The organism is Curtobacterium sp. HSID17257, assembly GCF_003989515.1.
In the GTDB taxonomy this organism is placed as follows: domain Bacteria; phylum Actinomycetota; class Actinomycetes; order Actinomycetales; family Microbacteriaceae; genus Curtobacterium.
This window is the reverse complement of sequence record NZ_RBLU01000001.1, coordinates 1-56569: the sequence shown is the minus strand read 5'-3', so window position 1 is coordinate 56569 and position 56569 is coordinate 1. Positions and strand designations below refer to the sequence as shown.

Annotated in this window: 55 protein-coding genes and 3 tRNA genes (1 of these 58 cut by a window edge); 37 read left to right on the top strand and 21 right to left on the bottom strand. The window is 69.6% G+C overall.

The annotated features are described in order from the left end of the window. The 3 genes from D8M35_RS00290 to D8M35_RS00280 all read left to right on the top strand — a co-directional run. Window positions 1–246: the 3' portion of a MarR family winged helix-turn-helix transcriptional regulator gene (locus D8M35_RS00290; RefSeq protein ID WP_238638026.1), read on the top strand. Its footprint begins 225 nt before the window's first position; the window shows 246 of its 471 coding nt (coding positions 226–471); its start codon lies off the left edge, out of view; it ends in the stop codon at window positions 244–246. A gap of 126 nt (window positions 247–372) precedes the next feature. Next, window positions 373–816 carry an Hsp20/alpha crystallin family protein gene (locus D8M35_RS00285; RefSeq protein ID WP_126889995.1) on the top strand — a complete coding sequence of 148 codons (444 nt, stop codon included), beginning with the start codon at window positions 373–375 and terminating at the stop codon, window positions 814–816. A gap of 14 nt (window positions 817–830) precedes the next feature. After that, window positions 831–1145 carry a hypothetical protein gene (locus tag D8M35_RS00280; protein ID WP_126889994.1) on the top strand — a complete coding sequence of 105 codons (315 nt, stop codon included), beginning with the start codon at window positions 831–833 and terminating at the stop codon, window positions 1143–1145. Window positions 1146–1238: 93 nt separating this feature from the next. Here the strand turns inward: D8M35_RS00280 and D8M35_RS00275 are convergent, their stop codons facing one another. Continuing rightward, entirely contained in the window at window positions 1239–2120 is an 882-nt protein-coding gene (locus D8M35_RS00275; protein ID WP_126889993.1) for a manganese catalase family protein, read from the bottom strand. A 467-nt stretch (window positions 2121–2587) separates the two neighbouring features. On the opposite strand from D8M35_RS00275, the gene D8M35_RS00270 reads away from it, so the two are divergent. Genes D8M35_RS00270 through D8M35_RS00260 form a run of 3 tightly spaced genes read left to right on the top strand, consistent with a single transcriptional unit; the run spans window position 2588 to window position 5661 of the window. After that, window positions 2588–3904 carry a sensor histidine kinase gene (locus D8M35_RS00270; RefSeq protein ID WP_126889992.1) on the top strand — a complete coding sequence of 439 codons (1317 nt, stop codon included), beginning with the start codon at window positions 2588–2590 and terminating at the stop codon, window positions 3902–3904. Then, window positions 3901–4587 carry a response regulator transcription factor gene (locus D8M35_RS00265; protein WP_126889991.1) on the top strand — a complete coding sequence of 229 codons (687 nt, stop codon included), beginning with the start codon at window positions 3901–3903 and terminating at the stop codon, window positions 4585–4587. Before D8M35_RS00270 ends, D8M35_RS00265 begins: the two co-directional genes overlap by 4 nt. A gap of 54 nt (window positions 4588–4641) precedes the next feature. Continuing rightward, window positions 4642–5661, top strand: a complete 1020-nt coding sequence (locus D8M35_RS00260; protein ID WP_126889990.1) for a YdcF family protein — start codon at window positions 4642–4644, stop codon at window positions 5659–5661. A gap of 152 nt (window positions 5662–5813) precedes the next feature. Here D8M35_RS00260 and D8M35_RS00255 read toward each other — a convergent pair. Continuing rightward, window positions 5814–5900: transfer RNA gene (locus D8M35_RS00255), tRNA-Leu, on the bottom strand. Window positions 5901–6010: 110 nt separating this feature from the next. Between D8M35_RS00255 and D8M35_RS00250 the strand changes: the two genes are divergently transcribed. From D8M35_RS00250 to pknB, 7 genes are all read left to right on the top strand, one after another. Beyond that, entirely contained in the window at window positions 6011–6691 is a 681-nt protein-coding gene (locus tag D8M35_RS00250) for a DUF3662 and FHA domain-containing protein (RefSeq protein ID WP_126889989.1), read from the top strand. Then, window positions 6688–7260, top strand: coding sequence for an FHA domain-containing protein (locus D8M35_RS00245; protein WP_126889988.1), 573 nt, complete (start codon window positions 6688–6690; stop codon window positions 7258–7260). Before D8M35_RS00250 ends, D8M35_RS00245 begins: the two co-directional genes overlap by 4 nt. A gap of 7 nt (window positions 7261–7267) precedes the next feature. Next, the gene (locus D8M35_RS00240) at window positions 7268–8635 is read left to right on the top strand and encodes a Stp1/IreP family PP2C-type Ser/Thr phosphatase (protein WP_126889987.1); all 1368 of its coding nucleotides are present in this window, start codon (window positions 7268–7270) and stop codon (window positions 8633–8635) included. Continuing rightward, window positions 8632–10080, top strand: coding sequence for an FtsW/RodA/SpoVE family cell cycle protein (locus D8M35_RS00235; protein WP_126889986.1), 1449 nt, complete (start codon window positions 8632–8634; stop codon window positions 10078–10080). Before D8M35_RS00240 ends, D8M35_RS00235 begins: the two co-directional genes overlap by 4 nt. After that, entirely contained in the window at window positions 10077–11531 is a 1455-nt protein-coding gene (locus tag D8M35_RS00230; RefSeq protein WP_126889985.1) for a penicillin-binding protein 2, read from the top strand. The genes D8M35_RS00235 and D8M35_RS00230 overlap by 4 nt, the downstream gene beginning before the upstream one ends. Continuing rightward, window positions 11528–13252, top strand: coding sequence for a protein kinase (locus tag D8M35_RS00225; protein ID WP_126889984.1), 1725 nt, complete (start codon window positions 11528–11530; stop codon window positions 13250–13252). The genes D8M35_RS00230 and D8M35_RS00225 overlap by 4 nt, the downstream gene beginning before the upstream one ends. Before the next feature lie 125 nt (window positions 13253–13377). Continuing rightward, entirely contained in the window at window positions 13378–15189 is a 1812-nt protein-coding gene (gene pknB, locus D8M35_RS00220) for a Stk1 family PASTA domain-containing Ser/Thr kinase (protein ID WP_274542753.1), read from the top strand. Window positions 15190–15416: 227 nt separating this feature from the next. Here the strand turns inward: pknB and D8M35_RS00215 are convergent, their stop codons facing one another. Beyond that, window positions 15417–16061: an aminodeoxychorismate/anthranilate synthase component II gene (locus tag D8M35_RS00215; protein WP_126889983.1), complete on the bottom strand. Its 645-nt coding sequence runs from the start codon at window positions 16059–16061 to the stop codon at window positions 15417–15419. Between the two features lie 82 nt (window positions 16062–16143). On the opposite strand from D8M35_RS00215, the gene D8M35_RS00210 reads away from it, so the two are divergent. Beyond that, complete coding sequence (locus tag D8M35_RS00210) at window positions 16144–16398, top strand: cell division protein CrgA (protein ID WP_111228127.1); 255 nt, start codon at window positions 16144–16146, stop codon at window positions 16396–16398. Between the two features lie 361 nt (window positions 16399–16759). On the opposite strand, the gene D8M35_RS00205 is transcribed toward D8M35_RS00210, so the two are convergent. Both D8M35_RS00205 and D8M35_RS00200 read right to left on the bottom strand, forming a co-directional pair. Then, window positions 16760–17422 carry a rhomboid family intramembrane serine protease gene (locus tag D8M35_RS00205; protein ID WP_342342904.1) on the bottom strand — a complete coding sequence of 221 codons (663 nt, stop codon included), beginning with the start codon at window positions 17420–17422 and terminating at the stop codon, window positions 16760–16762. A gap of 209 nt (window positions 17423–17631) precedes the next feature. Continuing rightward, window positions 17632–18171: a peptidylprolyl isomerase gene (locus tag D8M35_RS00200; protein ID WP_126889981.1), complete on the bottom strand. Its 540-nt coding sequence runs from the start codon at window positions 18169–18171 to the stop codon at window positions 17632–17634. A 116-nt stretch (window positions 18172–18287) separates the two neighbouring features. Between D8M35_RS00200 and D8M35_RS00195 the strand changes: the two genes are divergently transcribed. Continuing rightward, window positions 18288–18863, top strand: a complete 576-nt coding sequence (locus D8M35_RS00195) for a hypothetical protein (RefSeq protein WP_126889980.1) — start codon at window positions 18288–18290, stop codon at window positions 18861–18863. A 541-nt stretch (window positions 18864–19404) separates the two neighbouring features. Here the strand turns inward: D8M35_RS00195 and D8M35_RS00190 are convergent. From D8M35_RS00190 to dnaA, 10 genes are all read right to left on the bottom strand, one after another. After that, window positions 19405–19477, bottom strand: a tRNA-Ala gene (locus D8M35_RS00190). 33 nt (window positions 19478–19510) lie between these two features. Continuing rightward, window positions 19511–19587: transfer RNA gene (locus D8M35_RS00185), tRNA-Ile, on the bottom strand. Between the two features lie 76 nt (window positions 19588–19663). Continuing rightward, a complete protein-coding gene (locus D8M35_RS00180) occupies window positions 19664–20071 on the bottom strand; it encodes a DUF3566 domain-containing protein (RefSeq protein WP_126889979.1) in 408 nt (135 codons plus the stop codon). Next, window positions 20064–22727 (bottom strand): DNA gyrase subunit A, encoded by a 2664-nt coding sequence (gene gyrA / locus D8M35_RS00175; RefSeq protein WP_126889978.1) that lies wholly within the window; start codon window positions 22725–22727, stop codon window positions 20064–20066. The genes D8M35_RS00180 and gyrA overlap by 8 nt, the downstream gene beginning before the upstream one ends. 131 nt (window positions 22728–22858) lie before the next feature. Next, entirely contained in the window at window positions 22859–24868 is a 2010-nt protein-coding gene (gene gyrB, locus D8M35_RS00170; RefSeq protein ID WP_126889977.1) for a DNA topoisomerase (ATP-hydrolyzing) subunit B, read from the bottom strand. Window positions 24869–25001: 133 nt separating this feature from the next. After that, on the bottom strand, window positions 25002–25502 hold the full coding sequence (locus D8M35_RS00165; protein ID WP_058748787.1) for a DUF721 domain-containing protein: 501 nt from the start codon (window positions 25500–25502) through the stop codon (window positions 25002–25004). Further along, window positions 25502–26680 (bottom strand): DNA replication/repair protein RecF, encoded by a 1179-nt coding sequence (gene recF / locus D8M35_RS00160; protein WP_126889976.1) that lies wholly within the window; start codon window positions 26678–26680, stop codon window positions 25502–25504. The genes D8M35_RS00165 and recF overlap by 1 nt, the downstream gene beginning before the upstream one ends. Window positions 26681–26713: 33 nt before the next feature. Beyond that, window positions 26714–27601 (bottom strand): phosphogluconate dehydrogenase (NAD(+)-dependent, decarboxylating), encoded by an 888-nt coding sequence (gene gnd, locus D8M35_RS00155; protein WP_126889975.1) that lies wholly within the window; start codon window positions 27599–27601, stop codon window positions 26714–26716. Between the two features lie 69 nt (window positions 27602–27670). Beyond that, on the bottom strand, window positions 27671–28816 hold the full coding sequence (gene dnaN, locus D8M35_RS00150; RefSeq protein WP_126889974.1) for a DNA polymerase III subunit beta: 1146 nt from the start codon (window positions 28814–28816) through the stop codon (window positions 27671–27673). Window positions 28817–29345: 529 nt separating this feature from the next. Continuing rightward, entirely contained in the window at window positions 29346–30806 is a 1461-nt protein-coding gene (dnaA, locus tag D8M35_RS00145) for a chromosomal replication initiator protein DnaA (protein ID WP_224443176.1), read from the bottom strand. Between the two features lie 563 nt (window positions 30807–31369). On the opposite strand from dnaA, the gene rpmH reads away from it, so the two are divergent. The 8 genes from rpmH to D8M35_RS00105 all read left to right on the top strand — a co-directional run bounded on the left by rpmH (window position 31370) and on the right by D8M35_RS00105 (window position 36385). Then, a complete protein-coding gene (gene rpmH / locus D8M35_RS00140; RefSeq protein ID WP_019181680.1) occupies window positions 31370–31507 on the top strand; it encodes a 50S ribosomal protein L34 in 138 nt (45 codons plus the stop codon). A 61-nt stretch (window positions 31508–31568) separates the two neighbouring features. After that, a complete protein-coding gene (gene rnpA / locus D8M35_RS00135; RefSeq protein ID WP_126889973.1) occupies window positions 31569–31931 on the top strand; it encodes a ribonuclease P protein component in 363 nt (120 codons plus the stop codon). Then, window positions 31928–32323 (top strand): membrane protein insertion efficiency factor YidD, encoded by a 396-nt coding sequence (yidD, locus tag D8M35_RS00130; RefSeq protein WP_126889972.1) that lies wholly within the window; start codon window positions 31928–31930, stop codon window positions 32321–32323. The genes rnpA and yidD overlap by 4 nt, the downstream gene beginning before the upstream one ends. Window positions 32324–32331: 8 nt before the next feature. Then, window positions 32332–33294 (top strand): membrane protein insertase YidC, encoded by a 963-nt coding sequence (yidC, locus tag D8M35_RS00125; RefSeq protein WP_126889971.1) that lies wholly within the window; start codon window positions 32332–32334, stop codon window positions 33292–33294. Then, complete coding sequence (locus tag D8M35_RS00120; RefSeq protein WP_126889970.1) at window positions 33295–33792, top strand: R3H domain-containing nucleic acid-binding protein; 498 nt, start codon at window positions 33295–33297, stop codon at window positions 33790–33792. Further along, window positions 33789–34433 carry a 16S rRNA (guanine(527)-N(7))-methyltransferase RsmG gene (rsmG, locus tag D8M35_RS00115; protein WP_126889969.1) on the top strand — a complete coding sequence of 215 codons (645 nt, stop codon included), beginning with the start codon at window positions 33789–33791 and terminating at the stop codon, window positions 34431–34433. The genes D8M35_RS00120 and rsmG overlap by 4 nt, the downstream gene beginning before the upstream one ends. Before the next feature lie 81 nt (window positions 34434–34514). Then, on the top strand, window positions 34515–35408 hold the full coding sequence (locus D8M35_RS00110; protein ID WP_126889968.1) for a ParA family protein: 894 nt from the start codon (window positions 34515–34517) through the stop codon (window positions 35406–35408). Continuing rightward, complete coding sequence (locus D8M35_RS00105; RefSeq protein WP_126889967.1) at window positions 35408–36385, top strand: ParB/RepB/Spo0J family partition protein; 978 nt, start codon at window positions 35408–35410, stop codon at window positions 36383–36385. Before D8M35_RS00110 ends, D8M35_RS00105 begins: the two co-directional genes overlap by 1 nt. A 769-nt stretch (window positions 36386–37154) precedes the next feature. On the opposite strand, the gene D8M35_RS00100 is transcribed toward D8M35_RS00105, so the two are convergent. The 6 genes from D8M35_RS00100 to D8M35_RS00075 form a co-directional block, all read right to left on the bottom strand. Beyond that, on the bottom strand, window positions 37155–37874 hold the full coding sequence (locus D8M35_RS00100) for an ElyC/SanA/YdcF family protein (RefSeq protein ID WP_238638029.1): 720 nt from the start codon (window positions 37872–37874) through the stop codon (window positions 37155–37157). 5 nt (window positions 37875–37879) lie between these two features. Beyond that, complete coding sequence (locus tag D8M35_RS00095) at window positions 37880–38842, bottom strand: D-alanine--D-alanine ligase (RefSeq protein WP_126889965.1); 963 nt, start codon at window positions 38840–38842, stop codon at window positions 37880–37882. 40 nt (window positions 38843–38882) lie between these two features. Next, window positions 38883–40187 carry a PLP-dependent aminotransferase family protein gene (locus D8M35_RS00090; RefSeq protein ID WP_126889964.1) on the bottom strand — a complete coding sequence of 435 codons (1305 nt, stop codon included), beginning with the start codon at window positions 40185–40187 and terminating at the stop codon, window positions 38883–38885. A gap of 189 nt (window positions 40188–40376) precedes the next feature. Further along, a complete protein-coding gene (trxA, locus tag D8M35_RS00085) occupies window positions 40377–40703 on the bottom strand; it encodes a thioredoxin (RefSeq protein ID WP_022832611.1) in 327 nt (108 codons plus the stop codon). Between the two features lie 63 nt (window positions 40704–40766). Next, window positions 40767–41765, bottom strand: coding sequence for a thioredoxin-disulfide reductase (gene trxB / locus D8M35_RS00080; RefSeq protein WP_126889963.1), 999 nt, complete (start codon window positions 41763–41765; stop codon window positions 40767–40769). A gap of 194 nt (window positions 41766–41959) precedes the next feature. Further along, window positions 41960–46168 (bottom strand): DUF6049 family protein, encoded by a 4209-nt coding sequence (locus tag D8M35_RS00075; protein WP_126889962.1) that lies wholly within the window; start codon window positions 46166–46168, stop codon window positions 41960–41962. 121 nt (window positions 46169–46289) lie between these two features. Here D8M35_RS00075 and D8M35_RS00070 point away from each other — a divergent pair, with 121 nt between their 5' ends. The 14 genes from D8M35_RS00070 to D8M35_RS00005 form a co-directional block, all read left to right on the top strand. Then, window positions 46290–47726: a CCA tRNA nucleotidyltransferase gene (locus D8M35_RS00070; RefSeq protein ID WP_126890057.1), complete on the top strand. Its 1437-nt coding sequence runs from the start codon at window positions 46290–46292 to the stop codon at window positions 47724–47726. Window positions 47727–47921: 195 nt separating this feature from the next. Then, the gene (gene rpsF / locus D8M35_RS00065; RefSeq protein ID WP_058728349.1) at window positions 47922–48293 is read left to right on the top strand and encodes a 30S ribosomal protein S6; all 372 of its coding nucleotides are present in this window, start codon (window positions 47922–47924) and stop codon (window positions 48291–48293) included. Between the two features lie 3 nt (window positions 48294–48296). Then, entirely contained in the window at window positions 48297–48875 is a 579-nt protein-coding gene (locus D8M35_RS00060; protein WP_126889961.1) for a single-stranded DNA-binding protein, read from the top strand. Between the two features lie 50 nt (window positions 48876–48925). After that, window positions 48926–49183: a 30S ribosomal protein S18 gene (rpsR, locus tag D8M35_RS00055; protein WP_017887834.1), complete on the top strand. Its 258-nt coding sequence runs from the start codon at window positions 48926–48928 to the stop codon at window positions 49181–49183. Between the two features lie 14 nt (window positions 49184–49197). Then, window positions 49198–49650, top strand: a complete 453-nt coding sequence (gene rplI, locus D8M35_RS00050) for a 50S ribosomal protein L9 (RefSeq protein ID WP_069712629.1) — start codon at window positions 49198–49200, stop codon at window positions 49648–49650. A 234-nt stretch (window positions 49651–49884) separates the two neighbouring features. Then, the gene (locus D8M35_RS00045; RefSeq protein ID WP_126889958.1) at window positions 49885–50178 is read left to right on the top strand and encodes a WXG100 family type VII secretion target; all 294 of its coding nucleotides are present in this window, start codon (window positions 49885–49887) and stop codon (window positions 50176–50178) included. 115 nt (window positions 50179–50293) lie between these two features. Beyond that, entirely contained in the window at window positions 50294–50614 is a 321-nt protein-coding gene (locus D8M35_RS00040) for a hypothetical protein (RefSeq protein ID WP_126889960.1), read from the top strand. Then, the gene (locus tag D8M35_RS00035; protein WP_126889959.1) at window positions 50614–52053 is read left to right on the top strand and encodes a hypothetical protein; all 1440 of its coding nucleotides are present in this window, start codon (window positions 50614–50616) and stop codon (window positions 52051–52053) included. Before D8M35_RS00040 ends, D8M35_RS00035 begins: the two co-directional genes overlap by 1 nt. Before the next feature lie 271 nt (window positions 52054–52324). After that, window positions 52325–52618, top strand: a complete 294-nt coding sequence (locus D8M35_RS00030; RefSeq protein WP_126889958.1) for a WXG100 family type VII secretion target — start codon at window positions 52325–52327, stop codon at window positions 52616–52618. A gap of 87 nt (window positions 52619–52705) precedes the next feature. Further along, window positions 52706–52999, top strand: coding sequence for a hypothetical protein (locus tag D8M35_RS00025; protein WP_058748770.1), 294 nt, complete (start codon window positions 52706–52708; stop codon window positions 52997–52999). Beyond that, complete coding sequence (locus D8M35_RS00020) at window positions 52999–54573, top strand: hypothetical protein (protein WP_126889957.1); 1575 nt, start codon at window positions 52999–53001, stop codon at window positions 54571–54573. The genes D8M35_RS00025 and D8M35_RS00020 overlap by 1 nt, the downstream gene beginning before the upstream one ends. Window positions 54574–54601: 28 nt before the next feature. Then, complete coding sequence (locus D8M35_RS00015) at window positions 54602–55192, top strand: hypothetical protein (protein WP_126889956.1); 591 nt, start codon at window positions 54602–54604, stop codon at window positions 55190–55192. Beyond that, the gene (locus D8M35_RS00010) at window positions 55189–55917 is read left to right on the top strand and encodes a hypothetical protein (protein ID WP_126889955.1); all 729 of its coding nucleotides are present in this window, start codon (window positions 55189–55191) and stop codon (window positions 55915–55917) included. The genes D8M35_RS00015 and D8M35_RS00010 overlap by 4 nt, the downstream gene beginning before the upstream one ends. After that, the coding region (locus D8M35_RS00005; RefSeq protein ID WP_148113322.1) for a hypothetical protein at window positions 55914–56569 on the top strand (656 nt) is incomplete at its 3' end. The genes D8M35_RS00010 and D8M35_RS00005, both read left to right, overlap by 4 nt.

Sequence of the window (56569 nt, the reverse complement as noted above, 5' to 3'; positions counted from 1 at the left end):
CTCGTCTCGGCGATGGAGTCCGTCGGACTCGTCGAGCGACGCCTGGCCGCCGGCGACGGACGCCGGACCGAGCTCCGCCTGACCCCCCTGGCCGAGGAACGGCTCGCCGCCTACGACGAGGCATCGGCCGCGGTGCTCGTCGAGGCACTCGGCCGACTCGCACCCGAGGACCGCACCGCGCTGGCCGCCGCGCTCCCCGCACTCGAGCACCTGCACCACGAGATCACGCACCGCGGCGACCACTGATCGCCATCGGGGCACCGTTCCCAGCAGGCTCCGAGCGGTTTTTTGGCACTCCCGAGGGGAGAGTGCTAGAACGGGTCGCAGTTGAGTCGAGGGGACTCAACGAAGACCACGAAGGAGTTGATCTCGATGACGATGCAGTTCGACCCGTTCCGCGAGCTCGACCGACTCGCCGGCTCCCTGCTCGGAGCCGGAGCCGGTGCTCCCCGCTCGATGCCGATGGACCTGTACCGCACCGGCGACCACTACGTCCTCGACGTCGACCTGCCGGGCATCGACCCGGGCTCGGTCGACGTGGACGTCGACGGCTCGGTGCTGACCATCCGCGCGGAGCGCACGCTCGGCGCCCCGGAGGGCTCCCAGTGGCTCACCCGGGAGCGCCAGCCGGGCACGTTCGTCCGGCAGCTCACGCTCGGTGACCACCTGGACACCGCGCGCATCAGCGCCGCCTACGACAACGGCGTCCTGAGCGTGACGATCCCGGTCAAGGAGTCCGCGAAGCCGCGCAAGATCGACGTGACCACCGGCAGCGGTGCGCAGCAGCTCGCGGTCGGCAGCGGTTCCGCCGAGTAGTCCGGGGGCGTGCGGTGACGACGATCATCAACGCCCTCCTCGCCGTCGCGGTCGTGACGGGAGCGCTGGTCGCGACGAGCCTGGACCGTCGGGTGGCCGTGCTCCTGGGCGCGGCCGGCAGCACGGCGGGGAACTTCCTCACCTGGCTGGTCGCGCCCGGCGCGTGGGCACAGGTCCCGCTCGTCCCCTGGCTCGCCGCGGCCGCCGGCACGGTGGCGCTCATCGCACTCTGGAGTGCGACGCGCCTCTGGTCCGGCATCTTCGAGCCACCGCGCGCACCGCGCGACGACGACACCGCCGCGCTGGTGACGGTGGGTGCGGAGTCGTGACGGGGTGACCACGTGACGGACGGGAGGCGCGGTGCCGGCTGGCACCGCGCCTCCCGTCCGTCTCCCGGTCGCGTCGCGCGACCGGCGGGACGGTCACTCCTTGTGAAGCGTGTCCTGCACGAGGCCGGCGGTCTTCTCGACCACGTTCGGCAGCTCGGTGGTGCCGTACAGCCGGACGTCCGGGTGCGTGGGCGGGGGCATCGGCACCGAGGTGGTGGGGCCGTCGTGGTACGAGTACTCGCCCTTGCCGTCGAACGACGGGCCGCTCGCCCACGGGCCGTCCGCCGCCGCCTTGCCGTCGGAGAAGTTGAGGTACTGGTAGTTGACCTCCTGGTTCTCCTTCGACTGCGGGAAGTTGCTCGGCACCGGGAAGCCCTCGACGCCCTTCTCGCGGAGCTCCGCGGCGGCGGTCGCCCACATGTTCTGGTGCATGGTGTCGCGCGCGATGAGGAACGAGAGCAGGTCCCGCACGCCGTGGTCGTCGGTCATGTGGTAGAGCCGGGCGGCCTGGACGCGCCCCTGCATCTCGGCGTTCTCGTTCGCCGTGAAGTCGGCGAGCAGGTTGCCGGACGCGGTGATGTACGAGCCCTGCCAGGGGTTGCCGTTGCTGTCCACCGGTCGGGCTCCGGCGCCCGCGACGATCGCGTGCTGCACGTCGGTGCCCCCGACGATCGCCGCGACGGTCGGGTCGTCCTGCAGCGCGTCCTCGGTGATGCCGAGCGGGCTCTTCTCGAGCAGCTGCGCGATCATCGTCGCGAGCATCTCGACGTGGCCCATCTCCTCGGCACCGATGCCGAACACCATGTCGCGGTACTTGCCCGGGATGTGCATGTTCCACGCCTGGAACTGGTACTGCAGCGCGACGGAGATCTCGCCGTACTGGCCGCCGAGCACCTCCTGCAACTTGCGCGCGTACACCGCGTCGGGCTTGTCGGGGGTGGCCTTGAACTGGAGCTCTTGCTTGTGGAAGTACAACTCGTTCTCCTGTCTCGGTGATCGTCGTCCCGTCGTCGTGCACGGCGGCACGGCCGGGTCCGGTCGTCGTCTCCGACGGTCCGCGCCGGTGACTGGGCGGGCGTCCGGGGTGGACGGATCACGCGGCCCCGGTGGCCGGATCGCGCGGACGAGGTCCCGGTGCCTCCGGTCTGTACGCAGGTGAGTCGTCCCCGCGGCGGGGTCGTGAGCGGGGAGCCCGTGTCGATCGCCCACCGCGTGCTGGGACAGCTGACGATCTGACGGGTTCGTCCTGCAGGACGACCCCGTTCGTCCCTCCGCACGATGCACGGCGACCGGGTCGACCCCCAGGCTCGGTGGCATGGAGAGTTCGACCAAGCACGTGATCGCCACCCTCGCCACCTGCGCCGCGATCGTCGTCGTCACCGCGGTGGCACTCGTCGCGATGTCCCCGATGCCGTGATCCACCGTCGTGCGATGATCGAGCCGTGACGGACCGGCGCACGTTCCTCCGGCCGATGCGGCGCCGGTCGATCCTCGTCGACCTCCTCTGGGCCGGGCTCGCGGCACTGCTCTTCGCCGCACCGATCGACGTCGAGCTCGAGCACGCGAGTCCCCTGGCCGTCGCGGTCGCCTGCGTCGCGATCGTGCTCCGCCGCCTGTCCCCGAGCTCGGCGATGGTCGCGACCGTCGCCCTCGGCGCGGTGCAGGTGGCCGGCGGCGAACGGCCGTCGTTGGTCGACCTCGCCATCGCGGTCGTCATCGGTACCGTCGCCGTCGTCGGCACACGGTTCGAAGCCGTGCTCGCCGGCCTCCTCGCCGTGATCGCCGGAGCCTCGGCGTCCATGTACCTCTCCTCGACCGGTTACCGGTACGCCCTGCTGCTGAACGGGCCACGCGACCAGGTCGTCCTCGTCCTCGCCGCGCCGGCGCTCGTCCTGCTCTCCTTCTGGGCCGCTGGTCTCGCCGGTCGGGCCATCCGGTCGCAGAACGCCGAGGCCGTCCGACGCGCCGACGCCGAGGCAGCTGCCAGCCGTGCGGAGGCCGTGGCCAACCGGGCCGAGGCCGTCGCCACCCGCGCGGTCGACGAGGCCGAGGCCGAGCGCATCCGCGCCGACATCGCCCGCGACGTGCACGACGTCGTCGGGCACTCACTCGCGGTCATCATCGCGCAGGCGGACTCGGTGCCCTTCCTCGACGACGAGGCCCGAATCCGCGAGGTCAGCGCCACCATCGCCAGCACCGCCCGCAGCTCCCTGGTCGAGGTGCGGCAGGTGCTCGGACACATCGACGGCTCCGACACCGCGAGCGACCCGACGTCCTTCGAGGAGATCGTCCGCGGCATCCGCGACGCCGGGGTCGACGTGGAGCACGCCGTCCGCGGTGTCGCCCGGCCGCTCGGTGCCGTGCACGGCACCGCTGCCCGCCGGGTCCTGCAGGAGATGCTCACGAACGCGCTCCGGCACGGGGCACCCGGCGGCGCCGTCGAGGTCCGGGAGACCTGGCGCTCCGCCGACCTCGTGCTCGAGGTCGAGAACCCCGTGCCCTCGAGCGCGCTGCCCGTCGGCGCCGAGCTCGGGCTCGAGGAGCTCGCCGCTGCGGCCACCGGCGCCGTGGCCGTCCGCACCGTCGCGACCGGTGAGCAGCCGACGACCGCGTCGACACGGGGTTCCGGCCGGGGCCTCACCGGCATGCAGACCCGACTCACCACGATCGGCGGGTCGTTCGACGCCGCCGTGCTGGACGCCGTGTTCGTCGCGCGCGCCCGCATCCCGTTCGACGTCCGAGGGGGGACAACTCGATGACCGACCCGATCCGCATCCTGCTCACCGACGACCAGGCGCTCTTCCGCGCCGGCCTCCGTGTGGTGCTCGACGCGCAGCCCGACATGCAGGTGGTGGGCGAGGCGTCCGACGGCGCCGAGGCACTCGACCGCATCCGCGAACTCCGACCCGACGTCGTCCTGCTCGACATGCGGATGGCCGGCGTGGACGGCGTCGAGACGGTGCGCCAGCTGTTCTCCGGCGCGTTCCCGGGGCCGCTCCCCCGTGTGGTGGTGCTCACGACGTTCGGCCTCGACCCCGCGGCCGCCACGGCGATCCGGCTCGGCGCGAGCGGGTTCCTGCTCAAGGACACCACGCCGCCGTTCCTGTTCGCGGCGGTGCGCGCCGTGCACGAGGGCAGCTCGGTGATCGCGCCGAACGACCTCTCGCAGCTGTTCGGCGCCGACGTCGACCGTGCCCCCGCCCCGCAGCCCGAGGCGTTCCAGACCCTGACCGACCGGGAGCGCATCGTGTTCGGTTGGGCATCGCGTGGGCTGTCGAACGCCGAGATCGCGGCGAAGGAGTTCGTCACCGAGTCGACCGTGAAGACGCAGATCTCGAGCATCCTCGGCAAGCTCGCGCTCCGTGACCGGGTGCAGCTCGTGGTGTACGCGCACGACCACGGGCTGGCCGGTGCCCGCGACGCCCGGTCCACCGGCCCGTAGACCGACGCCCATGGGCCACCGACCCCGGCCACTCGTCCCCGGTACGCTCCGACCGTGTTCCTCCTCGTCGTCGCCGTCGTCTTCGCCGTCTGCTTCGCGGTGTCACGCCGCCGCGACCCGCGCCTGCTCCGCAACGGCGTCTTCCTGACCGCGGCGGTCGTGTTCGGCGTGCTCGGAACGCTCTCCGTCGCAGCCGACCGCTCCCCCGTGGCACTCGTCCTGCTCGCGCTGCTGATGCTCGCCCTGCCCGTCAGCGTCGTGGTGTTCGGCGTCGCCCTCGTCGCGAACGGCGTCACGATGCTCCGCAAGGAGGGCAGGAGCCTCGGCAACCAGCTCTCGCTCATCGCCGGGGTCCTGGTCTTCGCACTGCCGGTCCTCGCCGTCCTGGTCGTCGTCTGGTTCGGCGCCGTCGGGGTGACCGTGGCGGCGCTCGTCGCCCTGGTGTCCGCCTACGCGAGCGCAGCGTTCGTGTCGTTCGCGGTCTACTCCGTCGTCTACGGGCGGATGCGGCACGGACTCGTGCCGACCGCCGTCGTCGTGCACGGCGCCGGACTCCGGCCGGACGGCACCGTGACCCCGCTCCTGCGCGGACGGCTCGACCGGGCGCTCACGGTCTGGCGTGCCGAGACGGCGCGCGGCAACCGGCCGCTGCTCGTGCCGTCGGGCGGCCAGGGCAGCGACGAGGTCCGGTCCGAGGCGGCCGCCATGGGCGAGTACCTCGGCGCCCAGGGCGTCCCGGCGGAGGCCGTGCTGCTCGAGGACCGGTCGACCACCACCCGCGAGAACATCGAGCGGTCCGCCGTGCTCCTGCGGGAAGCGGACCGACACGGCCCCCTGCTCCTGGTCACGAGCGACTACCACGTGCTCCGCACCGCCTCGCTCGCCCGACGCCTCGGGGTCGACGCGCAGGTGGTCGGCGCACGGACCGCGCGCTACTACGTGCCCAGTGCGTTCCTCCGCGAGTTCGTCGCACTGCTGGTCGAGCACCGCTGGGTCACCGTGATCGCGCTCGGCCCGTTCGTGGTGCTGGCGGCGGCCGTCGTCGTCGGCCAGCTCACCCAGCTGGTCCCCTGAGGCACCCAGCCGACCACGCGACGGACGGGAGGCCCGTGGCAGCGGTGATCCGCGCCTCCCGGCCGGCACGCACCCACCTCGCCGCGCGCGGCCGTGAGCGGGCCCGGGAACGCGAGAAGGCCCCCGGATCCCTCCGGGGGCCTTCCCTCACCTGGTGCGCGAGGGGGGACTTGAACCCCCACGCCGTTTCCAGCACACGGACCTGAACCGTGCGCGTCTACCAATTCCGCCACTCGCGCCAGCCCGGCAACACTAGCACGCGTGGGAGGGTGCCCGTGACCACGCACAGACGGGCAGGAGCGCCACCCACTACCATGCAGTGGTCCCTGACCGACGAACACGGAGACACATGGGCCTCTTGGACAGCTTCGAGCGAGGGTTGGAGCGCGCCGTGAACGGCGCCTTCGCGAAGACCTTCCGCTCCGGCGTGCAGCCCGTCGAGATCTCCAGCGCGCTGCGGCGGGAGCTCGACACGAAGGCCGCCGTGGTCTCGCGCGAGCGGATCCTCGTGCCCAACGAGTTCACGGTGCGCCTCGCACCACCGGACCACACCCGCATGAACGACATCGGTCGGCCGCTCATCGACGAGCTGTCGCAGATGGTGCAGCAGCACGCGGTCGCGCAGAACTACTCGTTCTCCGGCCCGGTGTCGATCTCGCTGCAGCAGGACGGCACGCTGTCCACCGGGATCCTGGAGATCGACTCGTCGACCGTCCAGCGCGACGTCGCCTGGGTCGCCGTGCTCGACATCGGCTCGCAGCGCCACCGGTTGCGCCGCGGCCGCACCGTCATCGGGCGGGGCACCGACGCGGACATCACCGTGGCCGACACCGGGACGAGCCGGAAGCACGTCGAGGTCATCTGGGACGGCAAGCACGCACAGGCCAACGACCTCGGGTCCACGAACGGCTCGAAGCTGAACGGCGAGCGCTTCCAGCAGGCCATCGTCGAGCCGGACTCCACCATCGAGATCGGTCGTACCCGTATGGTGTTCCGGGTGATCCCGGAGAACGACGGAGGTGCACGATGACCACGGGCCTGACCCTGCTCGTCCTGCGCTTCGCCTTCCTGGCGGTGCTGTGGCTGTTCGTGTTCGTCATCGTCTTCGCCCTGCGGAGCGACCTGTTCGGCCAACGTGTCCGCACCATCCCGACCGACCCGAAGGCCGGTGCGTCCTCGCCGACGACGCCGGCCGTCCCCGCCGCAGCAGCACCAGCGGCCGCGGCGCCCGGTGCGTTCACGGAGCTGATCGGCCAGCCCTCGGGCCCGACGCCGCAGCAGTCGGGTGCCGCACAGCAGGCCGCCGGCGTCCCGACGCGCCTCGTCATCACCGAGGGCTCGCGCGAGGGCCTGGAGATGCCGCTCGGCGGCGGCCCGATCACGATCGGTCGCTCCAGCGAGTCGAACGTCGTCATCCGCGACGACTACACCTCGACGCACCACGCCCGCCTCGACCTCCGTGGCGAGGGCTGGGTCCTGTCCGACCTCGAGTCCACGAACGGCACGTTCGTCAACGATCAGAAGGTGACCGGGCCCGTGACCATCGCGGAACGGACGCCGATCACGATCGGGACGACGACGTTCGAGCTGCGGCGGTAACCGGCACATGACGGCTCGCACGCTGAGCGCCGCTGTGTCCCACGTGGGGCGCATCCGTGCCAACAACCAGGACTCCGGGTACGCCGGCACGCACCTGTTCGCGGTCGCGGACGGCATGGGCGGGCACGCCGGCGGCGACGTCGCCTCGGCGATCGCCATCCGCCGCATCCGCGAGGTCGACCGCGAGTTCCCGTCCGCGCACGACGCGGAGTTCGCCCTGCAGTCCGCGCTCATCGCCGCGAACCAGCTCATCACCGAGACGGTGTTCGAACACCAGGAGCTCACCGGCATGGGCACCACGGTGTCCGCGCTCATCCGCGTGGGCGAGCAGATCGCGATCGCCCACATCGGCGACTCCCGCATCTACCGGATGCGCGACGGCGAGCTGCAGCAGATCACCTCCGACCACACCTTCGTGCAGCGGCTCGTCGACAGCGGCCGCATCACGCCGGAGGAGGCGGCCGTGCACCCCCGTCGCTCGGTGCTCATGCGCGTGCTCGGGGACGTCGACGCCGCACCCGAGGTCGACACCGCCGTCATGGACATCCAGACCGGCGACCGTTGGCTGCTCTGCTCGGACGGCCTGTCGTCGTACCTGGCCGAGGAACGGATCCGACACGCACTCGCGTCGAACATGGACGCGAACCAGGTGACGCAGCGCCTGGTCAAGGAGACCCTCGACCACGGTGCCCCGGACAACGTGACCGTCGTCGTGATGGACGTCACCGACACGGAGCCCGAGGACGACGACGCCGCAGCCACCACCGTCGGCTCCGCAGCCGCGCCGCTGACCTTCGAGGCGTCGACCGGCCGGAAGCCGATCCGCCTCCCCACGATCCTGCTCCACCCGCTCAAGGTGAGCTCCGTCCCCGAGGACTCCCACTTCGAGCCCGAGTCCGACCAGTACTTCGCCGAGCTCATCGCCGAGGACCGCCGTCGTCGCATCCGGCGCCGTGTGGCCTGGTCGATCGCACTCGTCGTCGCCGTCGCGGCGCTGGTCGGCGCGGTGTTCCTGGGCTGGCGGATCACGCAGGCGCACTACTACGTCGGGACCGACCGCGGCACGGTCGCCATCTACCAGGGCGTGCAGCAGTCCATCGGCCCGATCGCCCTGTCGGACGTCTACGAGGACACCGACATCTCGGTGTCGTCGCTCCCCGACTACACCCGCGAGAACGTGCGCTCGACGATCAACGCGACGTCGCTCTCCGACGCCCGTGACATCGTGGACCGGCTGCGGAAGGCCGCCGAGACCGGTCAGGACCAGGCCGGCACCGGCGGGGACACGTCCTCGTCGCCGACACCGTCGCTGACCCCGTCGGCCTCGCCCTCGGACAGCGCTGCGCCGTCCGAGGCCCCGGGAGCCACCGGATGAGCGCCGCGACCGCCCAGTCCTTCACGCAGGCGATCACGATCAAGCTGCGTGAGCCCGCCCGTGCCCGCAACCTCGAGCTCGTGCTGCTCGTCATCGCGTGCGGCATCTGCGCCGGCGCGATGGTGCTCGTGCAGCTCGGCACCAAGGGCCGGATCTTCGACACCGGCGTGCTCTGGGTCGGCGCCGGCATCCTCGGACTCGCACTCGTCATGCACGTGGTGCTCCGGGTCGTCGCCAAGCACGCGGACCCGTTCGTGCTGCCGATCGCCCTGGTGCTCAACGGCATCGGCATCGCCGAGATCTACCGCATCGACGTCCACAACGGCCTGACCGGCTGGGACGCGATCGGCGTCAAGCAGATCGTCTGGACGATGCTCGCGATGGTCCTGGCGACGATCACCGTCGTGGCGGTCCGCAACCACCGCTTCCTGCAGCGCTACCGCTACATCTTCATGTTCGCGACGATCGCGCTGCTGCTCCTGCCGATGCTGCCCGGCATCGGGGAGAACATCGGCGGTGCCCGGGTGTGGATCCGCATCGGCCCGTTCTCGTTCCAGCCCGGCGAACTCGCGAAGATCACGATGGCGCTGTTCTTCGCCGGCTACCTCGTCACCGCACGCGACTCGCTCTCGATCGTCGGCAAGAAGTTCGCCGGCATGACGTTCCCGCGCGCCCGCGACCTCGGTCCGATCCTCGTGATGTGGGCGTCGGCGATGGCCGTCCTGGTGTTCCAGCGCGACCTCGGGACGGCGCTGCTGTACTTCGGCCTGTTCCTCGTGATGATCTACGTCGCCACCGCGCGGCTCGGGTGGGTCGTCATCGGTCTCGGCCTGTTCATCGGTGGAGCCCTCGTCGCGCAGTCGGTCCTGGTCTACGTCCGAGGCCGCTTCGAGCAGTGGCTCGACCCGTTCGACCAGACGATCTTCGACCGCCAGACCCAGGGCAGCTACCAGCTCGTGCAGGGCCTGTTCGGCTTCGCGAACGGCGGGATCACGGGCACCGGCCTGGGCCAGGGGCGCCCGTACATCACCCCCGTCGCGAACGCCGACTACATCGTCGCGTCGCTCGGCGAGGAGCTCGGGCTGATCGGCGTCTTCGCGATCCTCGCCCTGTTCATCGTCCTGGCGTCCCGAGGCCTGCGCGTGGCCTTCATGGCCCAGGACGACTTCGGCAAGCTGCTCGGCGTCGGCTTCGGCTTCATCATCGCGCTGCAGGTCTTCGTCGTCGTCGGCGGCATCACCCGGATCATCCCGGTGACCGGCCTGACCACACCCTTCATGGCCGCCGGTGGATCGTCCCTGATCGCGAACTGGATCATCGCGGCGATGCTGCTGCGCCTGACCGACTCGATCCCCGCAGAACAGCGCGTCCAGCAGGGCGCGGTCCCCGCCGCCCGTGGCCGTTCCGGACGCGGTGCGACGACCAGGAAGGAGCGCTCCCGGTGAACCGACAGCTCCGCGGCGTCTCGACCGTCATCGTGCTCATGTTCGTCGCGCTCTTCGTGTCGACGACGTCGATCCAGTTCTTCGCGGCCGACTCCCTGCGCGCCGACTCGCGGAACTCCCGCACGATCCTGGACAGCTACTCGACCAAGCGCGGCGCGATCCTGGTCGACGGCAGCCCGATCGCCGAGTCCACCCCCTCGGACGACCAGTACCAGTACCAGCGCAAGTACACGAACGGTGCGCTGTACTCCGCCGTGACCGGCTACTTCACCATCGGGCAGGGCAACACGGGCATCGAGAGCGCCGAGAACACCGTGCTCTCCGGCAACTCCGACGCCTCGTTCTTCCAGAACCTCAACGCCATCCTCACGGGCCAGGACGTCCAGGGCGACAACGTCAACCTGACGATCGACCCGGACGTGCAGCAGGCGGCGTACGACGCGCTCGGCCAGAACAGCGGCGCCGTGGTCGCGATCCAGCCGTCGACGGGCAAGATCCTGGCGATGGTGTCGAAGCCGGCGTACGACCCGAACGCGCTGACCTCGCACGACACCGCACAGGTGAAGCAGCAGTACGACGCCCTGCTCCAGCAGACCCCGACCCCGCTGCAGAACCGCGCGATCGGCGGCGACCTGTACACGCCGGGCTCGGTCTTCAAGCTCGTCGTGGCCTCCGCCGCGCTGAAGGACGGCAAGTACACGCTCGACTCCGAGTTCCCGAACCCGTCCCGCCTGCAGCTCCCGGGCACCAGCACGTACATCAACAACGCCGAGGGGGGTTCCTGCGGCGGTGGCGAGACCGTGCAGCTCCGCACGGCGATCCAGTACTCGTGCAACATCCCGTTCGCCGAGCTCGGTCAGAAGCTCGGGTACGACACGATCAAGTCCGTCGCGGACGAGTACGGGTTCGGCGACGCGATCGAGGTGCCGATGCGTGCCACCGCCAGCCAGTACCCCGACGTCGACTCGACCGCGCAGCTCATGCTGAGCGCCTTCGGGCAGGCCAGCGTGCGCGTCTCGCCGCTGCAGATGGCGATGGTGTCCGCCGGCATCGCGAACGGCGGCAAGGTCATGCAGCCCTCGCTCGTGGACTCGATCACCACGAGCGACCTGAAGACCGTCGAGTCGTTCTCGCCGAAGCAGTACAGCGACCCGCTGTCCGGCTCCGAGGCCGCCGACCTGACCGAGGCGATGCAGAGCGTCGTCAGCGGCGGGACCGGCACCAATGCCAAGATCGACGGAGTCGACGTCGCGGGCAAGACGGGCACGGCGGAAGGCGGTACGGGCGACCCGTACACGCTGTGGTTCACGGGGTTCGCCCCGGCGAAGAACCCGGAGGTGGCCGTGGCGGTCGTCGTCGGGAACGGTGGCGGACTCGGGCAGTCCGGCGTCGGCAACACGGTCGCGGCTCCGGTCGCGAAGAAGGTCATGGAGGCGGTGCTGAACAAATGAGACCCACCAGCGGACTCACTTTCGGTGGGCGGTACCAGCTCTCCTCCCGTGTCGCGATCGGCGGCATGGGCGAGGTGTGGCAGGCGACCGACCTCGTCATCGGCCGGACCGTCGCGCTCAAGATCCTGAAGGACGAGTACCTCGGTGACCCGGGCTTCCTCGAGCGCTTCCGCGCCGAGGCCCGGCACGCGGCACTCGTCAACCACGAGGGCATCGCCAACGTCTTCGACTACGGCGAGGAGGACGGCAGCGCCTACCTCGTGATGGAGCTCGTCCCCGGCGAGGCCCTGTCCACCATGATCGAGCGGGAGCACACGCTGCCGGTCGACAAGGTGCTCGACATCGTCGCCCAGACCGCGAACGCCCTGCAGGCCGCGCACGCGGTCGGTCTGGTGCACCGCGACATCAAGCCGGGCAACCTGCTCATCACGCCCGACGGTCGTGTGAAGATCACGGACTTCGGCATCGCGCGCATCGCCGACCAGGTCCCGCTCACCGCGACCGGCCAGGTCATGGGCACCGTCCAGTACCTGTCGCCGGAGCAGGCGAGCGGCCACCCGGCGTCGCCGTCGACCGACATCTACTCGCTCGGCATCGTCGCGTACGAGTGCCTGGCCGGACGTCGCCCCTTCACCGGCGAGTCCCAGGTCGCCATCGCGATGGCGCACATCAACGAGCAGCCACCCGCGCTGCCCGGCGACGTGCCCGAGCCGGTGTCGGCCCTCGTCCTGTCCTGCATCGCGAAGAAGCCGGCGGACCGCCCGGCGACCGCCGCGAACCTCGCCCGTGCAGCCCAGGCGCTGCGCCGTGGGGACGTCGCCGCTGCGACCGTCGCCGTCCCGGCGGTCGGTGGTGGCGGGACCGTCGCGTTCAACCCGCCGCAGGGCCCCGGTGACGACGCTGCGACCGCGTTGATCGGGACGCAGGCGGGAGCGGTCGCTGGCCCTCCCGGTACTCCGCGGTCACCCGCGGCCCCGGAGGACGAGGAGCCGCGGAAGAAGCGTGCCTGGATCTGGTGGCTCGTGGGCGTCCTCGCGGTGCTCGTGATCGGCGGCGTCATCGCGGCGTTCGCGCTCAGCGGGTCGGACGAGCCGGAGCCGGCTCCCACGTCCTCGTCGCCGGCACCCACCCGGACGACGCCGACACCGACCCCGACGACGACCCGGGTCTTCCTGAACAAGAGCGACTACCTCGGTCGCAACGCCGACGAGGTCCGGAACGAGCTCCAGGAGCGCGGGTTCGAGGTCACGGTCCAGGACGGCAGTCCCGCACCGACGGCGGAGCAGGCCGAGACCGTCGCGGACATCACCCCGACCGGCAGCGTGGTCGAGGGCACCCTCGTCACCATCACCCAGTACACGACCCCGCCGACGGCCAACAAGCCGAACACCCCGACCGCGGGGACGGTGTCGCAGTCCGGTCAGGTCACCTTCAGCTGGTCGGCCGCGACCTGCCCCGACGGCTACACCGTGTCGAAGTACTCGTGGACGGTGTCGGGCGGGAAGGACGCCTCCGGCGCGACCTCCGGTGACACCAGCTCGACGGCCGTCACGATCCAGGCCGATGCTGCGGGCGCCCCGGTGTCGTTCAGCTACACGGTCACCTGCGGCTCGCTCGCCGCCTCCGAGTCCTCGGACCCGGCGACCGCGACCTGGGAGCAGGCGACCCCCACGCCGACGGGCACCCCGACCGCGCCGCCGACCGGAGCTGCCAAGCCCTGACCGATCGTCACCCGAACGGGGGCTGTCGACACCGTTGTGTAACGGTTCGTCGGCAGCCCCCGTCGTCAGCGTTCGGGCAGGAAGCGCTGCCGTACACTTGCCCGGACGGACATTCGGAGGAGTACGTGCCAGAAGGTGTGACCGCGGGGATCACGCTCCTCGCCAACCGCTACGAGATCGGTGACGTCATCGGTCGTGGGGGCATGGCGACGGTGCACGTGGGTACCGACACGCGACTCGGTCGCAAGGTGGCCGTGAAGCTCCTCAAGCCGAGCCTCGCGTCGGACCCGACGTTCCGGATCCGCTTCCGACAGGAGGCGCAGGCGGCAGCCCGCATGGCGCACCCGACCATCGTGCGCGTGTACGACGCGGGCGAGGAGACCGTCACCGAGCCTTCGGGCAACCAGGTCCAGGTGCCCTACATCGTGATGGAGCACGTCGACGGCCGCGCGGTGTCCGACGTCCTCGACGACGGCCCGCTCGACCCGGCAGAAGCGGTCCGCATCACCGAGGGCATCCTGACCGCCCTCGAGTACTCGCACCGCGCCGGCGTCGTGCACCGCGACATCAAGCCCGCGAACGTCATGGTGACGCACGGCGGTCAGGTCAAGGTCATGGACTTCGGCATCGCCCGCGCGATCACCGACACGTCCGCCACGGTGGCGCAGACCACGTCGATCCTCGGCACGGCGTCGTACTTCTCCCCGGAACAGGCCCGCGGCGAGACCGTCGACGCGCGGACCGACCTGTACTCCACCGGCGTCCTGCTCTTCGAGCTGCTGACCGGCCGTCCGCCGTTCGTCGGCGACTCGCCCGTGGCGGTGGCCTACCAGCACGTGAGCGAGCAGCCGGTCGCACCGTCCACGCTCGCGCCCGAGGTGTCCCCGGCGCTCGACGCCGTCACGCTGCACGCCCTGGTGAAGGACCGCACGCGCCGGTTCCAGAACGCTGCGGAGTTCCGGACCGACCTGCAGCAGGCAGCTGCCGGCAAGGTCCCGGTCTCCACGCGCACGCTGCAGCAGAACGCCGCGCACGACGCGTCCACGATGCTCTTCGGGGTCAACCCCCGCACGACCTCGAACCCTGCGGTCGCGTTCCGGGAGCTCGACGACGACGCCGCCGACCACCGCCCCCAGCGCACGCAGAACCGTCCGCCGGTCGCGTGGATCTGGCTCGGCATCATCCTGACCGCCGCAGTGATCGCGGGCGTGGTGTTCTTCGTCGCCAACCTGCAGCCGGGCAAGGCTCCGGTGTCGTCCTCGGTGTCCGTGCCGAACGTCGTCGGTGCCACGTGGGACTCCGCGCGCACCGAACTCGAGAAGCGCGACCTCAGTGCGGTCGAGGTCGGCGAGAACTCGGACGACGTCGCCAAGGACACGGTCATCCGGACCGAACCGGGTTCCGGCACCAACGTCGCCCGCAAGCAGAGCATCAGGGTCGTCGTGTCCCTCGGCCCGGAGCAGGTGGCCGTCCCGGACGTCGCGAACCAGACGCAAGACGCGGCGGAACAGGCCCTGAAGGCCGCCGGCTTCGCGGTCGGCGCGATCAACAGCGACTACTCGAGCGACGTGCCCGAGGGCACCGTCATCAGCAGTGACCCGGCGAGTACCACGCAGCTGACGAAGGGCTCGGTCGTCAACCTGACCGTGTCCAACGGCAAGGTGCAGCTGCCGGACGTCACACAGCAGCCCATCAGCGCCGCCAACGAGGCGCTGGCGAACCTCGGGCTCAACGTGGTCGCGTCACCGACGTACACGTGCACCGGCAGCATCGTGGTGCAGCAGAGTGCCCCGAAGGGTGACGTGGCACAGGGCAGCACGATCACGCTGACCTACTGCGCGGCCTCGGCGCAGCGGCCGTCGCAGGCCCCGTCCGCTCCGGCGGCGCCTGCCCAGGGTGGCGCCGCTGGCGGGAGCGTCGGGGGCGGCGGGCAGTAGCCCGGTCCGTCGCGTCGGCTGCGGCGGGCGTCCGTGCGCCTGCCTGGAGGCACGCCGCACCCACCGCCCCGTCGGTCACGTCGCGAGACGGTCACGTCGGTACAACGTCGGTACACCGGTAGCGTCCGGTGGGCTGGCGGCGCTGGACTGCGCACGTCTGGAACGGCCGACGGCCGTTCACCGCCGACACCCTGCGGCGTGCAGCGGTGCGGGGTCGACCGGCGCCGTCAGGACCGGTGCGCGGCGATCAGGGGGTTCAGGGCCGCGGCCCGCTCGGCAGCGCCGACCAGACCGGTGGTCTCGAGCCAGTTGCCGACCATCCGGTACCCACCCTCGGTCAGGACCGACTCGGGGTGGAACTGCACGCCGTACACGGGGTGGTCGCGGTGCTCGACACCCATGATCACGCCGCCGCCGGTCCGCGCGGTGACGGTCAGCTCGTCCGGCACCGTGCCGTCCACGATGGCGAGGGAGTGGTACCGCGTGGCCGTGAACGGGTGCGGGACCCCCGTGAAGAGCACGCTGTCGTCGTGATCGACCTGCGAGGTCTTGCCGTGCATGAGTTCCTCGGCGTGGGTCACCGTCGCGCCGAGCGCCTCGGCGATGGCCTGGTGACCCAGGCACACGCCGAGCAGCGGGGCCTCGGCATCGATCGCCGCCCGGACGGTGGGGATCGAGATGCCGGCGTCCCCTGGCGTGCCCGGACCGGGCGAGAGCAGCACGCCGTCGTAGTCGGCGATCCGGTCGGCGATCTCGGCTTCGGGGAAGGCGTCGTTCCGCACGACGTCGGTGTCCGCGCCGAGCTGCTGCAGGTACCCGTTGAGGGTGTAGACGAAGCTGTCGTAGTTGTCGACGACGAGGATCTTGGTCATGGTCGGATCACCGTACTCGTGGGGGATGTGCGCTGGCTGCTGAGGGTCTTCCCACAGACGTGGTCACGGTAGGATACCGGCCATGGCCAAGGACAAGGACCGCACCAAGCCCGCCCGGAGGACCCGAGCCGACTCGGTCGACACGGCGGGCGACCAGCCCAATCCCGTGTGGTTCAAGCCGGTCATGTTCGGCTTCATGCTCGTCGGGCTCGCCTGGGTGATCGTCTTCTACATCTCGAACACGACCCTGCCGGTGCCGTCGCTCGGCTCCTGGAACATCCTGATCGGCTTCGGGATCATGTTCATCGGCTTCCTCATGACCACGCGCTGGCGCTGACTCGCCGCTCTGCACCTCCGACGCCCGTCGCACCTCCTGGTCCGGCGGGCGTCGTCGTTCGTCCGGCCCCGTCGTCGCAGCCCGCTCTCCACAAGCGCAACAGCGACCGCAGCCGTTCATCCACACTCGAGGGCCGATTCTCCACAGTTGTCCACACTTTCCACACGGTCATCCACACCCGCTTCCCCGAGTTGTCCACAGCCTCCTCCACAGTGGGGATAATCACACCCGTGTAACTCACCGAGTTGTCCCCAGTTGTGGAGAATTCAACGGGCAGCTGTGGAGAGCGGTACGCGGAGATGCAGAACGCCCCGCCCCACACTGCGGTGGGACGGGGCGTTCTGACGGTGCTCCGCGGTGCTCAGCCGATCGCGTAGCCGCCGATGCTGAGGTACGCGGCTCCGATGCCGGCCACGAGCAGCACGGCCTCGGCGATGAGCAGACCGATCTGCAGGCCCCGCTGGCGGGCGTTCCGGGTCTTGGAGAAGACGAACCCGGTGACGAAGCCGAGGACGATGCCGCCGACGTGCGCCTGCCACGAGATGTTCGTCCCGGGCAGGAACCCGACCACGAGGTTGAGCCCCATGATGACGAGCAGCTGGACGGCGTTGTAGCCGAGGCTCCGCTGGATCACGAAGAACGCCGCGAACAGACCGAAGATCGCGCCCGAGGCGCCGACCACGGGGGTCCCGGGTGTCAGCAGGGAGACCGCGAGGTCACCGCCGAGGCCCGCCAGGAAGTACAGCGCCACGAAGCGCCACGTCCCGAGCAGGTTCTCGAGGATCCGCCCGAAGATGAACACCGCGAGCATGTTGAACCCGATGTGGAAGATCGACGAGTGGACGAAGAGCCCCGTCACGAGTCGCCACGGCTGCGTCCCGACCAGCGGGGTCCAGTAGCTCAGCCACTGGTTGACGACACCACCCGACAGCAGGTTCAGCAGCCAGACGACCACCGACACCGCGATGATCACGGTGGTCGCCTTGTGGTCCATCACGGCGAAGCGACGGCGAGCGACGGTCAAGCCGCCCGGCGCCCCGGAGGCACGACGGTTCGCCTGGAACTGCGCACGCTGCTCACGAACGCACTCCGGGCAGTGCACACCGACGGCCGCTGGTGTCTGGCACTCGGTGCAGATCGTCCGCCCACACCGCTGGCACAGGATGAAGCTCTGCCGGTCCGGGTGCCGGTAACAGTAGTTGTCCCGCCCCGGGGCCTGGTCGGTCACCGGGTTCAGACGTCCTCGACGTCGATGCTCTCGATGACGACGTCGTCGAGCGGCTTGTCACGGCCGTCCGTGGGCACGCCCTCGATCGCGTCGACGACGGCGCGCGACTCGTCGTCGGCGACCTGGCCGAAGATGGTGTGCTTGCCCTGGAGCCACGGGGTGGCGACCGTCGTGATGAAGAACTGCGAGCCGTTGGTGCCGCGCCCGCCCTGGATGCCGGCGTTCGCCATCGCGAAGATGTACGGCTCCTGGAAGGTGAGCTCCGGGTGGATCTCGTCGTCGAAGCGGTAGCCCGGACCACCGATGCCCTGGCCGAGCGGGTCGCCGCCCTGGATCATGAAGTCCTTGATGATGCGGTGGAAGACGACACCGTCGTAGAGCTTGTCGGTCGAGACCTTGCCCGTACCGGGGTGCGTCCACTCCTGCTTGCCGGTCGCGAGGTCGACGAAGTTCTTGACGGTCTTCGGGGCGTGGTTGCCGAACAGGTTGACGCGGATGTCGCCCTTGTTCGTGTGGATCGTTGCGACAGCGGTGTGCAGAGACATGTTCCGATTCTCGCATGTACTCCTGACGGTGGGACGGATCACACAGCCGACGATCCGTGACCTGTCAGGGTGCTCGGTGGCAGGATGGGGTCACGCCGATCCGATGGAGGTACCAGATGACGACGATCGAGATCCCGCGCAAGCGTCGGAAGCAGATCAAGAAGCTCAAGGGCAAGACGGCCTCGCTCCTCGGCGAGCAGCGCAAGGTCCTCGAGCACGCGAACGCGATCCTCGCCGAGGCCCGCTCGCACGCTGCCGACGCAGCCCGCAAGGACATCGCCCCGCGCGTGCAGAACGCGATCGACAACGGGATCCGTCCCGCCGTCGCGACGGGCGTGCACGCAGCGACCTCGGCCGCCCAGAGCGCGTCCCACCGCTTCCAGACCGAGGTCGTCCCCGGCCTCGTCGCGACCGCCGGTTCGGTCATGAGCGTCAAGGACCTCGCGAAGGACCCGCGCGTCAAGAAGATCGTGAAGGATGCCCAGAAGAAGGGCAAGAAGGCCAAGAAGGCTGCGGCCAAGTACACGCCTGGCCAGCAGAAGAAGGGTCTGGGCTTCGGTGGGGTCGCCCTCATCGTGGTCGGTGTGGTCGCCGTCGCCGGTGCCGCGTACGCCGCGTACCAGACGCTCCGCGCCGACGACGACCTGTGGGTCGCCGACGACGCCGACTCGGCGGAGAAGCCCGCCGCCTGACCTCCCCGGTTCGTACGAAGGGCCCCGGCACTGCTCCGGGGCCCTTCGTCGTCCCCGGCGCTGTCCAGCCGTCATGCTCCGATGCCTGCGGACCACCGAGCGGGCACGTTCTGTCACGCTCGACACGGTCACTCGACCGGAAGAACCCGCTCGGTGGCACGCACACGGCACGTCCTGCCCGCCCACGGCCAGCAGCAGCTTCGAACTGGAGGCACACGCTCAGTCGCCGCGGGGCGTGGTCGCGCAACCTGCCGCGTCGCTCGCCCAGGTGAGACGACATGCCGCGTCGGAACACCCACCGACGGCACGTCGTGCGACCGCAACGAACCGAACGCCCACCGCGCCGGCACCGCTCGCCCGAAGCCAAGCGAAACGAAGCGGCCGCCGCAGCGGCGGAACCTGATGGAAGGCCACCGTTCGGCAACGTCACTGTTCCGTCGGAGGCGACCATCGCGGAGCGGCGCGGCGAAGCCGCTGACGAGCACAACGACCGAGACCGGCGAAGCGAGGAACGAGCGGAGCAGTGTCCGCCCTGAGGGAGTGGAGCCTGGGAGAATCGAACTCCCGACATCCTGCTTGCAAAGCAGGCGCTCTACCAACTGAGCTAAGGCCCCGTGAGGACCAGCGTACCGGCCCCCGGAGGGAAGTGGTGGGGCTACAAGGACTTGAACCTTGGACCTCTTCGTTATCAGCGAAGCGCTCTAACCGCCTGAGCTATAGCCCCTCAGACCAGATGAAAGCCTACCGTACCGATCTCGCAGAACGAAATCGAGGGCAGGCCACCGTCCGGCCCGGGTGTGTCAGTTGTTCGTGAAGCCCACGAGCAGGCCGCCCGTGATCCGCACACTGAGGTTGTAGAGGACACTCACGATCGCGCCGAGCACGGTGCCGACGACGACGTTGAGGATGCCCACCACGACGGAGAACCCGAGGACCTGCCCGAGGGAGAACTGGTCCATGATCGAGTAGCTGTTCTGCCCGGTGACGTCCTTGAGCAGGGCGTCGATCTGGGTGAAGACACCGGTCTGGTTCAGGATGACCCACACCAGCGCCGTGGCCACGACGATCACGATCGACCCGGCGAGGGCGATGAGGAAGCTCAGCTTCACCATCGACCAGAAGTCGAGGTACACCAGACGCAGGCGGACCTGCCGGGTACCGGTGGGACGTTTCGCCTTCTTCTGGAGCTTCTCGGCGACACTACTCATTGTTCGACTGGTCCTCTCCGGCCTCGTCCTCGACAGGCTCGGTGTCGGCGGGGTCGGCGGGTTCGGGCGCCGCTTCGTCAGGGCTCACCGTCTCCACCGGGCCCGCAGGCTCGATCTCAGGCTCGGCGTCGTCCTGGTCGTCCAGGTTCCGCTCGCTGTTCCGGGCCACCGCGATGATCCGGTCGTTCTCCGCGAACCTCGCGAAGACCACACCCATCGTGTCGCGACCCTTGGCGGGCACCTCGGACACGGCAGACCTTACCACCTTGCCCGACTGCAGCACGACGAGCACCTCGTCGTCCTCGCCCACGATGAGCGCGCCCACCAGGTCGCCTCGGTCGGTGGCCAGCTTGGCCACCTTGATGCCGAGACCACCACGGCCCTGCACCCGGTACTGGTCGACCGAGGTCCGCTTGGCGTAGCCGCCCTCGGTCATCACCCAGACGTACCCGTCGTCCGACACGACCCGCGCGGCGAGCAGCGAGTCGTCGCCGCGGAAGGACATGCCCTTCACGCCGGAGGTCGACCGACCCATCGGACGCAGGGTGTCGTTCGTCGCGGTGAAGCGGAGCGACATGCCGTGCTTCGACACGAGGAGCAGGTCGTCGGTCTCGTCGACGAGCAGCGCCTGGACGAGCTTGTCGCCCTCGCGCAGGTTGATCGCGATGATGCCGCCGGTGCGGTTCGTGTCGTACTCGGTGAGCGCGGTCTTCTTCACGAGACCCTGCTCGGTCGCGAGCACGAGGTACTGCGCGGCCTCGTAGTCGCGGATGTCGAGCACCTGCTGGATCTGCTCGTCCGGCTGCATCGCGAGCAGGTTGGCTACGTGCTGGCCCTTGGCGTCGCGACTCGCCTCCTGCAGCTCGTACGCCTTGGCGCGGTACACGCGGCCCTGGTCCGTGAGGAACAGCAGCCAGTGGTGGGTCGTGGTGACGAAGAAGTGCTCGACGATGTCGTCCGCCCGGAGCTGCGCACCCTTGACGCCGCGACCACCACGGTGCTGCGACCGGTAGTTGTCGCTCCGCGTGCGCTTGACGTACCCGCCGCGGGTGATGGTGACGACCATCTCCTCTTCGGGGATGAGGTCCTCGATCGACATGTCGCCGTCGTACCCGAGCATGATCTCGCTGCGACGGTCGTCCCCGAAGCGGTCGACGATCTCGGCGAGCTCGTCACCGATGATCGTGCGCTGCCGGGTCTCCGACGCCAGGATGTCCTGGAAGTCGGCGATCTTCCGCTCGAGTTCCTCGGCCTCGTCGTGGATCTTCTGGCGCTCGAGGGCGGCCAGGCGCCGGAGCTGCAGCTCGAGGATCGCGCGTGCCTGGATCTCGTCGACGGACAGCAGGTCCATCAGACCGGTCCGCGCCTCCTCGACGTCGGGCGAGCGACGGATGAGCGCGATGACCTCGTCGAGGGCGTCGAGCGCGGCGAGGTAGCCGCGCAGGATGTGCGCGCGCTTCTCGGCCTCGCGCAGCCGGTACTGCGTGCGGCGGACGATGACGTCGATCTGGTGGTCGACCCACGCGGAGATGAAGCCGTCGAGCGACAGCGTGCGCGGCACCCCGTCGACGATCGCGAGCATGTTCGCGCCGAAGTTCTCCTGCAGCTGCGTGTGCTTGTACAGGTTGTTCAGCACGACCTTCGCCACCGCGTCGCGCTTGAGCACGATGACCAGGCGCTGCCCGGTGCGGCCGGAGGTCTCGTCGCGGATGTCGGCGATGCCGGCGAGCTTGCCGTCCTTGACGCCCTCGGCGATCTTGATCGCCAGGTTGTCCGGGTTCACCTGGTACGGCAGCTCGGTGACGACCAGGCACGTGCGGCCCTGGATCTCCTCGACGTTCACGACGGCGCGCATCGTGATCGAGCCGCGACCGGTCCGGTAGGCGTCCTGGATGCCCTTGGTGCCGAGGATCTGGGCGCCGGTCGGGAAGTCCGGTCCCTTGATCCGCTGCATGAGCGCGCCGAGCAGTTCCTCGCGCGTCGCGTCCGGGTGCGCGAGCGCCCACTGGGCGCCCTCGGCGACCTCGCGCAGGTTGTGCGGCGGGATGTTCGTCGCCATGCCGACCGCGATGCCGACCGACCCGTTGACGAGCAGGTTCGGGAAGCGCGCCGGCAGGATCGACGGCTCCTGCGTGCGGCCGTCGTAGTTGTCCTGGAAGTCGACGGTGTCCTCGTCGATGTCCCGGACCATCTCCATGGCGAGCGGCGCCATCTTGGTCTCGGTGTACCGCGGGGCCGCGGCGCCGTCGTTGCCGGGCGACCCGAAGTTGCCCTGACCGAGCGCGAGCGGGTAGCGGAGCGACCACGGCTGCACGAGGCGGACGAGCGCGTCGTAGATCGCGCTGTCACCGTGCGGGTGGAACTGGCCCATGACGTCGCCGACGACGCGCGAGCACTTCGAGAACGCCCGGTCCGGTCGGTAGCCACCGTCGAACATCGCGTAGATCACGCGGCGGTGCACTGGCTTCAGGCCGTCACGGACCTCCGGCAGCGCACGTCCGACGATGACGGACATCGCGTAGTCGAGGTACGACCGCTGCATCTCGAGCTGCAGGTCGACCTGCGAGATGCGGTCGCCGGAGACCACGATGTCGCCTACCTCGCCGTGCACGATCTCGGGCTGCTCGTCGGCGCCGTTCTCGTTGTCGTCAGCCATGTGGCTTGGTCACCTTTCTGGTGGCCCTCCGGTCGTCGGCCGGGAGGCACTGGTTCCGTCGGTCGCGCCGGGCGCGACCACAGGGGGTCGGGACTGGTCGACGCGGCTGGCACCGCGCCTCCAGACCGGTACTAGATGTCGAGGAAGCGGACGTCCTTGGCGTTCTGCTGGATGAACTGGCGACGCGACTCGACGTCCTCGCCCATCAGCGTCGCGAAGACGCTGTCGACCGCGGCGGCGTCCTCCAGCGTGACCTGCAGGAGCGTGCGGGTGTCCGGGTTCATCGTGGTGTCCCAGAGCTCCTTGTAGTCCATCTCGCCGAGACCCTTGTAGCGCTGGATCCCGTTGTCCTTCGGGATGCGCTTGCCGGCGGCGATGCCCGCCTGCATGAGGGCGTCGCGCTCCCGGTCGCTGAACACGTACTCGTGCGCGGCGTTCGACCACTTCAGGCGGTACAGCGGCGGCTGCGCGAGGTACACGTAGCCGCGCTCGATGAGCGGACGCATGTAGCGGAAGAGCAGCGTGAGCAGCAGCGTCGTGATGTGCTGGCCGTCCACGTCGGCATCGGCCATCAGCACGATCTTGTGGTACCGGGCCTTGTCCGGGTCGAAGTCCTCGCCGATGCCGGCACCGAACGCCGTGATCATCGACTGGATCTCCTGGTTGGCCAGGGCGCGGTCGAGGCGGGCCTTCTCGACGTTCAGGATCTTGCCGCGCAGCGGCAGGATCGCCTGTGTCATCGGGTTGCGGCCCTGCACGGCGGAACCGCCGGCGGAGTCACCCTCGACCATGAAGATCTCCGACAGCGTCGGGTCCTTCGACTGGCAGTCCTTGAGCTTGCCGGGCATGCCGCCCGACTCGAGCAGGCCCTTGCGACGGGTGGTCTCGCGCGCCTTGCGGGCCGCGAGCCGCGCCTGCGACGCCTGGATCGCCTTCCGCACGACGTCGCGCGCCTGCGTCGGGTTGCTCTCGAACCAGTGGCTGAGCTCGCTGCCGACGACCCGCTGCACGAAGCCCTTGGCCTCGGTGTTGCCGAGCTTCGTCTTGGTCTGGCCCTCGAACTGCGGCTCGCCGAGCTTCACGGAGATGACGGCCGTCAGCCCTTCACGGATGTCGTCACCCGTCAGGTTGTCGTCCTTCTCCTTGAGGATCTTCGTGTCCTTGGCGTACTTGTTCACCAGGGAGGTCAGCGCGGCGCGGAAGCCCTCTTCGTGGGTGCCGCCCTCGTGCGTGTTGATCGTGTTCGCGAAGGTGTGGACGCTCTCCTGGTACGAGGTGTTCCACTGCATGGCGATCTCGAGCGCGATCTTGCGCTCGGTGTCCTCGGCCTCGATCGCGATGACGTCGGGGTGGACCAGGTCCGCCTTCTTCTGCGCGTTGAGGTACTCGACGTAGTCGGGCAGCCCGCGCTCGTAGCGGAAGGAGTCCTTCCGCGACTCCTCGCCCTCGTCCGGGGTGCGCTCGTCGGTCAGGCTGATGCGGAGACCCTTGTTGAGGAAGGCCATCTGCTGGAAGCGCGTGCGGAGCGTCTCGTAGTCGAACTCGACGGTCTCGAAGATGTCGGCGTTCGGCCAGAACGTGATCGTGGTGCCGGTCTCGTCCGTCTCCTCGTCCTTCGAGACGGGGGCGACCGGGACGCCGTCGGTGTAGCTCTGGCGCCAGACGTGCCCCTGGCGGCGAACCTCGACGTCGAGCTCGGAGCTCAGGGCGTTCACGACGGAGGAACCGACGCCGTGCAGACCACCGGACACCGCGTACCCGCCGCCGCCGAACTTGCCACCGGCGTGCAGGACGGTGAGGACGACCTGGAGCGTCGAGACGCCCTCGGCCGCGTGGGTGTCGACCGGGATGCCGCGGCCGTTGTCGACCACGCGGACGCCACCGTCCTCGCGGATGGCCACGTCGATCGTGTCGCAGTAGCCGGCCAGCGCTTCGTCGACGGAGTTGTCGACGATCTCCTGCACCAGGTGGTGGAGACCACGGGGACCGGTCGAACCGATGTACATGCCCGGGCGCTTTCGGACCGCCTCGAGCCCCTCCAGCACCTGAATCTGGTCTGCGCCGTACGATGGTTCCGTCGGTGGAGCCTGCTCGGTCTCGTCCTGCGGGATCGTCCGGTCGTCGTCAGATTCTGATGCCATGTCGGGATTGCTCCTGCCTGCGCGCGGAACGCCCGCACACTGCACTCGCCAGTCTACCGCAGGAGCCCCTCTCCACGGGGCTCATCCGCCCGCTGGACGGGTGTTCTTCATCCCCGAGGACGATTTCGTCGCGTCAACCGTAGGTGTCGCGGGGACCACGCCCCTGGACGGTCCTGGGACCGCGTTTCCAGGTGGGGGCGTCCGGCCCGGAAACCCGGATCGACTGCACGCCCGCGCCCGGGTGCCGCTCCGCGATCGTCGTGGTGACGGTCGCACGCATCAGGCGGAGCTGGGTCGCCCAGGCCGTCGAGTCGCAGCGGATGACGAGCGTGCCGTCGTCGATGGTCATCGGGCGGGAGTGCTTGGCGAGCTCGTCGCCCACCACCGCGGGCCAGTCGACGAAGAGCTCCGAGCGGGCGAGCGGCTCCGACCAGCCGAGCTCCTGGGCCAGCGCACCGACGACGTCCCCGAGTCCACGGGGTTCACGCCCCTTGCCGTACGGGACGGTGTCGGCGTCGAGTTCGCGGGACCGGCGTCGGCGGGCGTCGACGGTGCGGAGGGACGGGTCACCGAACACGGCCCGCAAGTGGCGGTAGACCCGCGCGGGCTCGGAGGGCTTCCAGGGCTTCGGCATCAGGTGTGCGCCTCGTCCGTCACGATCGTGCCCGCCTCGATCCGGACGGTGTGGGCGGCGAGCTGGTCGGGCACGTCCCCGAACACCGCGGCGGTGATGAGCACCTGCTCGTAGTCGGCGACCGCCCCCGCGAGCCGTTCTCGCCGTGACTCGTCGAGCTCGGCGAACACGTCGTCGAGGATGATGATCGGGTCGCCCAGGGTCGACTCTGCGCGGAGCACCGCGGCGCCGGCGAGCTTGATCGCGAGTGCGAACGACCAGGACTCGCCGTGGCTGGCGTAGCCGCGGGCAGGTAACCCGTTCAGCTGGAAGAGCACGTCGTCGCGATGAGGTCCGACGAGGGTCAGTCCGCGGTCGAGTTCGTCCTTCCGCCGCCGCTCGAGCGCGCCCCGGAAGGCATCGGCCGCGGCGGCCACGGACACCGGCTCGTCCGGCGTCCCGAGCACCGGGTCGGTGGCCGCTGCGTCCTCGGGGTCCCCGCCCCGCACGCTGAGCACACCCGAGATCGTCGCCTCGTGCCGTTCGCCGGCGACCGTGGCGTAGGCCTCGGTGACGAACGGCGCGAGCCGTCGTGTCAGGTGGTCACGGGCCGCGATGATCTCGGCACCGAACGCGACGAGCCGGTCGTCCCAGACGTCGAGCGTCGCGAGCGACCCGGACCGGGCACCGGTCGACCGCGCCGTCTTCAGGAGCGTGTTGCGCTGCCGGAGCGTCCGGTCGTAGTCGGCGAGGACCCCCTGCATCCGCGGGGCGATCTGGCCGAGGAGCTCGTCGAGCATCCGCCGCCGGCCGGAGGGCTCCCCGCGGACGAGCGCCAGGTCCTCGGGGGCGAAGAGGACGCTCGTGCAGTAGCGCGGCAGTTCGCGGGGCTTGATCGCGGCGCGGTTGACCTGCGCTCGGTTCGACCCGGTGCGGTTGATCTGCACCTCGGCCAGGATGCTGCGGTCCTCGTGGGCCAGTCGAGCGCGCACGATCGCTGCGTCGCAGCCCTGGCGGACGAGGGCCGCATCGGTCGGGACCCGGTGGGAGCCGAGGGTGGACAGGTAGCCGATGGCCTCGACCAGGTTGGTCTTGCCCTGTCCGTTCCGTCCGACGAACAGGTTCGGCCCGCGTGCGAGGTCGACGTCCGCCTCCCGGTAGTTCCGGAAGTCGGTGAGTTGCAAGTGGTCGACGTGCACGCGGGCCGAGACGAGCTCAGGTGGTTACCTGAACTACGCCTTCTTGACGGCGTGGCCGCCGAACTGGTTGCGGAGCGCCGCGACGGCCTTCATCGTCGGGGACGCGCTGCCCTGACGCGAGACGAAGCGCGCGAAGATCGACGCGGAGATGGTCGGCATCGGCACGGCGTGCTCGATGGCCTCCTCCACGGTCCAGCGGCCCTCGCCGGAGTCCTCGACGTAGCCCTCGATCGCGTCGAGCTTCGGGTCCTCGTTCAGTGCGAGCACCATCAGGTCGAGCAGCCAGGAGCGCACGACCGTGCCGCGCTGCCACCCGGCGAAGACCGCGGGGACGTCCTTGATGATGTCCTTGGCCTCGAGGAGCTCGTAGCCCTCGCCGTACGCCTGCATGATCGCGTACTCGATGCCGTTGTGGACCATCTTGGCGTAGTGACCGGCGCCGACGGGGCCGGCGTGCGAGAAGCCCTCCTCGCGGGGGCCCTCGGGGCGGAGCGCGTCGAAGACCGGCATCGCGAACTCGACGTCCTCGGGAGCGCCGCCGACCATCAGGCCGTAGCCGTTGTCCTTGCCCCAGACACCACCGGACACACCGGCGTCCATGTAGCGGATGCCCTTCGCGCCGAGCTGCTCGGCGTGGATCGTGTCGTCCAGCCACTTCGAGTTGCCGCCGTCGATGACGAGGTCACCCTCGGACAGGACGCCGGCGAGGTCGGTGATCACGTCGTCGGTGATCTTGCCGTGCGGGACCATGACCCACACGAGCTTCTTGCCCTCGGGCAGTGCGGCGGCGAGGGCGCCGAGGTCGGCGACGTCGGAGACGGCGGGGTTCGCGTCGTACCCGGTGACCTCGATGCCTGCGTTGCGGAGACGGGCACGCATGTTGTTGCCCATGCGACCGAGGCCGACAAGACCGATGTGCATGATTTCCTCTTCTGTTCGTCGTCGCGCTGGTGGCCAGTGGCGCGTCAGCGCAGTGGTACGGCTGTTGCGCTATCGCAGCAGGAGATTGGGCTGCAGCAGGTACCGGTATCCGTCCGTCGCCGGGGCCTCTTGCGAGGTCTGGCCGGTGATGAGCACCGGGCCCGGCTTGTTGGGGTTCTCCGTCTTGGTGAAGGAGATGCGGACGAACTCGGAGTGCACCGCGTTCAACCCGTCCAGGAGGAAGGCGGGCTTCAGCGAGACCACCGTTTCCTCCCCGGTCAGCAACGCACTGATCGACTCTGACGCCTGCGCTTGTTCGGATCCGATCGCCTCGAGCGTGAGCCCGTCGACCGAGAAGGAGAACCGGAGCGCCGCTTCGCGCTCCAGGACGAGGGACACCCGTCGGACGGCCTCGACGAGCTCGGCGGTGTTGATCACCGCGTGGTCGTTCACCGTCTCGGGGAAGAGCCGGCGGACCGGGGGGTAGTTGCCCTTGATGAGCAGCGAGGTCACGGTCTTGTCGTCGGCGTGGAACGCGATGAGCTCACGGTCCGACGATCCGCTGATCGAGACCGACACCGTGGACGCCGACCCGAACGTGCGGCCGACCTCCTGCAGGGTGCGGGCGGGGACGAGCGCGTGCAGCGGGTCGGAGCCGACGCGTCCGGAGTCCCACGCGATCGTGCGGACCGCGACGCGGTAGCGGTCGGTGGCGATGAGCGACAGGTCGTTGTCGCCGACCTCGAGCTGGACACCCGTGATGACCGGCGTGACGTCGTCGCGACTGGCGGCGACGGCGACCTGGGACACGGCCTCGGAGAAGGCGTCACCGGGGACGACCCCGGTCTGCTCGCCGATCTCCGGCAGCGTCGGGTACTCCTCGACCGGCATGGACAGCAGCGTGAAGTGTGCCGATCCGCAGGTGACCGAGATCTTCGTGTCCTCGGTGGTGAAGGTCACCGGGGCGTTCGGCAGTCGGCTCGAGATGTCGTTCAGCAGTCGGCCGGAGACGAGCACGGTGCCCGGTTCGTCGATCTGCGCCGTGATCGACGTCTGGGCCGAGACCTCGTAGTCGAAGGACGACAGCGTGAGCCGATCGCCCTCGGCGTGGATGAGGACTCCGGACAGGATCGGGAGGGTCGTGCGCTGTGGGAGGAGCTTCACCGCGAAGGAGACGGCTTCGGAGAAGACGTCCCGGTTGACCTCGAACTTCACAGCTGGGACCCCTGTCGATCGGTTGGACTGTCCGGCCGCCCCATTGTGGCACAGCGGAGCAGGGCCCGGATTTCTTGTCATCCCGCCGTCCACAAGGTTGGCCCGCGGAACTTCATCGTTAACCAGGATCAATGGTGTTAACGCCTGTGCACAGTGTGGATAACTCTGTGCATCCCGCTTCTCCACAGGGAACTACACACGTGTGAGTTGTGAGTCGCGTGTTGGCAGCGTCTGGATGAACAAATCTCATCTATCCGCTTCCATCCCCAGTCTCCACAGGTGAGGTCAGAACTGTGAACAACCGGACCGCGTGTCCTCCACAGTTATCCACAGGCTTTCCACACTGGGGGAAACTCGGCCCATGGAACCGTCTCAGATGGTGGATACGCGCCGAGGCGGGCCGATCCGCGGGTGGTGGTGCGGGCCTCCCGGCTGACGACGGAACGACGGACGGGAGGCACGGTGCCGTGTCGCACCGTGCCTCCCGTCCGTCAGCCGGTCGCGTCCGCGTCAGCTGCTCGCGCCCGCGTCAGCGGTAGCGGCGGTCCTGCTTGATGCGGCTCGTCAGCTCGGTGACCTGGTTGTAGATCGACCGACGCTCCTTCATCAGCTCGGTGATCTTCTTGTTCGCGTACATGACGGTGGTGTGGTCCCGGTTGCCGAACAGCTGCCCGATCTTCGGCAGCGACAGGCTCGTCATCTCACGGCACAGGTACATCGCGATCTGTCGGGCGGTGGCGATCGCCTGGGACCGGGACGATCCGTAGAGGTCGTCGACCGAGAGCTTGAAGTACTCCGCGGTGTGGTTGATGATGTCCGTCGGCGCGATCACGTTGTCGTCGTCGAGGGTGATCAGGTCCTTCAGGACGGTCTGCACCAGGGCCATGTCGACGGCCGTCCGGTTCAGGCTCGCGAACGCCGTCACGCGGATGAGCGTGCCCTCGAGCTCCCGGATGTTGCTCGACACCTTCGACGCCATGAACTCCAGGATGTCGTCGGGCACCTGCAGGTGGTCGGACTGCGCCTTCTTGCGCAGGATCGCGATGCGCGTCTCGAGGTCCGGTGCCTGCACGTCGGTGATCAGACCCCACTCGAACCGCGAGCGCATCCGGTCCTCGAAGCCGGTCAGGTGCTTCGGCGCGACGTCCGACGTGATGACGACCTGCTTGTTGTGGTCGTGCAGCGTGTTGAACGTGTGGAAGAAGGCCTCCTGCGTGGAGTCCTTCCCCTGCAGGAACTGGATGTCGTCGATCAGCAGGATGTCGATGTCGCGGTAGCGCTGCTGGAACTGGTTCGAGCGGTTGTTCGCGATCGAGTTGATGAAGTCGTTCGTGAACTCCTCGCTCGACACGTACCGCACGCGGATGCCCGGGTACAGGCTCTCGGCGTAGTGGCCGATCGCGTGCAGCAGGTGCGTCTTGCCGAGGCCGGAGTCGCCGTAGATGAAGAGCGGGTTGTAGGCCTTGGCCGGTGCCTCGGCGACCGCGACCGCGGCGGCGTGGGCGAAGCGGTTCGACGAGCCGATGACGAAGTTGTCGAAGTTGTACTTCGGGTTGAGGCGTGACTCGGGGCGTCCGCCGGTGCCCGGGGAGTCGATCTGGCTCGGGACGAACGGCGCCTCGATGTACTGCCGCGGCGCCGCGCTCTGCTCCACCGGCGCCTGCACGGGCTCGGCGTACTCGGGGACGTGGCTCGCGACGACGGGGTCGACGCGCGGCTCGGACGCCATGTCCGGGTTCACCGTGATGGCGAAGTTCGCGACCGAGTCGTCACCGACCCGCGAGACGGCCTCGGTGATGGGGACCCGGATCCGCTGCTCGAGCATGCCGCGCGTCAGGTCGTTCGGGACCTCGAGGTAGAGCGTGCCGGCGAGCACGCCCTTCGGCTCGACCAGGTTGAGGAAGCCGTGCAGCTGCGGGGTGATGCGGTCGTCCTCGGAGAGGAGGCCCAGGACGGAGGACCAGAGGTCCTCGACGGGGTCGGCCGGCATCGTCATTCGCGCTGGTCTCCTGGTCTGGTGTCGGTGTGCTGGTGTCGGACGTCGGCGGTGGTCCGCCGCTCCCGTGTCGTCCCCGTCGCGTCGAGCCCGTCCGGTCGTCGCGGGAGGCGGCGTGGCTCGGGCCCGCTCGGTCGGAGGTGCTCCACGAGCGTGTCCGGCGCGGCCGATCCACGGGGCCGGACCGCTGTCGCTCCGTGGCGGTGATCCACAGGGTTGTCCACAGTCCTGTCCACGGCGACCCGGCTGCGGACGTCGAGGTGACTCCCCCGTCGCTCCGCGGAACGGGCCGATCGATCACCCCACTGTAAAGGGTCCGGCCGAGTCGTACCGAACGCACGTTTTCCCCAATGTGGATGATGATCGTGCGTGTGCCCCGTGCCCGCCCGGGTCGCGGCGCCGTTTGACCTCACCGCCGCCGTCACGTACCGTTAACCAGTTGACTGCGGCCATTCGGTCGCGCCCGTCGTGTCGTTCGGTTCCGTCGAGCGGCTGTCCAGACATACGTGTCGGCTCGCGCTGAGCCCGTCCTCGAGCGCAGCCGTGTGGAGATCATCATGAGCAAGCGCACCTTCCAGCCGAACAACCGCCGTCGCGCCAAGAAGCACGGCTTCCGCGCCCGCATGCGCACCCGTGCCGGCCGCGCCATCCTCGCCGCGCGCCGCAGCAAGGGCCGCACCGAGCTCAGCGCCTGATCGGGCTCCGCCCCCCGGGGCAGCGCCTGATCCGGTCCCGAATCGGAACCCGGTAGCGATCGTGTTGGCCCGCGCCAACCGCATCGTCCGTGGTGACGACTACCGGTCCGTCGTGCGTCGTGGTCGCAGGAGCGCCACGGCGCACGTCGTCGTATCCGTGGTCCGTCGACCCGTCGGGGCCGAACCCGGTCCGGACGGTCCGACGCGGTTCGGGTTCATCGTCGCGAAGACGGTCGGCAACGCCGTCACCCGCAACACGGTCCGACGACGGTTCAAGGCGATCGCCCACGAACTGCTGACCGAGGTGCCGACCGGCCACGACGTGGTCATCAGGGCCTTGCCAGCCGCGGCGCAGGCCGGATGGCCTACCCTTCTCGAAGACGTCTCGCGCTCCTTCGCGCGCGGGGTGGAGAAGGCAGCATGAACCGCATCCAGTGGACCCGGCTGGCGTTGAACCGACTGGCCTGGGTCGTCGCGTTGCTCCCGCGCAACGTGTGCGTCGTCGTGCTGCGCGCCTACCGCGCGGTCATCTCTCCCCTGTACGGGAACGTCTGCCGCTACCACCCGTCGTGCTCACGGTACGCGCTCGAGGCCATCCAGCAGTACGGCGTCGTGCGCGGGTCGGCGATGGGGGCCTGGCGGATCGCGCGGTGCAACCCGTGGGCCGCAGGCGGGATCGACGACGTGCGCGAGCGTGATCGTCCCTACCGCCTGACCCGGTTCGGGTTCGTGCTCCCCCCGTCCCAGCTGCACCCCCAGCCGTCCGGCGATGCCCGTCGTCCGGTCCTGCTCCCCCAGCGCACTCGAAAGGCGTGACCGTCCTCATGGGTTTCATCGGAACGATCCTCTGGCCACTGAAGTGGGTGGTCTCGGCGATCCTCGTGGCCTTCCACTGGATCTTCGAGTCCATCGGCATGGACCCGTCGGCCGGCATCACCTGGGTGCTGTCGATCATCTTCCTGACCTTCGTGGTCCGGGCCGCGCTCATCCCGATCTTCGTCCGGCAGATCAAGTCGCAGCGACGCATGCTCGAGGTGGCGCCGCAGCTGAAGAAGATCCAGGACAAGTACAAGGGCAAGAAGGACCAGTTCTCGCGTGAGGCCATGAGCCGCGAGACCATGGCGCTGTACAAGGAGACCGGGACGAACCCGCTGAGCTCCTGCCTGCCGCTGCTCATCCAGATGCCGATCTTCTTCTCGCTGTACTCGGTGCTGCACGAGGCGCAGATCAACAAGACGGGCATCGGCCTGCTCACGAACACCCTGGCGCAGGACTTCGGCAACGCCGCCCTGTTCGGCGCTCCCCTGCACGAGACCTTCACCAACGCCTCCGGGTGGGAGGTCCGGGTCATCGCGGGCTTCATGATCGTCGTGATGACCGCGTCGCAGTTCGTCACCCAGCTGCAGCTCGTGGCGAAGAACATGTCGCCGGAGACCAAGGCGTCGCCGATGTACCGCCAGCAGAAGATGATGCTGTACATCCTCCCGCTGGTCTTCGTGATCTCCGGTCTGAGCTTCCCCCTCGGCGTCATGTTCTACTGGCTCGCCTCGAACATCTGGACGATGGCGCAGCAGTACTTCGTGATCCGCAGCATGCCGACCCCGGGTTCCGAGGCAGCGCTCGCCCGCGAGGCCCGTCTCGCCAAGAAGGCCCAGCGCCGTGGCACCCCGGTGCTCGCTGAGGCCGGTGCCGGTTCGGCCGCGGTCGAGGTCGAGCCCGTCCGGGTGACGACGCAGCGTCAGCAGCCCGTCGGCAAGAACCGCTCCAAGAAGAACGGGAAGAAGTAAGTGACCGAGCAGGACACCGCCCCCACCGTCGACGCCCCCGTGGAGTCGGACGACACCCGCGACGAAGCGGACATCGCAGCGGACTACATCGAGGAACTCCTCGACATCTGCGACCTCGACGGTGACATCGAGATCGAGGAGCGTGCGGGTCGGGTCTACCTCTCCGTGACGGACGAGAACGGCGCGCTGCGCGTGCTCTCGAAGCCGGACACCGTGTCGGCCCTGCAGGAGCTCACCCGGATCGCCGTGCAGGCGGAGACGGGCGAGTTCAGCCGGCTCATCCTGGACATCGGCGGCTCGCGCGATGCCCGGGCCACCGAGCTCCAGCGCCTCGTCGACACGGCTGTCGAGCGCATCGAGGCGGGTTCGTCGACCGCGGCACTGCCCCCGATGTCGTCGTACGAGCGCAAGCTCGTGCACGACCTGGTCGCCGAGAAGGGCTTCCACTCGGAGTCCGAGGGCGAGGGACGAGACCGCCACACGGTCGTCACGCGATGACGGACGAGGCCACGCCGGTCCTGGAGCAGGAGCCGGCGGCGGCTGCGCTGCTGTTCGGCGACCGCATCGAGCTCGCACGGTCCTTCACCGCGGAGCTGGCTCGTCGCGGTGAGGAGCTGGGCCTGATCGGTCCGCTCGAACTCCCTCGGCTCTGGAATCGACACATCCTCAACTCTGCCCTGCTGGCTCCCCTCCTGGAGGCCGACGGTCGCGTCGCCGACGTCGGTTCCGGTGCTGGGCTGCCCGGCTTGGTGCTGGCCATCGCCCGCCCGGACGTCTCCTTCACGCTCATCGAGCCGATGGAACGCCGCTGTGACTGGCTGAACGCCGAGTCCGAGCGACTGGGCCTCGAGAACGTCAGCGTCCTGCGTGGGCGGGCCGAGGACGTCGCGGATGCGGTCGTGGTCGACCAGGTCACTGCACGCGCGGTGAGCGCGCTGTCGAAGCTGATCCCCCTCACGGTGCCGCTCGTCCGCTCGGGTGGACAGCTCATCCTGATGAAGGGTGCGCGGGTCGACGAGGAGATCGAGAAGGCTCGGAAGGTCATCCTGCGCAAGCGACTGACCGACGTCGAGGTGCTCGAGCTCGGGGACGGTGTGGTCGAGGAGACCACGCGAGTCTTCCGGGCTACAGTTGACTGACGCCGCGGCTGGGTCCGGCTCCGCCGGACATCGAACGCCCGACGTTCCACGTGGAACACTGACCCGGGGAAGAGGTCTTCGTTGAGTTCATCGACCGACTACGACGCGTCGACGCCCCTGGCTCGTGAGATCGCGGATCTGAACCGGCGCCGCCGGGCGATCGCCACGCAGCAGTTCCCGCTCCCCGCAAAGACACGCGTCTTCACGGTGTCGAACCAGAAGGGTGGCGTCGGGAAGACGACCACCACGGTGAACCTCGCCGCAGCACTGGCCCACGGCGGTGCTCGGGTTCTGGTCATCGACCTCGATCCGCAGGGCAACGCGTCGACGGCGCTCGGCGTGGAACACCAGGCCGAGGTGACGAGCGTCTACGACGTGATCGTCGACGAAGCGCCGATCGCAGACGCGGTGCAACGCTCCCCCGAGTCCGAGACACTCTGGTGTGTGCCGGCGACCATCCACCTCGCGGGTGCGGAGATCGAGCTCGTGTCCTTGGTCGCTCGCGAGCAACGGCTCCGGACGGCACTCGACCAGTACCTGTCGTCGCTCGACGAGCCCTACCACTACGTCTTCATCGACTGCCCGCCCTCGCTCGGACTCCTGACGATCAACGCCTTCGTCGCCGCGCAGGAGGTCCTGATCCCGATCCAGACCGAGTACTACGCGCTCGAGGGTCTCAGCCAGCTGCTGCGGAACATCGAGCTGATCGAGCGGCACCTCAACCCGAACCTCCGCGTCTCGACGATCCTGCTCACCATGTTCGACGGGCGCACGAACCTGTCGAACCAGGTCGCGGCGGACGTCCGCGAGCACTTCGGTGACCAGGTGCTCAAGGCGGTGATCCCCCGATCGGTGCGGGTCAGCGAAGCACCGAGCTACGGACAGAGCGTCGTGTCGTACGACGTCAACTCGTCCGGGTCGCTCTCCTACCTGGAGGCGGCAGCCGAGATCGCAGCACGAGGAGCGCAGGACTGATGGCACCCAAGCGAACCGGACTCGGACGAGGCATCGGCGCCCTGATCCCCACGGCCTCGGACCAGCAGGACCGCCCGGTCGACGTCTTCTTCCCGACCGGGGGTTCGCCGGCGTCCGCACCGTCGGCAGGCACGACCGCTGAAGACCTCGTCGCAGTCCCCGGTGCGCGTCTGGCGAACCTGAACCCGCTCGACGTCGTGCCGAACGCGCAGCAGCCGCGTAAGGAGTTCCGCGAGGAGGAACTCCAGGAGCTCGTCCACTCGATCCGCGAGATCGGCGTGCTGCAGCCGATCGTCGTGCGTCCGATCGCCGGCGCCACGGGGACCGAGCCGCAGTACGAGCTCATCATGGGTGAGCGCCGCCTGCGTGCGACGAAGGAGCTCGGGCTCGCGACCATTCCCGCCATCGTCAAGGACACCCCTGACGACGCGATGTTGCGGGACGCGTTGCTCGAGAACCTGCACCGCGCCCAGTTGAACCCGCTCGAGGAGGCATCGGCGTACCAGCAGCTCCTCGCGGACTTCGGGATCACGCAGGAGCAGCTCGCGCAGCGCATCGGTCGTTCCCGGCCGCAGATCACCAACACGATCCGCCTGCTCCGGCTTCCCTCCCCCGTCCAGCGCCGTGTGGCGGCAGGTGTGCTCTCCGCTGGTCACGCGCGCGCCATCCTTGCGGCACCCGATGCTGAGGCGATGGAGTACCTCGCCGAGAAGATCGTCAACGAGGACCTGTCCGTTCGCGCCGCCGAAGCCATCGCTCAGCAGCTTGCGGCGAAGACCCCGGTGAAGCCGAAGACGGAGCCCTCGAAGCGTCAGGCGCACTTCAACGACCTCGCCGAGCGCATCGGTGACCGCTTGAACACGCGTGTGAAGATCGCCGTCGGTGCTCGGAAGAGCTCGGTGACGATCGACTTCGCCAACGGCGACGACCTGAACCGGATCCTCGCCGAGCTGGGGATCAGCGACGTCGCTGACTGAGGCCGGGATCTCTGGCTGAACGGTGCTGCCGCACGGACCGAGCGCTCAGGGCTGACCCCTAGCGCGTCGGGCGGGCCCACCGCTGCCCCTGTGTGCCCCACTGAGCGGCCAAGGGCGCCCGGGCGACATCCGGACCCGTCTCGGGACTCTGCGGCGCGCAGAGCGCCTCAGGACGTCCTGAGGCGCGCCAGCTGAGTCGCCCGTGGTGGATGGGCATGGTGCAAGCGATTGTTCCACGTGGAACGTCGGTAGCGATGGCCGCCGCCGCCGTTCGAGCGGAGGTCGCCGGGGTGGTCGTCTGGATCGATGTCCGGCAGAGCGGGGTCTCTACGCATCCATCACGATCGCCCTCCGAGCGGGACGCCTGCGTCACAGCCTCACCGAGTCGCCACGATGCCCCCGCGCTGGTTCTGGCAGCGTCACTCCCCCGAGGATCATGGCGCGCACCCGGCGCGAGTGGTCGTCTTGCGCGTACGTGGCGAGCGATGGCGCCGTGAATCGACCCGATCGACGTGCAGCGGGTGTCGAGTGCCGACACTGCGGGCGCCGGAGTCGCCCGCCCGAGATCGAATCGGGCGAGTACGAGCGCATGGACCGCGACCTGGAGAGCCCAGGAAGTCCAAAGTCTGGAGCCACCGGCACCAGACCCCGGCGACGAGGCCTCCAGCCGTGCGGTCCTGTGCTCTGCGCTCTACCCTGCCGGCCGTCGCCAGACGCTGCACCGGATCGAGACGAGCGAGGCGTTTGGTCGGCGCGGGGGCGCCGCTGGTCAGTGACTGGGGCGTGAGACCACGTGCGGGGGATCCGCGGCCGTCGCGGGTGTTCCACGTGAAACGTCCCGTGCCCCACGGAGCTTCCAGAGGCCGACCGCAGCGAAGATCGGCTTGATGAGGGTCATCTCGCCGAAGCGGTATTCATCTGCAGCAACGAGCCGCTGGGCCAACGCGGCGTCCTGACGACGGAGGTACTCGCGAGCCTTTGCAGCATGCAGCCCGTTCGAGCAGATGGCGATCGCGCTCGGATCGGGAAGGAGTTCCCGGGCGTTGGTGATGTTCTCCCACGTCGAAGTGCTCGTTCGATCGAGCAGGATCGGACCGCGCCAGCCGTCAGCGCGGATGGCTTCCGCCAGGAGGTCTGCCTCAGGGTGGACCCCGCGAACTGCCCCGCCACAGCAGATGATGGTGACGGCTGCTCCGGCCGCTGCGAGCCGCAGTGCGGTCCGGAACGCGATTCGTGCGCGCCACCTGTTCACCACATTCGGCCCAGTCCCGCGATTGCCGAAGCCCAAGACGATGACGCTGCACCTGCCGGATAGCCGCGCGGCACCGTTTCCTGCAAGGGCGGCCCGGGCTACCCCGAGCTCACCACGGGCATGATGAGCGGCACGGGCGTGCACTGCTTCACCGAACGCGAGCGCGACGAGCGTCACGGCTCCGGCGGCTGCAACGCAGAAGGGCAGCGTTCCACGTGGAACACTGCCCTTCTGCATCACGATCAGGCGTGGTGGTCGCGAATGGCCTGCTCGGCGAGTTCTGCGTACGTCCAACCGAGGTCGAACCCCGAAGCGCTGAGAGCCTGCGGCACCAGGGAGGTCTCCGTGAGGCCCGGGAGCACGTTGGCCTCGAGGAACCACGGGGTGCCGGCGCTGTCCACGATGAGGTCGACACGGGAGACGTGTCGCAGGCCGAGGGCGGTGTGCGCCGCGACCGCAGCATCGGCTGCAGCTCGCCCGAAGTCATCCGAGAGGCGTGCCGGGGTGAAGAAGGTCGTCTCCCCCGCGTTGTAGCGGGCCTCGAAACCGTAGGTACCGCTCTTCGGGACGATCTCGACCGCCGACAGGGCGACCGGACCGTCTCCTGTGTCGATGATCCCGACGGCGACCTCGGTCCCACGGATGAGCTGTTCGACGACGACGTCGTCGCAGTAGGTGTACGCCGTCACCATCGCGCGGGGTAGGTCGTGCGGGTCCTCGACCAACGTGACGCCCTGCGCGCTGCCACCACGGGCGGGCTTCACTGCGAGGGGCACGGGGTGTTCCGCCGCGATGGCGTCGAGGACACCGACCGCCCCGAGCTCCCGGAAGACGTCGTGCGACAGCGTGACCGAGCGCGGGGTTCGCACGCCTGCACGCGCGACCAGCGCGGACGAGGTGGGCTTGTCCCACGCGAGCCGAGCCGACGTCGAACGCGAGCCGACGAACGGGATGTCGAGTGCCTCCAGGATGCCCCGCAGGGCCCCGTCCTCACCCGAGGCGCCGTGCAGCGCCGGCCACACGACGTCGGGGCGCGACGCACGCAGAGCGGGCAGCAGCCCGGCGTCGGCGTCGCGGAGGTCGACCTGCCAGCCGTACCCCGTCAGTGAATCGGCGACGCGTCGACCCGAGCGGAGAGAGACGTCGCGCTCGTGCGAGATCCCTCCCGCGACGACGACGACGTGACGACGGGTGAGCTCGGCCATGCGAGGGTCCTCCGAGGGGAACTGGCGGTGAAAGGGCTGGTCAGGAGACGTTGGGCGGCGGCGCGACGACCGTGGACCGCGACTCGCTGACCGCACTGGGGCGGGTTGCGTGACCGAAGGTCTCGATCAGTTCCAGCTCGTCGTTGATGACGGTCGCCAGACGCTTCACGCCCACGCGGATCTGGTCCGGCGTCGGGTAACAGAACGACAGGCGGATGTTGCCGCCCCCGCGACCGTCGGCGTAGAAGGCGGTACCCGGCGTGTACGCGACGAGCTCCTTCACGGCCCGCGGCAGCATGCCCTTCGAGTCGAGCGACTCCGGCAGTGTGAGCCAGACGAAGAACCCGCCGTTCGGCTTCGTCCACGTCAGGTCGGGCAGGAACTCCCCCAGAGCAGCCATCATCGCGTCCCTGCGCTCCGCGTAGAGCCCCCGGAAGATGTCGACCTGCCCCTTCCAGTCTGCGGCGTCCAGGTAGGCGTTCACGACGTACTGACCGAACGAGTTCGGTGCCAGGACGGCCGACTCGTTGGCGAGCACGAGCTTCTCGCGGATGGCGTGCGGTGCGAGGGCCCATCCGACGCGGAAGCCGGGGGCCAGGGTCTTGGAGAAGGAGCCGAGGTAGACGACGCCCTCGTCGTCGATCGAGCGGATCGCCTGCGGTGCGGGCTCGTCGAACCAGAGCAGCCCGTACGGGTTGTCCTCGAGCACGAGGATGCCGTTCGAACGGCAGATGTCGAGGACCTCGATGCGGCGCTCACGGCTCATCGTGACACCCGCCGGGTTGTGGAAGTTCGGGATCGTGTAGAGGAACTTGATCCGCTTGCCCTGCGTCCGCAGGTTCGCGATCGCCTCGCGCAGCGCCTCGGGGACGAGCCCGTGCTCGTCGGTCGTCACGTGGACGGTCTCCGCCTGGTACGAGCGGAAGACGCCGATGGCGCCGACGTACGAGGGCGACTCGGCGAGGACGACGTCACCCGGGTCGATGAACAACCGCGTGACGAGGTCGAGCGCGTGCTGCGAGCCGGTGGTGACGACGACGTCCTCGGCACTGGCGCGGATGCCCTCGAGGCTCATCACGTCGACGATGTGCTCGCGGAGGGACCGGAGGCCCTGTCCGCCGCCGTACTGCAGGGCCATGGCGGCGTCCTCGGTCATCACGCGGTCGATCGACCCGGTGACGAGTTCGCGCGGCAGCGCGGAGACGTACGGCATGCCGCCGGCGAGCGAGACCACCTCGGGTCGCGATGCGACGGCGAACAGGGCTCGGACCTCGGAAGCGCTCAGCCCGGCGGTCCGCTGGGCGTAGGAGTCGTACCAGGGGTCGAGGCTGTTGCCGTTCGTCATCGTGTGCTCCGTTCAGTGGGACATTCCCGCCACACTACGACATCGCTCCCCGCATCCGCGGTGGGAGACGAGGACCGATCCTGAAGCTGTGGCCCGCTCACGCCCAGCTGGCACTCCCCCGTCGCTCCCCCGGAACGACGACGGCCCCGCTCTCCGGGGAGAGCAGGGCCGTCGTGTGCTTCGCGGTGCCTACGCCAGGAACTCGGCGAGGTCGGCCTCGAGTGCGGGCTTCGGCTTCGCGCCGATGACGGTCTTCACGACCTCGCCGCCCTTGAACACCTTCATCGCCGGGATGGACGTGATCTGGTAGTTCATGGCCGACTGCGGGTTGTCGTCGACGTTGAGCTTGACGATCTCGATCTTGTCGGCGTGCTCCGCGGCGATCTGGTCGAGGATCGGGGAGACGGCGCGGCACGGGCCGCACCACTCGGCCCAGAAGTCGACGAGGATGGTCTTGTCGGACTTGAGGACCTCGTCCGAGAAGGTGGCGTCGGTGACGGCCTTTGCGTTGGACATGTGTGCTCCTTCGAGAAGTTCAGTTGGTGCAACGGCTGGGCCGCCGCGGTATTCCGGTCCGGGTCAGGCCCGCGCGGCCTCGACGTCGATGATCGCCGGGCCCTCGGGCGTGACGCCCTCGGCCTGGTCGACGAGCGCGTCGTCGAGGTCGGCGAGGTACTTCTCCGCGTCGAGTGCCGCGACCGTGCCCGAACCGGCTGCCGTGATCGCCTGGCGGTAGGTCGGGTCGATGACGTCACCGGCGGCGAAGACACCCGGTAGGTTGGTCCGCGACGAGCGACCCTGGACCGCGATGGTGCCCTCGGGTGCGAGGTCGATCTGGCCGTGGATCAGGTGCGTGCGCGGGTCGTTGCCGATGGCGATGAACAGTCCGTCGAGCTGAAGTGAGGATTCTTCACCGGTGACCGTGTCGCGGAGCGTGACGCCCTCGACCGCGGAGTCACCCGTGATACCGGTGACCTCCTTGTTCCACGCGAACTCGATCTTCGGGTCGTTCATCGCGCGGTCCTGCATGATCTTCGAAGCGCGCAGGGAGTCCTTGCGATGGATGACCGTCACCTTGTCGGCGAAGCGGGTGAGGAACGTCGCTTCCTCCATCGCGGAGTCGCCGCCGCCGACGACCGCGATGTTCTTCTGTCGGAAGAAGAAGCCGTCGCAGGTCGCGCACCAGCTCACGCCGTGGCCGGACAGGCGCTCCTCGTCGGCGAGGCCGAGGTGGCGGTACGCCGAACCGGTCGCGTAGATGACCGCGAGGGCCTCGTACGTCTCACCGGAGCCGACGGTGACCTTCTTGACCTCGCCGGTCAGGTCGACCGAGACCGCGTCGTCGTACAGGACCTCGGCGCCGAACTTCTCGGCCTGTTCCTGCATCTTGATCATGAGGTCCGGGCCCTGGATCCCCTCGGGGAAGCCGGGGAAGTTCTCGACCTCGGTGGTCTTGGTGAGCTCGCCGCCGGTCTCGACGCTGGACGCGACGATCAGGGGCTTGAGCTCCGCGCGCGCGGCGTAGATGCCGGCGGTGAACCCGGCGGGACCGGAACCGATGATGATGAGCTGGCGCATGCCTCGCTGCCCTTCCGTTGAGTGCTGACCGGGTCAACACATGGTACCGGCGGGACATTCCGGCCCACCGGTGAGCGGACAGCCGGTGAGCGGACAGCCGGTGGGCGGACAGCCGGTGAGCGGACAGCCGGTGGGCGGACAGCCGGTGAGCGGACAGCCGGTGAGCGGACAGCCGGTGGGCGGACAGCCGCCGGTCAGCGTCCGAGTCGGCCGCGGAGGAGCTTGACCGCGTTCGCGATCTCGCCGTTCCTCGCGACGACCAGGACACCGAAGTACACGAGCGCCATGACGGCTCCGGTCAGTGCGATGGTGACGAGGGCGCCCGTCCGGTCGGACATGGCGAAGCCGTCTGCGGAGAACGCTCCGAAGAAGGTGACGACGACGACGCCAGCGGCGCCGGCGATGAGCGCGGCGATGATGAACTGCACGTGCGAACGGGTGACCACGGGCCCTTCGATCCCGGACAGGCGCTTGCGTACCAGGATGAGCGCGATGATCGTCTGCGCCGACCCGGCGAGGGTCGTGCAGGCGGCCACACCGATCCCGATGATCGATGAGGGGAGTGCCGTCACGGCAACAGCGCCGACGACGAAGAGCACGGACTGGACACACTGCATGAGGAACGGTGTCCGGTGGTCGTGGAGGGCCCAGAAGACGCGCTGGATGATGAAGAGCATGCTGAACAGCACGAGACCCGGCATGTAGGCGACCAGGACAGCGCCGACGGCGAGTGAGTCCTCGAACCGTCCCTCGTACATGCGCCCGAAGGGCACCGCGACGACCATCAGTGCCACCGTGGCGAAGACGGTGAAGAGGCCCACGATCCGCAGGGACAGCGAGAGGTTGCGACGGACCGCATCGAGGTCACCTGCGTCCGCGTCGTGACTCATCCGCGTGAAGTACGCGGTCGCGATCGACACGGTGACGATCGAGTGCGGGAGCATGAACAGTAGCCACGCGTTCGCGAGCACCGCGTTGCCGGGCCCGTCCGTGCCACCGAGCCACGCCACACGGGACTGGACGATCCCGGCGACCTGCGTGACGAGGATCATCGCGAAGAGCCACGCCGCGGCGGTCCCGGTCGCCTTGAGGCCGACGCCGCGCCAACGGAAGTCCGGCCGGAACGTCAGGCCAGCCCGCTTCCAGAAGAACGGCAGGAAGGCGGCCTGTGCGAGGACGCCGAGGGACGCGCTGCCCGCGAGGACGGCGATCTTCAACGGCGTCCACTCGCCGACGGAGCTGTTGTCGGTACCGAACATCGCGATGAACACGATCAGACCGGCGACCGCGATCACGTTGTTGAGCAGGGGCGCCCACGTGAAGGGACCGAAGACCTGCTTGGCGTTCAGGACCTCTCCCAGCAGGGAGTACATCGCGTAGAAGAGGATCTGGGGCATGCACCAGAAAGCGAACGCCACGGCGAGGTCGGTCGCTGCGCGGTCGAGGTTCTCCGAGGACGAGTTCGACGTGTAGAGCTGCACGAGCAGCGGTGCGATCGCAGTGGCGACCACCGCGATGCTGACGAAGACGGTCGCTCCGAGCGTGACGATCTTGTTGACGTAGGCGGCTCCGCCGTCGGCGTTCTGCCGCATCGATCGGACGATCTGCGGGATCAGCACCGCCGACAGCAGACCGCCTGCGATGAGCGCGTAGATGTTGTTCGGCAGCTGGTTCGCGACGGCGAACGCGTTCGCCGAGATCGACTGGTTCTGACCGATCGCGAAGGCCAGGACGAAGGTCTTGGCGAACCCGAGCACACGGGACGCCATCGTGCCCGCCGCGAGCATCGCACTCGCCCGACCGAGGTTCCGTTCGGCCGCGGGCTCCGCGTCGACGGCGGGTTGCTGCTGCGTGCTGATGGTCGGCTCCTCGGGGTCTGGCGTGGTGTCGTCCTGGTCCGGACGGCCGGCCTGGAGGCGCGGCTCGCCGCCGTCGTTCACCGTCGCGTCCGCAGGGCGCGTACCGGCCTGCTGCGGTGCGACGCGCGCGGGACCGGACGCGGCAGTGGTGCCGACCACGGCGGCGGCGGGTGCCGCCTGTGCGACGTGGGACGAGCCTCCCGACCGGGCAGGGGCGCCGGGGGCATCGGGCTGGACCGCGAGCGGACGGTTCGGGTCGTCGTCGTCCTCGTCGTCGAGCTCGCCGTTGCGGCGCCGGATGCGCTTGCGGATGCTGCGGAAGATCCCGAAGCCGAAGATCGCGACGAGACCGATCGCGGCCACGGCGGTGATGACCGTCTCCCACTGCGCCTGCACGTTCAGCTCGACCGTGGTGGGCTCCGACACGGTGACCCCGGTCGTCGTCGTCAGCGACATGGTCAGGCTGACCTTGCCGTTCGCGACCGAGCGGACCGGGATGGTCGTCCGGGTGGAGGACTGCGGCTGGAGCTTCACCTCGATGGCGTTGCGGACCACCTGCAGCGCCGAACTGGACGGCTGGACGTCCAGGAGCACCGTGATCGGGTACTCCGACCGGTTGCGCACCGACACGGGCAACGACGAACGGTCGCCGAGCAGGGTCAGCGAACTCGAGTCGGGGATGCTGACCTGGTCGGTGGTCTGCGTCCAGGTCCGGACCTGCTTGGCGACCGCGGTGGTGAGGGCGTCGGACTCGTCGCGCCAGGCGTTGGACGACAGCGCGAGGAGCCGCAGACGTGCGGGCGCGGTGACCAGCGTGGGGTCGTCCACGGCCGACGCGAAGGCGGTGAGGTCCTGCTCGCTCTCGACCAGTCGGCGCAGCTGGGCGAGGCGGTCCGAGCCGTCGTCCGCGGGCGCGAGCGTGAGGGAACCGGCGGTGGCCTGCGCCGCGGTCGACAGGTCCGACGGCGAGACCCAGGGCGTGTCCTCGAGTGCGTCGAGGGCGCTGCTCAGCATCGTGGAGTCGGTCGGCCACTCGCGGCCGAGGGTCAGGAGCACGGGGCTCTGGGCGCTGCCGGAGCGGGCTGCGGTGGCGAGGGTCGCGGTGAGCTCGGCCATCGCCGCGTCGTGGTCGGGCTGGTCGGTCGCGGTGGCCGCCTCGCGGAGCAGCGCCGACATGCCCTGGTCGGCGACGAGCACCTTCTGGTCGCCGATGCGCTCGGAGGCCGCGACGGTGGTGTCCGGGCCGGCCGAGGTGTTGCCGCTCGCGACGATCGTCGTCCCGGTGCCCGCCTTCGCGAGCGCCGGCAGGTCGTCCGCAGCGAGGGTGTCCTCGACCGGCCAGGCGACGTCGTCGAGCGCGTACGGGAAGTCCAGCAGGCTGGCGGTGGTCGGCAGCGTGGTGGTCGCGCCGTCGGCGCCGTCCTGTGCCGTCCCGTCCTGGCCCGTCGCGTCCTGGCCGGGCACGTCCTGGCCTGCGTCGTCCTGGGTACCGGCGGTCGCGTCGTCCGACGGGGACGACGTCGCGTCCGGCGTCTCGTCCGGTGCGGCACCGGCGGTGGCCGTCGCCGTCCCGGTGTCGGGGGTCGTCGGGGTCGGGGTCGGCGTGCTGGCACCCGGGAAGTTCTGCTCGCGGACCTCCTGGTCGAGGGAGATCACGCCAGGGATGCCGTCCGCACCTGCCTGTCGGAGCCCGGTGACGTCGGCGTCGGCCCAGGGCAGCGCGAAGGTCTCGTTCCGGAGCCCCTCGAGCCGGTCGAGCCAGGTGCGGGCGCTCGAGGGGGCGTTCTCGCCCAGCAGCCGGATCGAGGCGATGATCCGCGGGTCGACGCCGAGGGCGACGTTGTGGTCGGCGGCGGCGTCGAGCTGCTGCGTGAGGGTGCCGTCCACCGCGGTCGCCGCGGCGAGGTCGGCGGCGCTGATCACGCCGTCGGCGGTGGCGGGGAGGGTGATCGGCATCGCGACCGAGACGCCGACCGGGGTCTGCTGGAAGTCCGGGTACCAGGTGATCGCGGACCGGGCGACCGCGGAGGTGTCGTCCGCGGTGTACTCGGCGGCGATGCGTCGGGCGCCGAACGAGGAGTACCCGCCGAGGGCGACGTTGCCGGGCGCGATCGTCACCGTCTGCGTCACCGATCGGTGCGCCGGGACCGCCGGGACGTCCGCGGAGTCCATCGGGGCGCCGAGGTAACCGGTCGTGCTGGTGTCGGCGAGCCAGTCGGAGAGGACGTCCCGCGTGCTCTCGGAGCGGAAGATGTCGAGCTCGACCGACCCCTCCGGGACCTCGGTGTCGGTGTCGTTCGTCACCGTCACGGTGAGCTGGAGCTCCTGGTCGCGCCGGACGATCCCGCGGTTCGCGGGGGCGATCGAGAGCGAGGTCTTCCCCCGGTCGGCAGCGGCCGGCGCCGCGGTGCGGGTCGTCGTGCGGTCGGCGGTAGCGGCGTGCACAGCGGCGTGCGCGGCCTCTGGGCCGGCGGGCGTGACGACGAGGCCGATGGCGACGAGGGCCGTGGCTGCGGCGGCGAGCGTGGAGCGGAGGATGTGCATACAGGAGGGCCCGAGGGTCGGTTCCGGCCGAGCACGAGTGTACGAGGGCGCGCACGGGACGAACCCGTGCGCGCTCGGTCTGTGCAGAACTCGCGGAGGGTCTGGGAAGATGGGGGCCGTCATGCAGTCCGTTGCCCAGGCCGTCGAACGACTCGACGCACTCGCCGCCACCGAGCCCGTCGCCACCCTCGCTCGGGCCTTCGCCGACGCCGGACACGAGCTGGCCCTGGTCGGCGGACCCGTCCGCGACGCGTTCCTCGGCCGTGCGGTCACCGACCTCGACTTCACGACCGACGCCCGCCCCGACGACGTCCTGCGCATCGTCGAGCCGATCGCGAGCGCCACGTGGGACGTCGGCCGGCAGTTCGGCACCATCGCCGCCCGGGTCGCCGGCGAGCAGGTCGAGATCACGACCTACCGCAGCGACGTCTACGACGGCGAGACCCGCAAGCCCGAGGTGGCGTTCGGCGACACCATCGAGGACGACCTGCTCCGCCGCGACTTCACGGTGAACGCCATGGCGCTCCGACTCCCCCAGCGCGAGCTCGTCGACGTGCACGGCGGGGTCGAGGACCTGCTCGCCGGACGACTGCACACCCCGCAGGCGGCTCCCGTCTCGTTCCGCGACGACCCCCTGCGGATGATGCGTGCCGCACGCTTCACCGCGCAGCTCGGCTTCACCGTGTCCGACGAGGTCCGTGGCGCGATGACGGACCTCGCCGACTCGATCGACATCGTGTCGGCCGAGCGGGTGCGGGACGAGCTCGTGAAGCTGCTGAACACGTCCGAGCCGGTCCCCGGCATCCGCCTGCTCGTGGACACCGGGCTCGCCGAGCGCTTCCTGCCCGAGCTCCCCGCGATGCGGCTGGAGATCGACGAGCACCACCACCACAAGGACGTCTACGAGCACTCGCTGACGGTGCTGTCCCAGGCGATCGGGTACGAGGCCGAGCGCCACCCGGGCGAGGCACCCGACACCGTGCTCCGGCTCGCGGCGCTGCTGCACGACATCGGCAAGCCGGCGACCCGGAAGCTCGAGCCCGGCGGTGCCGTGAGCTTCCACCACCACGACCTGGTCGGCGCGAAGCTCGCGAAGAAGCGGCTGCGGGCGCTGCGGTTCGACAACGACACCATCGCCGCGGTGTCCCGCCTGATCGAACTGCACCTGCGGTTCTTCGGCTACACCGAGGGCGCCTGGACCGACTCCGCCGTCCGCCGCTACGTCCGCGACGCCGGTCCGCTGCTCGAGCGTCTGCACGAGCTCACCCGTTCGGACGTCACGACGCGGAACCGCCGCAAGGCCGACCGCCTCGGCTTCGCCTACGACGACCTCGAGGACCGCATCGCGGCGCTGGCCGACCAGGAAGAGCTCGACGCGATCCGTCCCGACCTGACGGGCGACGACATCATGCGCATCCTCGACATCCCGCCGGGGCGTGCCGTGGGTGAGGCGTACCGGCACCTGCTCGAGGTGCGGATGGACGAGGGTCCCCTCGGCGCGGACGAGGCCGAGGCTCGCCTGCGCGCCTGGTGGGCCGAGCGCGAGTCGACGGCCTGAACCGGCCGCGACCGCCGGATCGAACGCGACCGCCTGGCGGGCCGGAGCCGCTCTGCACAGCCGGTGGCGCGCCTCCAGGCCGTGAGCTAGGCTAGCGGGGTTGTCCGCGCGCTCCTGCGCGACCGGACACATGCATCAACCCTCCTGCTCCGGGAACCGCCCGGAGCCGCCGAGACCAAAGGAGGTGGGTTCCGCATGCACCAGTACGAACTGATGGCGATCCTCGACCCCGAGATCGACGAGCGCACCGTCGCTCCCAGCCTGGACAAGTTCCTCGCGGTCATCCGCAACGACGGTGGCACCGTCGACAACGTGGACGTCTGGGGCCGTCGTCGCCTGGCCTACGAGATCGCGAAGAAGTCCGAGGGCATCTACGCCGTCGTCGACTTCACCTCGACCCCCGAGGCCGCCAAGGAGCTCGACCGTCAGCTCGGTCTCTCCGAGGCCGTGCTCCGCACGAAGGTCCTCCGCGCCGAAGAGGCGATCGCCCAGGTCGCCGCGCAGAAGCAGCGCGACGAGGCCCGCGCGGCCCGCAAGGCCGCGAACGCGACCGCGAGCGCCGAGTAGGTCATGGCCGGCGAAACCGTCATCACGGTGGTGGGCAACCTCACCGCGGATCCCGAGCTGCGCTACACGCAGAACGGGCTCGCGGTGGCGAACTTCACCATCGCATCCACCCCTCGCACGTTCGACCGTCAGGCGAACGAGTGGAAGGACGGCGACGCGCTGTTCCTCCGTGCGAGCGTGTGGCGCGAGTTCGCCGAGCACGTGGCGGGCTCGCTGACGAAGGGCTCGCGCGTGATCGCGCAGGGTCGTCTGCGTCAGCGCTCCTACCAGGACCGTGAGGGCCAGCAGCGCACGAGCATCGAGCTCGAGGTCGACGAGATCGGCCCGTCGCTCCGCTACGCGACCGCACAGGTCACCCGTGCTGCGGGTGGCTCCGGCGGCGGTCGTGGCCAGGTCGGGGGCGGCAACGCTTCCGGTGGCGGCCAGGGCGGGAACGGCGGCGGCTGGAACGGCAACAGCAACGGCGGTGGTCAGTCGGACGCACCGTGGTCGCCCCAGGGCGGCCAGCAGGGCGGCAACGCACAGTCGAACGACGTGTGGAGCCAGCCCGGCGGTTCGTACGACGACGAGACCCCGTTCTGATCCTCAGCGGTCTGACGGACACACAACTTCTTCTTCTCTAAGGACAAACAATGGCTGGAAAGAGCACCGGCGACCGCCGGAAGCCTCGCGGCAAGGGCGGCAAGAACGCCGCTCCCGCGAAGTCGATCAAGGTCGGCGTCATCGACTACAAGGACGTCGCGACCCTTCGCAAGTTCATCTCGGAGCGTGGCAAGATCCGCGCCCGTCGCATCACCGGCGTCTCCGTCCAGGAGCAGCGCCTCATCGCCCGTGCCGTGAAGAACGCCCGTGAGATGGCGCTCCTCCCCTACGCCGGCTCCGGCCGCTGATCGGAGGACTTCCCATGTCGAAGCTCATCCTCACCCACGAGGTCTCCGGCCTCGGTTCCGCCGGTGACGTCGTCGACGTCAAGAACGGCTACGCCCGCAACTACCTCATCCCCCAGGGCTTCGCTGTCGCGTGGTCCAAGGGCGGCGAGAAGCAGGTCGAGTCGATCCGTGCGGCCCGTGCCGCTCGCGAGCTCGCCACCATCGAAGAGGCCCAGGACCTCAAGATGAAGCTCGAGAACGCGACCATCAAGCTGACCGTGAAGGCCGGCAAGGACGGTCGTCTCTTCGGCTCCGTCCGTCCGGGCGACGTCGCCGACGCCGTCCAGGCGCAGGGCGTCGGGTCGCTGGACAAGCGCAAGGTCGAGGTCCCCGCGACCATCAAGACCGTCGGTGACCACGAGGCCACCGTGCGTCTGCGCGAGGACATCACCGCAGTGATCTCCCTGCAGGTCGTCGCCGCCAAGTAAGCAGCGTCACCACCGTCGAAGGGCGGGTCTCCTCCGGGAGGCCCGCCCTTCGTCGTGTGCGCGGGGTCACCCCCGTCGGACGGTCGGCCGTGCACGGCGCGTTCATCGCCCTCTCGTGCTGCGGAACTCCAGGTGAACAGCCCTCGAACACCCCCGTTCGGGGGCATCCGCGCCGGTACCGTCGTCTCGGCTTCCGGTACCGGAGGCGAACGACATCGAGACCAGGAGCACGACATGCCCAACTTGAACGTCACCTACGGCGAGATGCAGGACGCCGCGACCCGACTCGTGAACGGTGAGCAGGACATCACCTCGAAGCTGCGGGAGCTGAAGTCCCTGGTGGACTCGCTGATCTCCGGCGGCTACGTGACGGACCAGTCGTCGGTCGCGTTCGGGAGCTCGTACCAGGAGTTCAACGACGGTGCGACGAAGACCATCGAGGGTCTCGAGGGCATGTCGATGTACCTGAACAAGGCGGCCGAGGCGCTGCAGCAGACCGACCAGGAACTCGCGAACGCCATCAAGTAGCGCGGGGCACCGGGCGGTCGACCACAGACCGCTCCGGACGACGGGCGGCCCACTGACGGGCCGCCCGTCCCACCTTCCACCGGCACACCGGCACGGGCAGCGATCGGGAGCACCCATGGCAGACCTCATCATCACCAAGGCCGTCCTCGAGGACTCGGCCACGAAGCTCCAGCACATCTCCGACGAGCTGGAGCACCAGAAGTCCGACGACCGTGCCCTGACCGCGGTCTACGGCCAGCACGACGTGCAGCGGGCGATGCACGACTTCTCCGGCGACTGGAAGATCCACCGCGGCAAGATGACGGGCGCGGTGAAGGACCTGCACGACAAGATGCAGAAGTCTGTCGAGAACTGGTCGGCGCTCGAGCACGACCTGGCGGAGAAGCTCACGACCGAACGCACGGACACGGGCCACACCGACGGGACGGCCGCCTGATGCCCGCCCGCGGAGGGAACTGGTCGCTCGTCGGCGAGGCCTCGGACCCGATCGTCGCGGACACGCAGGTGGTCCACGAGCTGGTCGACTACTACCGGTCGATCGCCGACGAGATCCGCAGCGAGGCGGACGTCCTGAAGCGCATCGGCGAGGGCGACGAGTCGCAGTTCAAGGGCGAGTCCGCCGACGCCGTCCGGAAGAAGAGCGGCGAGGTCGCTGCTTCGCTGCAGAAGATGTCCGGCCGCTACGACGCGATCCGGGACGCCCTGACCGGGTACCTGCCGTCGCTCGAGACCGCGCTCGACGAGTCCGCCGCAGCGTTGCGTGAGGCCGAGGACGCGTCGGCAGCCGGGTCGCGGGCCGCGAGCATGGTCGACCCGTCGCAGGGTCGGGCGCAGGACGCCCCGCCCATGACCGCGGACGAGCAGGGGGCGGTCGACGCGAAGCACCGCGCGACCGAGGACGCACGGGCGGGAGCGGACGCGGCGACCGCGAAGCTGCGACGCGCCGTCGACACCCTGAACGGTGCCGGCCGCCAGGCAGCGTCGACGATCCGCGCGGCCTGGGACGACGGCCTGCACGACACCCTCGGCGACAAGATCAAGGCGTTCTTTTCGAAGCTGCTCAAGATCCTGGTCAAGATCTTCACCTACATCGGCATCGCCCTGGCCGCGCTGGCCATCCTGATCCCCGGCGTGGGGATCCTGACCTTCATGGCGGCCGTGGCGGCGTCCGTGACCCTCGTCGCCAACATCGCGCTCGCGAGCATGGGCGAGGGCTCCTGGCTCGACGTGATCACCTCGGCGGTCGGTCTGGTGCTCGTCGGCGTCGGTGGAGCCCTGACGAAGGCGGTCTCGACGCTGAAGACCGCCGGGCTCGCGAAGGGGTTCGCCGGCTTCCAGAAGACGTCGCTGGACAAGATCAGGAACCTGCAGGACCTGCGCTCCGTGCAGATCACGAAGGCACTCGGCGCCCGTACGGGAAGCGAGTACTCCGCGGCACGGTCCGAGATGCGGGAACTCAGTGGGCAGATCGCGACGGTGAAGCAGACCTTCACGGCCGCGAGGACGAAGAACGTGCTCGACGGCTTCAAGGAGAAGCCGAACTGGTGGCGGCCGAGCCGGGCGCTCTGGAACGAGGACAAGGCGAAGGTGCTCGACGTCTTCGGCAAGGACGGCAAGGGCTGGCAGTGGGAGCGCCTGTTCAGTGTCGACCGGCAGTTCGAGATGACGAAGATGCAGAAGGAGATGTGGTCGAAGTACGGCGTGCCGATCGCCGCGTCGCCGACGTGGCACTCGTGGGCCGCTGGAGGTCGCGTCGTGGCCAGCTGGGCGAACACGTTCGTCTACGGCCAGGGCATCAAGCCGACCGGCTGGGGCAGTGACCAGGAGCGTGTCCCGGGCTGGAAGGACGCGAACGCGGCGCTCACCACGGGCTGATCGCGCCGGAGCCTGTCCGGCTTCCGGGGGACAACGGACCGCTTCCCGAAGCGCGACACGCCGATACTCGCAAGTCTCGACACGGCGGTGGCATGTGAATACCGCTCGGTACCGAGCCCGATACGACGGCGATGTACTGGAATGTGCACATCACTGTGCACGCCCCCGGGTGGACCGCGTCGAGAAATGTACCCCCCGAGATGGTTCCGCTCTGGAATAACGTTCCCGGTGTCCCTCGACCGGGGGGCGCGACGAACGACAGGAGCAGGCCATGCCCAACTTGAACGTGACCTACGGCGAGATGCAGGACGCCGCGACCCGACTCGTGAACGGTGAGCAGGACATCACCTCGAAGCTGCGGGAGCTGAAGTCCCTGGTGGACTCGCTGATCTCCGGCGGCTACGTGACGGACCAGTCGTCGGTCGCGTTCGGGAGCTCGTACCAGGAGTTCAACGACGGTGCGACGAAGACCATCGAGGGTCTCGAGGGCATGTCGATGTACCTGAACAAGGCGGCCGAGGCGCTGCAGCAGACCGACCAGGAACTCGCGAACGCCATCAAGTAGCGCGCTCCCCGCGCCCCGGTCGACGCTGCCGTCAGCGATGTCGGCCGGGGCGCGTCCCGTTCTCGTCCCGTTCCCTCGGAGGTACCCGTGTCCGATCTCGTGATCAGCCAGGAGCTCAGCGACAGCGCCGCGAAGGTGCACGCCATCAACGACGAGCTCGAACACCAGAAGTCCGACGACGACCAGTACCACGGCGTCTTCGGCGAGTCCCACCTGCAGGACGCCTTCTCGCACTTCAGCAAGGACTGGAAGCTCCACCGCGAGAAGATCCGCAAGAACGTCGACAAGCTCGACAAGAACCTGCAGAACTCGGTCGAGACGTGGCGCGACCTGCAGCAGCAGCTGACCGACGGCCTGCAGTCGCACGAGGAGTCCGCCTGATGGCCGGCCGCGCAGGCGACTGGGCCGCGCTCGACGAGCCGGGTGACCCGATCACGACGCAGCCGGCGAAGGTGCTCGAGCTCGCGGCGTACTACCGGGACATGGCGGAGTCGATGGAGACCACCGCCGCGACGCTCGAGAAGGTCGGCAGCGGCGACGAGTCCGTCGGCAAGGGTGAGGCCGTCGATGCCGTCCGCAAGCGGGCGAAGGACGTCGCCGGCTCCCTGAAGCAGATGACCGGACGCTACCGGTCGGCGGGCGAGGCCCTGACCGGCTTCGCCGCCGCGGTCGGCGACGAGAGCGACCGCTCGGCGGGCACCGTCATGGGGACCTCGTGGCAGGCGCTGCAGGACGCGATCGACGCGAAGGGCGACCTCGGTTCGGACCAGGGACTCGCCGACCCCGTCGCCGATGCGAAGGCGGGCGGGAAGGAGCCGACGCCGGAGGACACCGCGGACAGCCAGAAGCGCGCCGACCGGATCTCCGGTGCCGAGGGCGCGGTCGCGGCGGCGAAGCGGAAGCTGCAGGACGCCCGCGACCAGCTGAGCGCCGCGGGTCGGACGGCCGCGAGCACCATGCGGGACGGCTGGCACGACGGCCTGCACGACTCCGGTTGGTACAAGTTCATCCACATGCTCATCAAGATCCTGACCATCATCGGGATCGTCCTGGCCGTCTTCGCCTTCCTGATCCCGGGCCTCGGCATCGGCGCCATCCTCGGAGCCATCTCCGCGGGGATGACCCTGATCGCGCAGGCGGCGACCTTCGCGATGGGCGAGGGCAACGTCTTCGACCTCGTCATGGCCGTCGTCGGCGTGCTGACGCTCGGACTCGGCACCGCGATCACGAAGGTCACCTCGACCGCAGTCAGCAACGGCATCAAGGCGACCAAGGGCGCGATGACCACGAAGTTCGACAAGGCGCTCGGGACGGCGAAGGCCGAGGTCACCGCGCGGAAGGCCGACCTGGAGGCCGTGAAGACGTCGCTCACGGCCGCTCGTGCGCGCAAGGCAGCAGCGACCACCGCGGCGGGCCGGAACGCCGGCCGACGCGAGATCGTCACGCTCCGGAACGAACGGGACACGCTCGCACAGGTGCTCCACGGCGCGAAGCGGAACCTCGAACGGACGAAGGTCGAGTCCATCGGGACGAAGGCCGACTTCGCGGCGAAGTTCTCCGACAACCCGAACTGGTGGAACGTCGCGAAGATCCACAAGGTCGTCGCGAACGACGCGAAGCTCGTCAAGAAGCAGTTCTGGACCGAGGTCGGCACCCGCGGTGGGCTCAAGGACTGGGGCGAGCGTTTGGGTGGCGTCGACTTCCAGTTCACCCGCGACCGCTTGAGTGACTTCGAGAAGCTGAACCGCCTCCGGTCGGGCGTCACCGCGGCGCCCTGGTACCACGCCGGCGCGAACGGCTTCATGAGCGCCTGGGGCAAGGGCAACGCGATCGCCGGCCTGGTGATCGGCCCGATCGGCATCGGCGCCGACCAGGAGCGGCCGTGGACCGAGTGGGTGGCGGAGCACAAGCACCCCGTCACCGACCTGCCGACCGTCCCCGCCGCCCAGCGCTGACCCCCGCTGCACCCCCGAGAGGACCACCGTGACCACCGCCACCGTCTCGTCGAGCATCACCACCGACGGCGCCACCTGGCTCCTCGTGCCGCACCCGGACGAGGTCGACACCGCCTGGCGTGCCGAGACGCTCGAGCTGTTCGACGCGGTCGTCCGGCTCGACGACGAGCGTCCGGAGCACCGGACGGACGAGCGACTCGACACCGTCGCGGCACTCGACACCCTGCTGGCGTTCCGCGCCGGTCTCGGGCCGGGCCAGTGGCTCGTCGCCTCGCTCGCGGTGCCGGGGAACTGGCCGCTGCCCGTCGTGGTCACCGTCGGGCTCGCCGAGGGCGGCACCACCGAGCTGCTCGAGCTGGCCGGAGCGACCGGTGGCCTGCCGGTCGAGCCGCCGTCGGTCGACGAGCTCCCGGGGCACGTCGGGGGCGAGGGGCCCGTCGTCACCCGCTACGACCTCGACGAGGACGGCGCGATCTGGGCGAGCGTCACGGCCGTCCGCCGGGCCGACGGCGTCGACACGCACGTGCTCTGGCGGACGACGGACCTCGGGCTCGTCCCGGTCTTCGCACCGCTCGTCGTCGACCTGCTCGCCACCGTGGAGAACGAGGTGCACGCATGACCGCTCCGACCGCGTCGTTCCTGGTCGTCGTCCCGCCCGGGTGGGCACGCCTGCCCGCCGGCGAGGACCAGCGCGGGGAACTCGGCGAGATCGTCCGCACCGTGATCGCCCGGGCGCTGCCGGACGACCTGCCGCGGGACCGCGCGGAACCCCTGCGACAGGAGATGCGGAAGCGCCTGCTGCGCGCCGTGGTCGAGGCCGGGGACAGCGGCGCGACCGCGGTGTACATGCCGGTCCAGCCCGTCGACGGCTACACGCCCCCGGTGTCGATCATCGAGTCCGAGGTGGACGACGACTCCGAGGAGGCCCCCGAGCAGGTCGTCGCGCAGCTTCTCGCCGAAGCCCTGCCGACCCGGCTCGACCCCGACGACACGGGGCTGCGCGAGGTCGACGGCGGCACCGCCGCACGCACCGAGCAGACGGTCCGGCGCGCGGACGTCGCAGCCGAGCTCCCGGAGGTCGGCGCGGACCTGCCCGTCGTCGACGACCGCCAGGTCACGTACTCGATCCCCGTCCCGCACCGTCCGGGTCGGTGGGTGCTCATGTCGTTCTCGGCGATCAGCCGCAGCGACCCGGCGGACCCCGAGGCCGCCGAGCAGCTCACCGACGCACTGGTGATGCTCTTCGACGCCGTCATGACCACCTTCCGCTGGACGGACGTGCCCGGCACCGAGCCGACCGCACTCGAGCGCCGGATCTCCCAGATCGCCGAGGCCCGCGCATGACCTGGTCGTTCCTCGCCCCCGAGTCGCACCTGCTGCTCACGATGTCGGTCGTCGTGCTCCTGGGAGCGCTGGCCGTCGTGGTGCCGACCCTCGTCGCGCTGCGCCGCCGGACCTCGACCGACGCCCTCGTCTGGGCCGACCAGGTCCGCCGGGACCCGGCCGCCGCCTGGGCCGTCGACCGGGTGCTCCGCGGCATCGAGGCCTCGTGCGCCGGGGCGGGCGTGCTGTTCCCCGGAGCGGTGCGGATCACGGTCGGGGCAACCGTGCGGATCGACGTCGCCTCGCCGACGATCGCGCCGCCGGCACCGTGGACCGCCACGCCGGACGGTCGGACCTGGTCGGCGCCGATGTGGGCGCTGCAGACGGTCCCGCTCGTCGGCGGAGCCCCGGCCGAGTTCGCCACGGCGGTGTCGCTCGGGACCCGCCAGGACGAGACGGTCGTGGTCGACCTTCGCCGGGTGGGCGGGATCGTCGCGCTGCGCGGGGAGGGTGCCGCCCGACAGGCGCTGCTCGTCCGGCTCGTCGAGCAGCTCGCGACCGCACCGTGGGCCGTCGGCACCAGCGTGCTCGAGGTCGGCTCGCCGGTCGGGGTGGGCACGCCCGTGACGGTGCACGAGGCGGTCGCGGCGGTGACGGCCGACGCGACCCCGGA

Bases quoted from the DNA above. Each gene is read 5' to 3' on its own strand.
- D8M35_RS00285 (WP_126889995.1), top strand. From the start codon at position 373: ATGACGATGCAGTTCGACCCGTTCCGCGAGCTCGACCGACTCGCCGGC.
- D8M35_RS00265 (WP_126889991.1), top strand. From the start codon at position 3,901: ATGACCGACCCGATCCGCATCCTGCTCACCGACGACCAGGCGCTCTTC.
- D8M35_RS00250 (WP_126889989.1), top strand. From the start codon at position 6,011: ATGGGCCTCTTGGACAGCTTCGAGCGAGGGTTGGAGCGCGCCGTGAAC.
- D8M35_RS00245 (WP_126889988.1), top strand. From the start codon at position 6,688: ATGACCACGGGCCTGACCCTGCTCGTCCTGCGCTTCGCCTTCCTGGCG.
- D8M35_RS00240 (WP_126889987.1), top strand. From the start codon at position 7,268: ATGACGGCTCGCACGCTGAGCGCCGCTGTGTCCCACGTGGGGCGCATC.
- D8M35_RS00235 (WP_126889986.1), top strand. From the start codon at position 8,632: ATGAGCGCCGCGACCGCCCAGTCCTTCACGCAGGCGATCACGATCAAG.
- D8M35_RS00225 (WP_126889984.1), top strand. From the start codon at position 11,528: ATGAGACCCACCAGCGGACTCACTTTCGGTGGGCGGTACCAGCTCTCC.
- D8M35_RS00215 (WP_126889983.1), bottom strand. From the start codon at position 16,061: ATGACCAAGATCCTCGTCGTCGACAACTACGACAGCTTCGTCTACACC.
- D8M35_RS00210 (WP_111228127.1), top strand. From the start codon at position 16,144: ATGGCCAAGGACAAGGACCGCACCAAGCCCGCCCGGAGGACCCGAGCC.
- D8M35_RS00200 (WP_126889981.1), bottom strand. From the start codon at position 18,171: ATGTCTCTGCACACCGCTGTCGCAACGATCCACACGAACAAGGGCGAC.
- D8M35_RS00195 (WP_126889980.1), top strand. From the start codon at position 18,288: ATGACGACGATCGAGATCCCGCGCAAGCGTCGGAAGCAGATCAAGAAG.
- D8M35_RS00180 (WP_126889979.1), bottom strand. From the start codon at position 20,071: ATGAGTAGTGTCGCCGAGAAGCTCCAGAAGAAGGCGAAACGTCCCACC.
- gyrA (WP_126889978.1), bottom strand. From the start codon at position 22,727: ATGGCTGACGACAACGAGAACGGCGCCGACGAGCAGCCCGAGATCGTG.
- gyrB (WP_126889977.1), bottom strand. From the start codon at position 24,868: ATGGCATCAGAATCTGACGACGACCGGACGATCCCGCAGGACGAGACC.
- D8M35_RS00165 (WP_058748787.1), bottom strand. From the start codon at position 25,502: ATGCCGAAGCCCTGGAAGCCCTCCGAGCCCGCGCGGGTCTACCGCCAC.
- gnd (WP_126889975.1), bottom strand. From the start codon at position 27,601: ATGCACATCGGTCTTGTCGGCCTCGGTCGCATGGGCAACAACATGCGT.
- dnaA (WP_224443176.1), bottom strand. From the start codon at position 30,806: ATGCCGGCCGACCCCGTCGAGGACCTCTGGTCCTCCGTCCTGGGCCTC.
- rpmH (WP_019181680.1), top strand. From the start codon at position 31,370: ATGAGCAAGCGCACCTTCCAGCCGAACAACCGCCGTCGCGCCAAGAAG.
- yidD (WP_126889972.1), top strand. From the start codon at position 31,928: ATGAACCGCATCCAGTGGACCCGGCTGGCGTTGAACCGACTGGCCTGG.
- yidC (WP_126889971.1), top strand. From the start codon at position 32,332: ATGGGTTTCATCGGAACGATCCTCTGGCCACTGAAGTGGGTGGTCTCG.
- rsmG (WP_126889969.1), top strand. From the start codon at position 33,789: ATGACGGACGAGGCCACGCCGGTCCTGGAGCAGGAGCCGGCGGCGGCT.
- D8M35_RS00105 (WP_126889967.1), top strand. From the start codon at position 35,408: ATGGCACCCAAGCGAACCGGACTCGGACGAGGCATCGGCGCCCTGATC.
- D8M35_RS00100 (WP_238638029.1), bottom strand. From the start codon at position 37,874: ATGCAGAAGGGCAGTGTTCCACGTGGAACGCTGCCCTTCTGCGTTGCA.
- D8M35_RS00095 (WP_126889965.1), bottom strand. From the start codon at position 38,842: ATGGCCGAGCTCACCCGTCGTCACGTCGTCGTCGTCGCGGGAGGGATC.
- D8M35_RS00090 (WP_126889964.1), bottom strand. From the start codon at position 40,187: ATGACGAACGGCAACAGCCTCGACCCCTGGTACGACTCCTACGCCCAG.
- trxA (WP_022832611.1), bottom strand. From the start codon at position 40,703: ATGTCCAACGCAAAGGCCGTCACCGACGCCACCTTCTCGGACGAGGTC.
- trxB (WP_126889963.1), bottom strand. From the start codon at position 41,765: ATGCGCCAGCTCATCATCATCGGTTCCGGTCCCGCCGGGTTCACCGCC.
- D8M35_RS00075 (WP_126889962.1), bottom strand. From the start codon at position 46,168: ATGCACATCCTCCGCTCCACGCTCGCCGCCGCAGCCACGGCCCTCGTC.
- D8M35_RS00070 (WP_126890057.1), top strand. From the start codon at position 46,290: ATGCAGTCCGTTGCCCAGGCCGTCGAACGACTCGACGCACTCGCCGCC.
- rpsF (WP_058728349.1), top strand. From the start codon at position 47,922: ATGCACCAGTACGAACTGATGGCGATCCTCGACCCCGAGATCGACGAG.
- D8M35_RS00060 (WP_126889961.1), top strand. From the start codon at position 48,297: ATGGCCGGCGAAACCGTCATCACGGTGGTGGGCAACCTCACCGCGGAT.
- rpsR (WP_017887834.1), top strand. From the start codon at position 48,926: ATGGCTGGAAAGAGCACCGGCGACCGCCGGAAGCCTCGCGGCAAGGGC.
- rplI (WP_069712629.1), top strand. From the start codon at position 49,198: ATGTCGAAGCTCATCCTCACCCACGAGGTCTCCGGCCTCGGTTCCGCC.
- D8M35_RS00045 (WP_126889958.1), top strand. From the start codon at position 49,885: ATGCCCAACTTGAACGTCACCTACGGCGAGATGCAGGACGCCGCGACC.
- D8M35_RS00040 (WP_126889960.1), top strand. From the start codon at position 50,294: ATGGCAGACCTCATCATCACCAAGGCCGTCCTCGAGGACTCGGCCACG.
- D8M35_RS00035 (WP_126889959.1), top strand. From the start codon at position 50,614: ATGCCCGCCCGCGGAGGGAACTGGTCGCTCGTCGGCGAGGCCTCGGAC.
- D8M35_RS00030 (WP_126889958.1), top strand. From the start codon at position 52,325: ATGCCCAACTTGAACGTGACCTACGGCGAGATGCAGGACGCCGCGACC.
- D8M35_RS00020 (WP_126889957.1), top strand. From the start codon at position 52,999: ATGGCCGGCCGCGCAGGCGACTGGGCCGCGCTCGACGAGCCGGGTGAC.
- D8M35_RS00010 (WP_126889955.1), top strand. From the start codon at position 55,189: ATGACCGCTCCGACCGCGTCGTTCCTGGTCGTCGTCCCGCCCGGGTGG.